Source organism: Sphaerisporangium sp. NPDC049003, from assembly GCF_043197795.1.
Classification (GTDB): domain Bacteria; phylum Actinomycetota; class Actinomycetes; order Streptosporangiales; family Streptosporangiaceae; genus Sphaerisporangium.
In genome coordinates this window covers 1-56,378 of record NZ_JBICTU010000031.1, presented here as the reverse complement: position 1 = coordinate 56,378, position 56,378 = coordinate 1, and the positions used below count along the sequence as shown (strand labels likewise).

Sequence of the window (56,378 nt, the reverse complement as noted above, 5' to 3'; positions counted from 1 at the left end):
CCCACCTGGACAGCGTCCCGGCCGGGCCCGGCATCAACGACAACGGCTCGGGCACCGCGGCGATCCTGGAGGTGGCGACGAAGCTCGCCAAGATCCCCACCAGGAACAAGCTGCGCTACTCCTTCTGGAGCGCCGAGGAGCTCGGCCTGCTCGGCTCTGAGCACTACGTCGGCAGCCTGTCGGCCGACGAGCGGGCGAAGACCAAGCTGTACCTCAACTTCGACATGGTGGCCTCGCCGAACTACGCGATCAAGATCTACGACGGCGACGACTCCGACGCCACGGGAGCGCCTGCCGGGCCGCCCGGATCCGACGAGATCGAGAAGCTCTTCGAGAAGTACTTCGACACCCTCCGCCAGGGCCATGCGGGCACCGACTTCGACGGCCGCTCCGACTACGGCCCGTTCATCGACGCGGGGATCCCCTCCGGTGGCGTGTTCACCGGCGCCGAGGGCATCAAGACCCCCGCGGAGCAGGCGCTCTTCGGCGGCACCGCCGGGAAGGCCTACGACTCCTGCTACCACCAGGCGTGCGACACGATCGCCAACATCAACGACAAGGCGCTCGCCCTGAACACCGGGGCCATCGCGACGGCGGCCGTGGTCTACGGGTTCAGCCGTGACCTGCCCGGTCCTGACACCCGCGCGACGGTCGCGGCGCGCGTCGCGGCACCGCCGTCCGGTGCCGACGCTCACGGACGTCCGGCCCTCTGATCCGTCCGAGGGTGGTCATGCGCGCCGTACGGGCGCATGACCACCCTTCCGCGGCGACGCGGGCCCGCGCTCGCTGGGGTCACCCCTGGCTCCGCCACCACGTGCGCGCGTCCCCCGGCGGCATGACGTACCGTCCTGTCATGTGCCGGAGTATCAAGACCCTTCGTGAGCCCTACACCAGCGACGTCACCGATGACGACGTACGGGCCGCCGCGCTGCAGTACGTTCGCAAGATCTCGGGTTTTCGGTCCCCGTCCGCGCGTAACGCGGAGGCCTTCGAACGGGCCGTGGACGTCATCGCCGTGGCGACCCAGGACCTTCTCGACGAGCTCCAGCTGAAGCACGTCGTCCGCCGGCGATCAGAGATATGACCCGACCTCAGCCCGCCTTAATTTCCCACCTAATCACGATATTTCGCTTTTTTGGGTAATTCGGGGTTTTACGAGCGCGACCGAAAGCGGGAAAGTCGAAGACCTATATCGAATCGGTCCCAGTTGGGCCATCCCAGAGTAAGGTTCGATTCATGAGGCCTTCAGAGACCTCCCGGCTCGAATCGCGCTCGGGCAGGCTCGGTCCGGCTTTCAGGCGCTGAGAGCGTCCAGTTCGTTCGTGCTGTGAGGTCGTCGAGGTGCTTACTCGCGTAGGCGGGGACTGGTCTAAATTATCCCCTTTTATGGTCGTCGATGATTTTTGTGGTGAGCGGACGGGAGGCACCCTGTGACGAGCGAACCCGGTCGTATATCCACCGTCACGGCCGCGGAGCGCCTATGAGTGCGGTCAACCGCGGAGCGCGGCGGCTCATAGGGTCGCTGCCCTTCGCCTCGCTGGGCATCGTGGCCGTAGTCGACCTCATGACCGGCCCCGACCTCGGCTACCTCTCCCTGCTGGCCGTCGGCCCGGCGTTCGCCAGCCTGGTGGGCGGTGTGCGCCGCACCGTGGTGATCGGCGTCGTCGCGCTGGTGCTGTCGTTGCTGCTGGCCCTGTACAACCACATCCTCGGAGACAGGCAGAGCAACATGAGCCTGGTCTCGATCGTCGGGGTCACGGCGGCGAGCATCCTCGCCACCGTCGGGCGGCAGCGGCGCGAGCGCGAGCTGGCCACCGTGCGGTCCGTGGCCGAGGTGGCGCAGCGGGTGCTGCTGCGGCCGGTTCCCCGGCGTGCGGGCCACCTGCGCGCGGCCGTGTCCTACACCTCGGCGAACGCGGAGGCGCGCATCGGCGGCGACCTGTACGAGGTCGTCACCGGCCCCACCGGGGTCCGCGCGATCGTCGGAGACGTGCAGGGCAAGGGCCTGGAGGCGGTCGAGACTGCGGCGCTGGTCCTCGGCGCGTTCCGCGAGGCGGCCCACGACGAGCCCGACCTGCGCGCCGTCAGCGGACGGCTTGAGAAGGCCCTCAACCGGCGGCTGTCTGGCGAGGAGTTCGTCACGGCGATCCTCCTCGACGCCGATCCCGGCGGGAAGCTCACGCTGCTGAACTACGGCCATCCCCCGCCGCTGATCCTCCATGCCGACGGCAAGATCACGCTCGCGGAGCCGGCGGACACGGCGCCGCCGCTCGGCCTTGCCGTGCTGGAGGTCGAGGGGCCCAACCCGCACCAGGTCGCTTTCGGCCCCGGCGACCAGATCCTGCTGTACACCGACGGGGTGATCGAGGCGCGTGACCGCTCGGGCCGGTTCTACCCGCTCACCGACCGTGCCTTCCTGCTGAAGGACGACGACCCCGAGGCGGCCCTCGAAGCGCTCCGGCTCGATCTGGTCGCCCACGTCGACGCGCCGCTGCACGACGACGCGGCCATGCTGTTGCTCCGGTGCCGTGAAGACTGAAGCCTGACGCGATCGCCCCGAGGCGGGAAGCGGATCCCCACCATGCCCGGCCTACGGCGCGGGTGAAGTCAGGCTCCCGGACCGTGCAGGGCCTGGCCCGGGTGGTCCTGCTGGGTGTCGCCCGGCTGCTCGGCGTCCTGCTGGGTGTCGCCCGGCTGCTCGGCGTCCTGCTGGGTGTCGCCGGGCTGCTCGGCGTCCCGCTGGATGTCCTGGCGTGAGGTGGTGGTGCGCAGGACCGCCTGCTGGAGGGCTCGGGTCAGGTCGGCGGTGGTGACCATGCCCACGACGTGCCCCGCCTCCGCGACCACGGCCATCAGCTCGCCGGTGACGGCCGTCGGCTCCAGGATGCGGGCGGCGTCGTCGTCGGGGGAGAGCAGGTGGCCGGGGGGCAGCGGCCGCGCCACCGTCGCGATCCGCCTGTCCTGCCGCTGGTCGGGCGGGATCGCCGTGAGGGCCTCCAGGGAGATGGTCCCCGCCGAATGCCCGCCGAAGTCCACGACGGGGAACACGGTCTGATGGGAGCGCACCGCCACGCCCGTGATGAAGTCATCGATGTCCTGCCAGGCCGGGGCCACATCGGGCGAGGTGGTCATCACGTCGCGCACCCGCCAGCCCTTGAGCCCTTCGTGAGCGGCCCGCACCAGGCCCTCGCTCCGGGCGGCGCCGACCAGGAACCAGCCGATCAGCATCAGCCACAGCCCCCCGGTCGACGCCAGCAGGATGAGCTCCATGCCGCCGAGCGCGATCAGTGACATGCCGAGCACCTGCCCGGCCTTGGCAGCCGAACGGTCGGCGCGCACCCGGTCGCCGTGCATGTGCCACAGGGCCGCGTGCAGCACGCGTCCCCCGTCAAGAGGGGAGCCGGGAAGCATGTTGAAGACGGCCAGCACGGCGTTCATCAAGGCGAGCCACCGTACGGCGGCGACGACCAGCTCGGGACCGTGGAGGAACAGGACCGCCAGGTAGAAGACGCCCGACAGGGCCAAGCTCACCAGCGGGCCCACGACCGACACCTGGAACTCGTCCTTCGGCGTCTTGGTCTCCCCCGCGAACTCGGTCACGCCGCCGAGCAGCCACAGCGTTATCGACTTGACCGGCACGCCCCTTCGGCGGGCGACGAGCGCGTGAGCGAGCTCGTGCGCCAGGAGCGAGCCGAGGAACAGGACCGAAGCGGCGGCGGCGATCATCCAGTACCGGGCCGGAGGCTGGTCCCTGACCGCCTGCGGCAGCACCGTGGTCGCCAGCACCCCCCCGATCAGGACGACGATCATCACCGTGGACCAGTGGGCTCCCACGGGGATGCCCGCCACATGGCCGAGACGCAGGCTCTGTTTCATGCGCCCGCGCTCCCCTGGCCGCCGGGCGCCGAGGGGGAGTGCCGTGATCGCACGACGGCGACCGGGCAGTACGAATGGTGGAGCACTCCATGGCTGACCGAACCGAGTACGGCCGAGCCGATGGCGCCCCTTCCCCGCGAGCCGACCACCACGAGGTCGGCCATCGACGACGCCTCGGACAGGGCCTCGACAGGGTGAGTGCGAACCGTCGCGTCGTTCACCTCCACCTGCGGATACTTGTCACGCCACGGGGCAAGCTGCTCCTTCGCCGCGAGCTTGCCCATGTCGTAGACCCTTTCGAGGTCAGGGGTGTAACTGGCGAACATCGGGAGATAGACGGACATCTGCCATGCGTAGACGGCGCGCAGCCGGGCTCCCCGCAGGTAGGCCTCCTCGAAGGCGTACTCCAGCGCGCCCTCCGACTCCGGCGACCCGTCGTGACCCACGGCGACCTCCCCGTGGACGGTCTCCTGCGGGTGACCGGCGACGACGACCGGACACTCGGTGTGGCCGGCCACGCCGATCGAGACCGAGCCGAGCACCAGCCCCATGAACCCGCCCAGGCCCCGGGTGCCGACCACCAGCTCGTGGGCGTCGCGCGCCTCGTTCAGCAGTTCCGTGCGCACCTTGCCCGTGCGCGACGCCGACTCGACCAGAAGCCCGGGGACCCGCTCGTGGGCCGCCTTGGTGGCCTCGGCGAGCACGCCCCTCGACTGCCGTGACAGGGAGTCCTTGAACCCGGGCGGCGTGCCCAGCGACTGGTCGAAGATCCACGGCTCGGTGACGTGGACGACGCGCAGTTCACGGTCACGACGTACGGCGTCGTCCGCGGCCCACCGGACGGCGTCCAGCGCGCCCTGTGAGCCGTCGACGCCCACGACAACGTGTCCGTTCATGGTGCTCCTCGTCACGGCTGCCTCGGGCGCCGCCACCGGTCGTGAGCGGAGGTCCATGCCTTGTCCCAGTCGTCGTAGCGACGGCGGTCGAGCATCCACCGGACGAGCGCGAGGTTCAGGAACAGCAGGCCCGCCGCCCCGGTCTCGACGCCGAACCCGGCCACCACCGCGTCGGCGACCGTCTGGGAGTGCGTCCGCGGGGGCGCCGTCGGACGTCCTGACGAGTCGATCCACATCTCCAGCGCGGACCCCGCCTTGGCGTGCGCGGGCACGGTCACCACGTCCGTACGCACCCGGCCGTCGGGCGTGTACCACCGCGCCTTGGCCTTGATGCCGAGGACGGCCCCCTGGGAGGAGACCGCGCTCGTACTGGCCGCGTCCTCCAGCAGTACGGCCGTGACCGCCTTGCGCTGGCCGGGCTCGACACGCTCGGCCACGACACCCCGGCCGTAGACGGCGCGGGCGGCGAGGACAGCGGGCCACACACAGACCAACAGGGCCAGCAGGGTGAGAAGCACCACGACGGTTTCGATCCGGTCAGAGCGCCGACGCAGCGGGTTGCGGTCGAACCGGTACCGGCGAACACACCTTGTCGTCCACCTGGCCAAGGATCGCATGGTGAACCTCCCTGTCAGGGAATCTTCATCCAGAGTCGGGTACGCCCGATGCCACCCGACAGGGTCTTACGACGCCTCCCCGCGGGACGTTCGGCCCTGCCCGCCACCTGCGCCTTCACACGCATCGTGACCACACATGACTAACGTACGACGATGTCGGCCCGTGCGGTATCCCGGCCCGTCGAGACCGGAGGCTTCCGGCCCGCCAGGAGCACCCCTGTAAACCCCGAGTCAAGAAACGGCGCCTCCGCCCGCGTGAGCGGCAAGCACGCGGAAACGGCGAAACAACCTTTGCCCGGCCGGCGGGCTCGACGGAGCCTGCGTGGTGATCGTTCTGGCTTCGCGGCCCAGCAGGGTCTGGGACGCGTGTGCCTCATGGGAAGATTACGAATCTTCGGGAATACTGTGAAGTTTCCGGACAGGCCACTGTCGGAACTGCTAAGAATTTGCGCGGCCAGGATTCTGAACAGAGAGGTTCGGCATGGACCGCGACGGCACCCCGAGACCCTTCGAAGAGGACCCTCTGAAGCAGACCGGTCCTTTGGGCATCGCGTGGACCAGCGAACCGGAGCGCGCCGACGGCGACGTGCTGTCCGACGGATGGACCCCCGGCCACGAACCCTCTCACCCCCACCAGAGCGACGACTCGCGGGAGCTCGACCGGCCAGACCACGAGCGGGCCCAGGGCTACGACCGTTCCGAGGGCTACGACCGTCCCGAGAGGTTCGAAGGACCCGACGACTACGAGCGACCCGATGGATACGCGCGGCCGGACGACGCGGGCTTCGACCCTGACGGGGAGCACGACCCGGACGCGGAAGAGCGCCGCGGCTTCCTCGGATCCGGCTGGACCGGCGAGGACCTGGAAGAGGAAGAGAAGAGCAGCCAGAACAAGCGGCTCGTCCTCGCCATGATCGCGATCGTCGTGCTCGCGGTCGCGGGCGGCTGGATCGTGTCGTCCTCGGTGGGCTCGAAGCCCGAGGCCGCGTGCTCGTCCGCCGCCGGCTGCTCCCCGGCCGGTGAGCTGGACCCCGAGCTGACCGACGACCCGGCGGCCGACCCCAGCGCCGCCCCGTCGGCCGATCCGGCCGTCACCCCGGAGAAGACGACGGCGGAGCCCAGCCAGACGCCCACCCCGACACCGACGACCTCCCGGGCACAGACCCCCCAGGAGCCCACGTCCCGCCCCTCGCCGACGCGCACGCGGACCCACTCCGCCCAGCCGACGCCGAGGGCCAGCACCCGGACACAGCAGCCGGAAGACCCGCGTATCCAGGACGACGAGCCGACCACGGAGCCCAGCCCGTCGCCGACGCCCCCGCCGACCACCGAGGCGCCCCAGCCCGCCCCGAGCCCCACCCAGACCAAGAACGGCGGCCTCCTCGACTGGCTCTTTTGACGACCGGCCCCTCTCTGCGGCGCCGCACGAGCCCGTACGGGCGCGTCATCGGGCCGCGCGGTCGTGGCGGGCGCGGCGGATCAGGTGGCGGGCTATGGCCAGGACGATGAGGGCGAGCACGGCGAACAGCACGTAGGTCTCGTAGCGGACCACATCTTCGTAGATCTTGTTGATGTTGGTGCCCGCCAGGTAGCCCAGGGTCGTCCACAACCCGACCCACAGGAACGCGCCGAGGACGTTGAAGGTGAGGAAGCGGCGCCACTCGACCCCGGTGGTGCCGGCGACGATGCCGTTGAATTGGCGGAAGCCGTCGATGAAGCGGGCGACGGTGATGATCGGGGCGCCGTGGCGGCGGAAGAACGCCTCGGCCGCCTGGAACCGCCGCTCGGGGAGGAAGACGTAGCGCCCGTAGCGGTGGATCAGCGCACGACCACCGCTGCGGCCGATGAGGTAGCCGAGGTTGTCGCCCACGACGGCGGCGACCAGGGCGACGACGGCGACGCCCACGACGTTGAGCCGCCCCGCCCCCGCGTAGACGGACGCGGCGATCAGGATGGTCTCACCCGGCACGGGGATCCCGAAGTCCTCAAGGAAGACCAGCGCGCCGACGACCAGGTAACCGTACCGGTCGAGCAGCGGGGCCAGATGGGCCAGAGGACCCGGAAGCGGTGGCGGCGCCATGTGATCACTCTACGTGCTGACGCGACCACCCACCGGACGCCTGTACGGAGGTGTCCTTGGACGACATCCGCCGCCGGGCGCCGCGCCGCCAGATCACCATGAGCGCCAGCAGCGCCACGATGGTGAGGGCCGACAGGCCGATCCCCAGCGCGGCGCCGGACCGCTGGTCGGCGGCTCGGCCGGGAGCCCACGGGATGGCCAGGATGTCGTACCAGCCCTGCCCCTGGGTCGGCCCGGCCAGGAACACCAGGGCCATCCACGCCTGCACGGCGAGCGCGCCCATCAGCATGCGCGTACGTACGGCCGAGCTGATGGCCCTGGGCAGCGGATCGAGGCCCAGGGCCACGCAGAAGAACCACGTCCCGGTCACCACCACGACGACCTCGGCGACGAGGCGCACCGCGAGGCTCGACTGGGCGGGCTCGAACAGCCCGGTGACGTAGAGGAGCAGATAGGGCACGGCGTAGGCGGCCATCGCGGCCAGGGGCTGGGTCAGCCTGAGCGCCGTGGCGTCGCCGCCCGCCTGCCCGAGGAGGGGCAGGGCCTCCCGCGAAGGCGTCAGTGGAGCACCGAGGGCGAGCAGGGCCGGGCCGACGGTGCCCAGGAGCGCGTACTGGAACGCGTGCATGGAGAACATCGCCGGTCCGTACGCGGACACGCCTCCGGCCGCGGCGTACAGCAGGACGAGGAGGCCCGCCATCGCGGCGACCGTACGGCCGGCCGGCCAGGACTCGCCGCGCCGGGCGAGCCGCCGCACGCCGACGAGGTACGCCACCGCGAGGCCCACCACGGCGAGGATCAGCAGGGGGTCGGGCCGCGTCTCGGTCACAAGGCGCCAGGGGCTGAACGGGGGCAGGGAGTAGCCGAGCAGTTCGTGCTGGTCGTGGGCCCCGCTCCCGCGCGGAGGCGGGGTGCGCGACAGGCCCACCGCCAGCGCGATCGTACAGGCCATCACGCCGACCTCACCGGCCGCGAGCCGCAGGAAGGGCCGGGAACCGGACGGGCCCGGGGTCTCCATGGCCGCGATCGTGGTGCGGCGGTGCCGCAGGCCGAACCATCCCAGCACCACGAGCGCGATCAGCTTGCCGAGAACCAGCAGTCCGTAGCGCGACTCCCAGAGCTGGGCCGGCGAGCCGAGGCGGATCCAGGCGTTGACCAGGCCCGAGACACCGACGGCGACGAAACAGCAGAGCGCGAGGGCGCTGAACCTCCGTACGGCCGGGGCGAGGGTGTCCGACCGGCGCAGGTAGGCGACGACCCCGAACAGGCCGCCCACCCAGACGGCCACCCCGGCGATGTGCAGCATCAGGCTGGAGACGGCGATGTTGTGATCCGCGGCCGAGGCGGAGTGGCCGACGTACGCGGGGGGCAGCACAGCGAAGATCGCGACGGCGAGCAGCAGGCCACGGCCCCACAGGCCGAGCGGCAGCGTGGAGGCCCCCGCGATCACCAGAGCCAGCAGCGTCACCAGCAGGAACGCCTGTCCCTGGGGGACCTCCATGCTGAAGGTGAGCAGGAAACCCGACTGCAGCGCCTCCCCGACCGGAAGTCCCAGCAGGTCCGAGAGGGTGAGGATCTGCGTGGCCGCCGCGCTGGCGGCCCACGCGAGCGCCCAGTGCCCGGCGACGCGGGTGATCTCCCGCCTGGAGGCCGCGTCGCCCGCCAGCGCCACGGCCGACAGCAGGGTTCCCACCGTCGCGACCGCGCAGACGTCGTGGACGACCCTGACGACGGGGAGTCCCAGGGTGGTGAGGACGCCTGGAGAGGGCAGGCCGGGGATCTCCTCCCTCGGCCAGCCGCCGCCGAACCACATCGCCAGCACGAGCACGGCGAGCGCCGCGACGCCGACGAGCACGAACACGGCCGAGCGCAACCGGGGAGAGGTCATTCTCCTGCTTCCTCGTTTCGGGACCGCACGATGTTCCAGGACCGCACAAAGCACAGTTGATCGCCTGTGATCGAGTATCTCCGCATTCAACGGCAGGGGCGAGAGCCTTTCGGAAGCGGAATCACCTTTCCCACGAGAACACCCCTGACCCCCCTGAAACAGGCCATTCCAGCGGCGCGTGCGCCGGCGGTCCCAACGCGCCGCAAGCCCGCCCCCACCTGGCCTTTTGTACGACCATGGCAGATCTTGATGCACCGGAGAGGTCCGGATCGCGTTTACCGACCCCCGCACCGGACAGGGGCAATATCGGACAGACCTACTGCCGAAGGGGGACAGATCATGGGCGCCGACGACAAGATCTCGAACAAGGCCGAAGAGCTCAAGGGCAAGGTCAAGAAGGGTGTGGGCGACGTCACGGGCGACGACGAGCTGCGCGCCGAGGGAGAGGCCGACGAGGCCAAGGGCCATGTGAAGCAGGCCGGCGAGCGGGTGAAGGACGCCGCCAAGAACGTCAAGAACGCCTTCAAGCACTGACGCCCGCCGAGCGCCGACGCCGCCCGAAGGCCCGCCTGCCGAACACCTGCGGGGCCGAGGTGGCGCCGGACCGGCCAGAAGACGACCGCGACAGCGGCGGAGCCCCCGGATGCCACAGGGCCTCCGCCGCTGTCGCGCCGCGATGTGGCCGAGGTCGCCGGTGGCCTTACAGGGATCGGCGGAGCTTGGCCACCATGTCCTCCTTGTAGCGGTGCGCCTCGGCCAGCGTGGCCCCCTCGCGCAGCGCCGTGACGACGTCCTCCTCGGCGTCCGCGTACATATAGGAGTCGGCGAAGACGTCCGTCGAAGGAAGGGCGACCACCCCGGCGCCGTCCATGACGATGGAGGTGCTCTCGTCCACCATCACGCCGGCGATCTCCACCGGGCGTCCGACCGACGCCACGTGTACCTCCGGCCCCGGCCCGGCCGTGGCCTCGTACAGCGCCCACACGGGCAGGCCGAGGTCGCGGAAAGCGTTGACGTCGCGGACCCCGCCCTCCACCAGCAGGCCCGACACTCCCCGCGCGAGGGCGGCGCGGGTGAGGATCTCGCCCCACACCGCTCCGGCCGCCGCCCGGGCTCCCGCGACGACGACCACCCGGTCCTCCAGGTCCTCGTCCATCAACCAGTGCAGGGGCGCGAGGCCGTTGTCCCCCGGCCCCGGCGCGAGCCGTACGGTGCGGGCCCTGCCGAGCAGGCCCAGCGATCGGTGGATCGGGCGCAGCGGCGGGCTGAGCCAGCCGGTGAGCCCGCGCAGTTGCAGAACGTCCGCGATCGCGGTGGTAGGCGGAACCACGGTATCGATCACCTCTTATGGAGAAATTTCCGGATCTTGCCGACTGGGGTACAGCGGAGGCCGGCCCCCGGTGACGAGCCGTCGGTGCGGAACGGTCGGCTCATCGTCCGAGCCCCGGACCGGTGACAGGGCTCGGATCTGTGAGACGGACGGCGAATCCCGTGGCGGAGGTGTGCTGCACGGTACTTCCTCTCCCTTTGCCTCGGAACGGCCGTCCCGGTGCCGCATGTGGAACGTGACGTTCACTCTGATGCTTGACGCTGCGTGAAAGATCCGGGAAATACAAATTCGAGATGATTTGAGATCAAGTGGAGTGGTGGACCGGGTTGCCTGCGCCGTTCGTGAATCCGGCGTTCGGCTCGATGGGCGTCCACCCGTGAGAAATCACTCCCCCCAGAGGGTGCGGACCTCTTCGAAGACCTTCTGGTTGTGGGAGATCTCGACGACGTTGCCGTCGGGATCCTTGAGGGCGCAGATGTAGCCGACCGGCGGCGGCAGCTCCATCGGGTCCCAGTGCAGGCAGCCCAGCTCCCGGGCGCGCCGAGCGATCTCGTCCACGTCCTCGCGGTGGGGCACTTCCATGCCGAGATGGGCGAACGGCGAGAGCTGCGGCTGCGGCGTGCCCCTGTCCTTGGCGAACTCCACGAGCACCAGCACGAAAGGCGTCGCCACCTGCTTGTCGTTGGAGAGCCAGGCGTTGCGCCCGTCCTTGTCCTCGTGGGTCGACACCACCACCAGAGGAGTCATGGTCGTGTAGAACTCGATGGCCTTGTCGAGGTCGCAGCTTGGCAGCGCGATGTGCGTCCAGCGCGCCTCGGTGAGCTTCTTGCCGAGCACAGTGCCTCCTTCAGCCGTTCAGCCTGGGTCGTCAGGCCTGTCGGGTCTTCAGCTCCTCCTTGTTCCTTCCCCCAATCGTGGTCGGCGGGCCCTCGAACCCTCCGACGCGAGCGGCGTCGCATCCTCGCCGGTCGGGCCGCGTCAGGTGCCGGTCGTGTGCCGGGCCTTCCCTCCCAGGCAGCTTGGCGTTGAGGGCGACGTCTCGGACGGTACGTCCGTGGTCCGCGTGCCCTCCATGTGCTCACAGCCCAAAGATCGGGTTTCCGGCCGCTACCGTGCCCGATCTGATGAGGAATGTTTCACGTGACACCATTCGGACGGGGTCGCGCATGTTTCACGTGACACCACTGTTCTCAGAGAGCACCTGGAGCAGTTCGCGGGCGGTGAGCGCGGTGTGCAGGTGGTGCGCCATGGGAGAGTCCAGGGGGTCGCCGCCGAGGAGCTGCCGGATCTGCCCGATCCGGTAGCCCACCGAGTTGCGGTGCAGGTGCAGCAGGTCGGCGACCGCCGCCCGGCTGCCTCGGGTGGAGAGCCACGCGTCGAGCGTGAGGATCAGCTCGGGGCGGTCCAGGAGCGGGCCGAGGTGCTGGTCGACGAACGCCTGGAGCCGGTCGGGCGGTACGGCCAGCAGCAACTGCGCCAGCCCGAGCGACGAGTGCAGAAGCTCGGTCTCCCCTGGACGCCGTCTGAGCAGGCCGAGCACGGTCTCCGCGTCCCTGAAGGAGCGCGGCGTCCGCGCGGGGCCCGACACCACCGGCCCCGTGGCCGCGAGCACGGTCCCCTCTCCCACCATTCCCTGCAGGCGGTCGCGGATCCTGCTCACCTCACGGGGGATGTCACCGGTGAGCACGGTCCAGCCCTCCACGCCGTTCTGCCGGACCGGCATCTCCAGCCAGGACAGGGCCGTGGACCAGGTGTGCCGGTTGGAGCCGTCGTAGGCGAAGACGGCGGCGGCGTGGGGCTGGTCGAGGTGGACCCCGAACCTCGCCGCCGTCCGCGTCACCTCCTCGGTGCCCCGCAGCGCTCCGAAGCGCAGCTCGTCGATGAGCCTGCTGGCGGTCTCCGACTTGACCACGGCCGAGGCGTCCCGGCGTACGGCCTCGATCGCCACGGCCGTGGAGGCGGCCCGCAGGTACGGAAGCACGTGGTCGGGCAGCGGCTCGGCCAGCAGCAACAGGCCGACCCGGCGCTGACCGGCCCGTACGGCCAGGGCGCGCGCCTCCCATCCGTCCGGGCAGACGACCCGCACGGGGTCCGGTTCGGCGAACACGCGGCGCACCTCGGCGGGGCTCATCGTGGCGTCGCCACCGTCGGTGGCGTGGAAGACGCCGCCGTGCACGCCGACCAGCCGGGCGGCCCTGCCGGTCTCGTCCGCGATCCGCCGCAGGATCGAGCGCCAGCCGTCGCCGCCGAGTGCCAGGTCGTTCAGGGCCGAGGCGAACTCCTCGACGCTCGCCGAGGTGCTCCTGTTCCTGAGGCGGCCGGAGCCGTCCGGCGCTTCGGAGTCGCCGAGCCGATCCATCAGACCTCCACGGTTTGGCCCTACCGAGCAAAGTAGGACACATCCCCATTTTGGCCATCGACTTCGGGGGCCGTGGCATGCGTCCGGTGCCGATCGCGCCGGATGGAATGGTCCAGCCGCCGGACGTGTTCGTCAGTGGCGAGGCGAACCGCCGAACCTTGAGGAGCATCACAGATGAGCAAGCTGAACGACGACGCCAAGGCCCTGCTCGCGCGGCCCGTGCACGCCTGGGTCACCGCGCACCGACCCGACGGATCGCTGCACAGCACGGTGGTCTGGGTCGACGTCGACGGGGACGACGTCATCTTCAACACCGCGGTAGGGCGGGCCAAGGAGCGCTACCTGCGCGAGGACCCCCGGGTGTCGGTCAGCCTGCTCGACCCCGACAACGCTTTCCACCTGGTCAGCGTCTCGGGCAAGGCCGAGTTCGAGCTGGAGGGCGCCGACGAGGTCATCGACCGCCTGGCCAAGAAGTACCTCGACGCCGACTCCTACCCCTTCAGGACCCCGGACGAGCAGCGCATCACCGTACGCGTCACCCCCGAGCACGTGATCCACAACGCCTGAGCGCGGCCGGCGCGCCCGCCCCTCACCCGGCCATCGGGACCGGCCACGCGCGGGCGGGCGCGCGGCGACGAGGTCAGGACAGCGGGGCGAACCGGCGCAGCCGGAGGCTGTTGCTGACCACGAAGACCGACGAGAACGCCATCGCGGCACCCGCGATCATCGGGGAGAGCAGCCCCGACGCCGCCAGCGGGATCGCGGCCACGTTGTAGGCGAAGGCCCAGAACAGATTGCCCTTGATCGTGCGGAGCGTGCGGCGGGAGAGCCTGATCGCGTCCGCGGCCACCCGCAGGTCCCCGCGTGCCAGGGTCAGATCGGACGCCTCGATGGCCACGTCGGCGCCGGTGCCCATCGCCATGCCGAGGTCGGCCTGGGCAAGCGCAGCCGCGTCGTTGACACCGTCTCCCACCATGGCCACGACCCGGCCCTCGGACTGAAGGCGCTTGATCACGTCGACCTTCCCCGCGGGCAGCACGTCGGCGATCACGTCCCCGACGGGTACGCCGACCGACGCCGCGACGGTCTCCGCCACCGCCTGGTTGTCCCCGGTGAGCAGCACGGGACGCAGCCCGAGCTCCTTCAGCCGTGAGATCGCCTCGGCCGACGTCGGCTTGACCACGTCGGCGACGGTCAGCACGGCACGCGCCCGCCCGTCCCAGCCGACGGCGACGGCGGTCTCACCACGCGCCCGCGCATCGGTGACGGCACGCTCCAGATCGGCCGGCAACCCCTGCGAGCTCTCGGCCGGCTCTCCTCGCCGATGCTCGACCGGCAGGTCGCCCGAGTGCCCGCCCAGCAGTCGCGGCCTGCCCACCAGCACGGCGTGGCCGTCGACGACCCCTCGCACGCCGAGACCCTCGATGTTCGCGAAGCCCTCCACCGGGGCCAGCCCCGCGCCGTCTTCCCGGCCGGCGAGCGCCGCCCTGGCCACCGCCTGGGCGATCGGGTGCTCGGAGGCGGCTTCCAGCGATCCCGCGAGCCGCAGCACCTCGTCGCGCTCGACTCCCGGTGCGGTCACCACGTCGACCAGGGTCATCTGGCCGGCGGTCACGGTGCCCGTCTTGTCGAGGACGATCGTGTCCACGCGCCGGGTGGACTCCAGCACCTCGGGGCCCTTGATCAGGATGCCGAGCTGCGCCCCGCGCCCGGTGCCGACCATCAGCGCCGTGGGCGTGGCCAGCCCGAGCGCGCACGGGCAGGCGATGATCAGCACGGCCACCGCCGCGGTGAAGGCCGCCGCGGCGCCGTTCCCCGTGCCGAGCCAGAACCCGAGGGTGCCGAGCGAGAGGGCGATGACGATGGGCACGAAGAAGGCGGAGATGCGGTCGGCCAGCCGCTGGACCTCGGCCTTGCCGTTCTGCGCGTCCTCGACGAGCCGGGCCATCTGGGCGAGCTGGGTGTCGCCTCCGACACGGGTGGCGCGGACGACCAGGCGGCCTCCCGCGTTGACGGTCGCGCCGGTCACGGTGTCGCCGGGCCGTACCTCGACGGGGACGGACTCCCCGGTGAGCATGGACGCGTCGACCGCCGAGGCGCCCTCCTCCACGACCCCGTCGGTGGCGATCTTCTCGCCGGGCCGTACGACGAAGGTGTCGCCCACGGCAAGGCGCTCGACCGGGACGCGCTCCTCGCGGCCGTCGCGCAGGACGGCGACGTCCTTGGCGCCCATCTCCAGCAGGGCCCGCAACGCGCTGCCCGCCCGGCGCTTGGACCTGGCCTCGAAGTAGCGACCCGCCAGGATGAAGGTGACCACCCCGGCGGCGGCCTCGAAGTAGACGTTCCCGGCGCCGCTCCCCCGGCTGAGCGTGAACTCGAACCCGTGCCGCATGCCGGGCATGCCGGCCATGCCGAAGAAGAGCGCCCACAGCGACCAGCCGAACGCCGCCAGCGTGCCCATCGAGACCAGCGTGTCCATGGTGGCGGTGCCGTGCCGCAGGTTGGTCAGCGCCGCCCTGTGGAACGGCAGGCCGCCGTACACCACGACCGGGGCGGCGAGGGTGAGCGACAGCCACTGCCAGTTGTCGAACTGCAGCGGGGGGATCATGGCCATCGCGATCACGGGGACGGTGAGCGCGATCGACACGATCAGCCGCCGCCTCAGCGGAGCCGGCTCGTCGCGTTCCTCGGTCACGGGCTCGGCGCTCGGCAGCTCGGCCGAGTAACCGGCCTTCTCGACCTCGGCGACCAGGTCCTCCGGCCGGACCTCGCCGTCGTAGACGACCTTGGCCTTCTCGGTGGCGTAGTTGACCGTCGCGGTCACGCCGTCGATCTTGTTCAGCTTGCGCTCGACGCGGGAGGCGCACGAGGCACAGGTCATGCCGCCGATGGCCAGCTCGATCTGGCCGCCCCCGGCGGACGGCCTCCTGGTGACGGACGTCATGGCGTCTCCTCCCGTTCGTCTCCCATAGTGCGTGACCCCAAGTCGCGGGCGCCAATCGCAGCCTGCCCTTATGTCCTGGAACCATACCCCCCTACAGTACCTTGCGCGTCAAGTGGGCCTCGTCGCGCGGCGAGGGTTCGGCGCCCTCCGCAGGGGTATCTGGAGCGGCATTCCCCCTGGAATGGCCGTGCCGATACGGTTCGGGCGGAGAACCGAACATGTCGCACGGTCTGATCTACTGATGTCGCGGGCTTCGCGGAAGGACGACACCGTGATCGTCGAGCTGGTCTTCCTGCTGGGCGCGCTGGCCCTGGTCATCGCGAACGGCGTCTTCGTCGCGGCCGAGTTCTCCCTGGTCACCGTCGAGCGGAGCGAGGTGCAGCGGCTCGCCTCCGCCGGCGACCGTGGGGCCCAGGGCATCCAGGCGGCGATCAGGCGGCTGTCGTTCCAGCTCTCCGGGGCACAACTGGGCATCACGATCACCTCGCTCCTGCTCGGCGTCGTGGCCGAGCCCGCCATCTCCGGGCTGCTCCATCCCGCCGTGGAGTGGATCCCGGGCCTGCCGGGCGGGGCGACCGAGAGCGTGTCCGCGCTGCTTGGCCTCCTCATCGCCACGGTGAGCCAGATGGTGCTCGGCGAGCTGGTCCCGAAGAACGCCGCCCTGTCGCGCCCGATGGCCGTCGCGCGGCTCTCCACGCCCCCACAGCGGATCTTCTCGGCGGTGTTCGCGCCGCTCATCAAGGCCTCCAACGCGACCGCGAACGCCATCGTCCGGGCGCTCGGGGCCGAGCCGCAGGACGAGCTGGCCTCCGCCCGGTCCCCCGACGAGCTGAGCCTGCTGATGAGCCTGTCGGCCGAGGCCGGCACCCTTCCCACGGGCACCGCCGCCATGCTCCGCCGCGCTCTGCGCTTCGGCGACATGACCGCCGCCGAGGCGATGACCCCGCGCATGGACTGCGTGACCGTGACGGACGGGGACACCGTCGCCGAGTTCCTCACCCTGGCCAGGCGGGAGCGCCACCTGCGGCTCCCCGTCTCCGGTGGCGAGATGGACGACATCGTGGGCGTCGCCTCCGTGGTGGACGCCTTCGCCGTGCCCGAGTCCCTGCGCGAGGAGACCCGGGTGGAGAAGATCCGGCGTCCCCCCGTGCTGGTCCCCGAGTCGCTCGACCTCGCGACCCTGCAGGAGCGCCTGTTCACGGCCAGGGCGGAGATGGCGGTCGTGGTGGACGAGTACGGCGGCTTCGCCGGCATCGTGACCGTCGAGGACCTGGCGGAGGAGCTGATCGGCGACATCGCCGACGAGTACGACCTGCCCGAGGAGGGCTCGGCCGAGCCGGAGCACGCCCTCCTCGCCCCCGGCGCCTCCGTGGCCGTGCCCGCGCTCCTGCGCGCCCACGAAGCCGAGGAGCGCACCGGGTTCCAGATGCCCGAAGGACCGTACGAGACCCTCGCGGGGTTGCTGATCAGCCGTCTCGGCCGCATACCGGACGCAGGGGACAGCGTGGTCGTGGACGGCTGGACCCTCAGAGTCGACACCATGCGACGCCACCGCATCGAGCTCATCACGCTCACCGCCCCGGAAGGCGAGGAGGGCCGATGAGCCTGCTCGACGTGCTCGCCATCGTGCTGCTGCTCGCGGCGAACGGGTTCTTCGTGGGAGCGGAGTTCGCGCTGATCTCCGCCCGCCGCACGCAGATAGAGCCCCTGGCCAAGGAGGGCTCCCGGAAGGCCGGGGCGGTGCTCGCGGCCATGGACTCCGTTCCCCTGATGCTCGCCGCCGCCCAGCTCGGCGTGACCCTCGCCTCGCTGGCGCTCGGGGCCGTCGGCGAGCCGGTCATCGCCCACGCCCTGGAGCCGCTGTTCGCGGCCCTCGGGCTCCCCGTGGGCCTGGTCCATCCGACCGCCTTCACCCTCGCCCTGCTCCTCGTCGTCTCCGCACACGTGATCATCGGCGAGATGGTGCCGAAGAACCTGTCCCTGTCCAGCCCCGACCAGGCGGCCCTGTGGCTCGTGCCGCCCCTGCGCCTCGTCGCGCGCGCCACCCGCCCGGTGCTGGTCGGGGTCAACGCCCTCGCCGCGGCCGTCCTATGGGTGCTGAGGATCCCGCCGACCGAGGAGATCCGCTCGGTCTACACCTCCGACGAGATGCCCGCCCTCATCCAGGAGTCGCGCAGGCACCGGCTGCTGGACCAGGACGAGCACGATCGCATGATCGCGACGCTCGCCCTGCACGCCCGTCCGGTGGAGTCGGTCATGGTGCCGATCGGCGAGGTCGTCAGCCTGCCCGCCACGACCCGCGCCGCGGAGCTGCAGGAGAACGCCGGACGCTACGGCCACTCACGATTTCCCGTACGCGGCGCCGGGCCGGGCGAGCTGTCGGGGTACCTCCACGTCCTCGACGCCCTCAACGGCCACGCGGCGCACGAACCCCTGCCGGCCCGCGCCCTGCCCCACGTACACCGCAGGACCACCCTGGCCGACGTGCTCGCGACGATGCGCAAGCGCCGCGCCCAGCTCGCCGCGATCGTCGACGACGGCGGCGCCGTGGCCGGGGTCGTCACCCTGGAGGACGTGCTCACGGGCCTCCTCCACCACGCCAGCCAGGAGACCCCGAGCTAGTCCTGTCAGGTTCCAGTGCGGCTATTGTCATCTTTCATCCAGATTCGACTAATAGCGTGACCCGGTGGTTAAGAGCGCGGACATCTGGGGCAGCACAGGACAAATGCATGTCGCGACCCGTTCGTCACCCTCGCCGGCCTCGTCACCGTCGTCGCAAGGCGGCCGACAGTCGTGGCTGGACGCCCTGCGCGGGATCGCGGCGCTGATCGTCGTCTTCGAGCACTCGCTGGACGCCCTCCTGCCGGAGGTCCGCGGCTCGATCAGCCCGTGGTTCGACTTCGGGCAGTACGGCGTGCTGGTGTTCTTCCTGGTCAGCGGGTATGTCATTCCGGTCTCACTGGAACGGCGGGGCAGTGTGCGGGGTTTCTGGATCACCCGGTTCTTCCGCCTTTACCCCCTGTGGGCGCTGGTGGCGGCGATCGGCACCGTGTTCGCCGTCGTCGGCGTGTACTCCACCCTCCCCGCGCAGACCTCCGGGCGGCCATGGAGCTCCACGCTGGCCCACGTGACGATGCTGCAGGACCTGCTCCAGGTGCCCAGCGTCGTCAACGTCTTCTGGACCCTCTCGTACGAGATGGCGTTCTACCTCCTGGTCACCGCCATGTTCGTGTTCGGCGTCCACCGGGCGAGCGCCGGGACCTCGCTGACCTTCGCCGTGTGCGCGCTCGTCGCCGGCGCGCTCGTACCGGCCGGGTGGCTGTCCCACGCCCTGGGCGCGAGCGTGGTCGGGATCGCGGCCGTCGTGCTCCTCGGCGGGATCGCCGCCGTCCTCAGCGCGAAGCGCGACGTACGGCTCCAAGGCGCGGCGGTCATCGCCGTGCTCGCCGTCGTGCTCCTCACCTTCAACAGCAGGGTGGGCGCGTGGCAGAGCCTCATCATCCTGGCGACGATGTTCGGCGGGACCGCCATCTACCGCCTGGAGCGTTCGCCGGTCGCCTGGGCGCGGTCACGCTGGATGATCGGCCTCGTGCCCGTCCTGTCGGTCGCGGCGGCGGTGTGGCTCGGGCCGGGGTGGGGCATGTCGGAGGCCGGGCAGCAGGCGTTCAAGTGGAGCTGGTCCACCGCGGTCGTCGCGGCCTGGCTCACCTTCGCCGCCGGGCTCGCCCTTCGCCACCGTACGGTCTCACCTGTGCTGGTCTGGCTCGGCCTGGCCAGTTATTCCATCTACCTGCTGCACCCCCTGGTCCTGCAGGTCATCAGGAGTCTGACCACCGATCCGTCGGGGATCCCGCTCATGACGCGGCTGGTCTGGGAGGCGGTGTTCTTCACGAGCGTGATCGGCTGTGCCGCGCTGAGCTACCGCTTCGTCGAGAGACCGGCCCAGCGGATGGGTCATCGTCTCGCCCGCGCGGCGAGTGAGCCCTCTTACCGGTGATGCAGCAGGGAAAATGCGGACTTCCTGCGAATTCCGCGACAGGGGACCACAAATATCACCGGCATGGCTAGACTTGCTCGCGGCTTGCCGGGCAGACGGATCCGGCGCCTGGAGTCGGCGCGTGGCCTCGGGCCACCAGCCCTGGCCATTCCGTGGGGACAATGAACGGCGGGCTTGTCGATGTGCGCCCTGACCAGCCCGTGGACGAGTCCGCGGACAGTCCGGCCGACAGGGCGAAGCGGCCCTTCCTGGCGTGGCTGTGGTGCCTGGTCGCGGCGGTCACGGGCGTTTCGGTGGCGGGGGGCGCCACGCTGGTCGGCGCCTACACGAAGCTGAGCGGCAACATCAAACACATCGAGGTCGACGCCAAGGATCTGGGCACGCGCCCGGCCAAGCTCAGCAAGGCCCTGAACATCCTGATCGTGGGCTCCGACACGCGTGCGGGCGCCAACGTGAAGTACGGCCACAGGGAGGTCGGCGAGCGCACCGACACGATCATCCTGGCCCACGTGTCGCCCAACCACGACAACGCCCTGCTCATCAGCTTCCCGCGTGACTCGCTGGTCCAGCTGCCCGCCTGCGCGCCCAAGCCCAAGCTGGGGCTTCTGGGGCAGCGCGCCCACCTCGGCATGATCAACGAGTCGTTCAACTTCGGCGGCATCGGCTGCACCTACAAGACGATCGAGTCGCTCACCGGCATCCGCATCGACCACTACGCCAAGGTGGACTTCACCGGCTTCAAGAGCATGGTGAACGCCCTCGGGGGCGTCGACATCTGCGTGCCGAAGGCGATCGACGACAAGAAGGCGATGCTGCACCTGCCCGCCGGCAAGCAGACCGTCAAGGGCGAGCAGGCGCTCGGGTACGTCCGCGCCCGCTACAGCCTGGGCGACGGCTCCGACATCGGCCGCATCCAGCGGCAGCAGATGTTCCTCGCCTCAATGATCAAGAAGGCGATGAGCGGGGCGACGCTGAGCGACCCCGCCAAGCTGTTCAGCTTCCTCGACGCGGCCACCAAGTCCGTCACGACCGACCCCGGGCTGACCGTGGGAGTCATGAAGGACCTGGCGGGGAGCGCGCAGGGCCTGGCCGCAGGGGACATCCGCTTCGTCACCACGCCATGGCGCTACTCCCTCACCCAGCCCGGCCGGGTCGAGTGGGTGCAGCCGCAGGCCAAGCGGCTCTTCCAGCTCGTGGCTACCGACACGAAGATCGAGGGCTCGCACATCAAGACGGGCCGCCAGGGCAAGATCGCGAAGTCCAAGATCGAGATCTCGGTGCAGAACGGCACCACCCGCGGTGGCCTCGGCACGCAGGTCGCCGCCGCCTTGGAGCAGCGCGGCTACACCGTCGTGAAGGTCGGCGACACGAAGCGCAAGCCGTATCCCAAGACGACGATCCTTTACGCCGCGGACGGGCAGAGCCGGGTGCCGACGCTGGCCGGTGACCTGCTGGTCTCGCGCAACCTCCCGGTCAAGAACGTCACGACGACCAGGCTCGCACTGGTCATCGGCTCCGACTGGAAGGGCCTGAAGGCCGCCCCCGTCTCCGAGGACGAGCTCAAGGGGATCGACGCGACGCAGGACTCCTGCTCGGCCGAGTGACCCGCTCGTCATCGCCTTCCCGGCTCCTCAGGCGTCCTTGTTGCATCCGCGCCCTCCGGGGTACGGATCCGGACATGTGTCACTTGCTCTCTGTTGTGGGGTCAAGCCCTCGGTGAAGGGCCCGATCCCGCCGGTGGACCGGCGGGATCCCCCAGAACGGCACGGGGGACGGAGCGAGTGTCCGGGCATCTCAGGGATGGTGAACTATGCGACACGGAGTGATCTTCGATATCGACGGCACCCTGGTCGACACGAACTACCTGCACGTGACCGCGTGGTGGGAAGGCTTCAGGCGGCAGGGTCGTGACGTCCTCATGGTGGACATCCATGGAGCCATCGGCCGGGCTGATCGGGATCTGATCGACTACCTGCTTCCTGACGTGTCGGACGAGGAGGCCCAGGCCATCTCCGACACGCACGCGGAGCTGTACAAGCCGCGCATCGACGAGGTACGGCCCGTGCCGGGGGCGGGCGAACTGCTCCAGGCCCTCTCCGATCGCGGCCTGCTCGTGGTGGCGGCGACCAGCGCCCCGAAGGACCAGGCCGAGCGCCTGATAGGCGTCACGGGGGCGCAGGACGCCGTCTCGGCCCTCGTGCACGCGGGCGACGTCGACAAGTCCAAGCCCCACCCCGAGCCGGTACGGCAGGCGCTCGACAAGGCGGGCCTTCCACCGAATAATGCGATCATGGTGGGGGACAGCGTGTGGGACGCGCTGGCCGCCCGCGCGGCGAAGGTCGGATGCGTCGCCCTCCGGTCCGGCGGCATCGACACCGGATCACTTCTGGAGGCGGGAGCCGAGGTCGTGTACAAGGACTGCCTGGACCTTCTGTGCCACCTGGACGAGACGCCGATCGGCCGGCTCCTGAGCTGACGCGGCAGGACGACCCCGGGAGCCGGAACGACCACGAAGGCACGATGCCGCGCCCGTCCCGACGTCCATCGAACCCGGCGGCCGTCCACGGCGTATTGCTAGATCGGAAGGAGAGTGATCGGACATGGCACAGCAGGCGGTCATCGGCGTCACGGGACTCGGGGTCATGGGCCGCAACCTGGCGCGCAACTTCGCCAGGCACGGATACACGGTCGCCGTGCACAACCGGACGAGCGCGAAGACCAAGGCGCTGATCGAGGAGTTCGGCCACGAGGGTGAATTCATCCCCGCGGAGACGCCGGAGGCCTTCGTGGCCTCGCTGGCGCGTCCGCGCAAGATGGTGATCATGGTGAAGGCGGGCGCGTCGACCGACGCGGTGATCGAGGAGTACGCGCCCCTGCTCGAACCCGGCGACATCATGGTCGACGGGGGCAACGCCCACTTCCTCGACACCCGGCGCCGCGAGCAGGCGCTCAAGGAGCTCGGCATCCACTTCGTCGGCGTCGGCATCTCGGGCGGCGAGCAGGGCGCGCTCGAAGGCCCGAGCATCATGCCCGGCGGTTCGCCCGAGGCGTACAAGTCGCTGGGCCCGATCCTGGAGGACATCGCGGCCAAGGTGGACGGCGTGCCGTGCTGCACGTACGTCGGCCCCGACGGTGCCGGACATTTCGTGAAAATGGTGCATAACGGCATCGAGTACGCCGACATGCAGCTCATCGCGGAGGCGTACGACCTGCTCCGCAAGGGCGTGCGGATGACGCCCGCCGAGATCGCGCAGGCGTTCCGCACCTGGAACACCGGCCGGCTGGAGTCGTACCTCATCGAGATCACCGCCGAGACGCTGTCGCACATGGACCGCACCACCGGCAAGCCGTTCGTCGACGTGGTGCTCGACCAGGCGGAGCAGAAGGGCACCGGCCGCTGGACCGTGCAGGCGGCCCTCGACCTCGGGGTTCCGGTCACCGGCATCGCCGAGGCCGTCTTCGCCCGTTCCCTCTCCGGCCACGTCGACATGCGGAAGGCCGCGCGCGTCCTGCCCGGCCCCACCGGTGACGACCTCCCGTCCTCCTTCGCCGACGACGTGGAACAGGCGCTGTACGCCTCGAAGGTCGTCGCCTACGCGCAGGGCTTCAACGAGATCCAGGCCGGAAGCGCGGAGTACGGCTGGAACATCGACCTCGGCGCGATGGCGACCATCTGGCGGGGTGGCTGCATCATCCGGGCACGCTTCCTCGACCGCATCCGCGCGGCCTACGAGGCGGACCCGAACGCTCCCACGCTGCTGTCCGACGTCCACTTCGCGGCCGAGATGGGCGAGGCCCAGGACGGGTGGCGCGACGTGGTCGTCGCCGCGGTCAGACGGGGCATCCCCGCCCCCGGCTTCGCCGGCTCGCTCGCGTACTACGACGGGCTGCGCGCCGAGCGGCTCCCCGCGGCACTGATCCAGGCGCAACGCGACTACTTCGGCGCCCACACCTACCGCAAGGTCGACAGCGAGGGCGTCTACCACACCCAATGGGAGCTCACCGGCCACCCCGAGACCCGCACCGACCTCTGACGCCGCAAGATGCGGACCGTCGTCACGAGATGGGACGCGGCCCGCGCCGCCGGCCGTCCGGAGACTGAGGCCGGCTGAGACTGAGGCGGGCGGAGGCGGAGGCGGGCGGCTCAGGACGCCGACCGGGCGCGCTGCTCCTGCTCGGCGATCAGCTCGGCGAGGCCGGTCTCGTCGTCGGCGTCCACCGTCCGCCACACTCCCGCGGCCTCGATCTCGTCGTCGAACCGTAGCCGGGTGGCCCAGAAGCGTCCGGTGTCCGACTGGAAGACCGTCCATCCGGTCGCGTCCAGCTGAGCGGGGTTCATCGTGCCTCCTGCTGACGGTGCCCGGATAACGGCGGAGGTGAGCCGGCGTACCGGCTGACGGGAAATGCTGTGGGCTCGCGCACTGACCGGACCTCGGTTTCCGAATCTCAAAAGGACCCGCAAGGCACACGAACCGCCCTTGTGGGTCCGCCAGTTATGGCGTCATCGGTCTGCGCGAGTTACTTCCGCGCTACGGTCAGTGTTAGGTCCTGATGACTCGGTGTCACCGTTGCCGTGGTGCCGCACCGTCGTTGCCGCAACACGTGGAGTGACCATGACCATTGGTGAGGATCTGCGCGCCGCCCGTCAGCGTGCGGGCCTCAGCTTGGGCCAGCTCGCACTGATATCGGGTGTTTCCGCAGGTCACCTCAGCCGGGCCGAGAGGGGTGACCGCGAGATCACCCCCATGTTAATTCGGCATTACGAGGCCGCTCTGGGCACCATGACCGTTCCTTTTGCCGCAACAGGAACGCCGGATGCCTGCCCCCCCGAAGTGGGTACCGTCGATGACATGAAGCGGCGAGGCCTACTCTCAGTCATCGCGGCGGCGTCCGTGGGGGTCGCCACGGGTGAGCCTCTTACCCGTCTACTCGAAGGCCTCGGCACCGAGCCGCCGACCCATGTCGGCTTACCCGAGGTGCAGGCCGTCGAGGCCGCCGCCGACCTCTACATGCGCATGGACCTCGCCCGCGGGGGCACCGCGGCGATCGCCATGGCACGGGGGTCGCTCGAATGGGCGGTGAAGTTACAAGACCGTCGCATGACCGAGCCCACGCGCGAGCGGCTCTGTTCGGCAGTCGGGCTGCTGGCCGACCGGGTCGGGTGGGCGACGTACGACCAGGGCCAGATGGAGCGGGCGGCACGGCTCCTCACCTTCGCCCTCGACGCGGCGGCGCGCGGGGCCGACCGAGACCTGCGGGCGCACACCATGCTCGATCTGTCCGTCGCCTTCGCCGACATGGGCAGGCCCCGCGACGGCGTCGAGATCCTCCGCCTCGCGCTCGGGGACGAGCGCATCTCCAGCGCCGAGCGCGCCAACGTGCACGCCGTCGCCGCCCGCCACTGCGCCTCGGCGGGCGACCGGCCGGGCGGCCTCCGGCACATCGGCCTGGCGGAGGAGGCCCTGGCCCGCGAGGAGCCCGCGGTCGCACCCGACTGGGCACACCACATCACCGTCTCCCCCGGCCATCACGACAGCGCGCTCGGGCTCGCGCTGTTCCAGCTCGGCGACGACGCGCGAGCGCGCGAGCGCCTGGCCGCGGCGCTCGACAGGCTCGGCGAGAGCCGTACGCGCACGGGGCTGCGCTGCCTCACCCGGCTCGCGGTGCTCCGCATCCGCGAGGGCGACCGCGACACCGGCACCGAGCAGGCCCGTCGCGCGGTCATGCTGGCCGAGGGCGTATGCTCCACCCGCGTCACCAAGGACCTCCGCATGATGATCGACGGCGTCCGCCAGTGCGGCATGCATGAGCTGGCCCGCGAGCTGACGGGCTCCCTGACCCCCGTCTGAGCCCGCGATCACCGGCCCCCCTTGAGCCCGCGTCACCGGCCCCCCTTGAGCCCGCGTCACCGGCCCCCCTTGAGCCCGCGTCACCGGCCCCCCTTGAGCCCGCGTCACCGGCCCCCCTTGAGCCCGCGTCACCGGCCCCGCCTGGCCGAGCACTCTGGTGCCCGAATTCGGCTAGCCTCGCAGGTCCCCGCCAACGCGGCCGCGCGGCCTGGTCTCACCGCGCCCACGCGGCCTCTCCCCGGAAGGTGCGTTCATTGATCGGCTGGTTCGAGGCGTTAGTGCTGGGCCTGGTGCAGGGGCTGACGGAGTTCCTGCCGATCTCCTCCAGCGCCCACATCAGAGTGGTCTCCGCCTTCTTCGGCTGGAAGGACCCGGGAGCCGCCTTCACCGCCGTCATCCAGCTGGGCACGGAGACCGCCGTCCTGATCTACTTCCGCAAGCGCATCTGGGACATCGTCTCCACCTGGACGCGCTCGCTCTGGACCCCGGACCTCCGGCAGGAGCCGGCCGCGCGCATGGGGTGGTACGTCATCGCGGGCAGCATCCCCATCGGCGTGCTGGGCCTCGCGTTCAAGGACCAGATCGAGACCACCGTGCGCGACCTGCGCCTGATCGGCGCCTGCCTGATCGTCTTCGGCCTGCTGCTCGCCGTCGCCGACCGCGTGGCACGCAACGAGCTGACCCTGGACAAGGACCTGAACCTGCCGCACGCCCTGACGTACGGCCTGGCCCAGGCGCTGGCCCTCATCCCCGGCGTCTCCCGGTCCGGCGGTACGACCGGCGCCGGTCTCCTGCTCGGCTACCGGCGTGAGGAGGCCGCGGAGTACTCGTTCCTGCTGGCGATCCCGGCCGTGCTGATGTCGGGCGTGCTGGAGCTGTTCAAGATCGGCGACGACCAGGCGCCCGACTGGGGGCCGACGATCCTCGCCACGATCGTGTCGTTCGCCGTGGGGTACGCGGCCATCGCCTGGTTCCTGCGGTACATCAGCACGCACCGCTTCACCCCGTTCATCGTGTACCGGGTGCTCCTCGGCGCACTCGTCATCATCGCCGTCAGCCTCGGCCTCATCCCGGCGAACTAGCGTCCTCCGCCGCGACCTCCTCCGCCGTCGCCGCGTCGCGAGCCGACGCGCCGTACGCGGCGACGACGGCGGCGGTCATCGTGACGAACGGCGGCACCAGGGCGTACTTCCAGGGCAACACCAGCACCCCGAAGACGAGCGGCACCGTGAGCGCCACCCAGAATGCCGGCGACTGGAGGATCTTCCTACCGCTCACCACGGTTCCTCCCACGTGTACCAGGGTCCTGTGAGGTGCTCGTACTGGATGCGGTCGTAGCCGTCCTCGCCCGGCCCCGGCTCGCCTCGGGGACTCCAGGCGATCCCGTGAGAGTCGAGGAAGCCGGCGCCCTCGATGTCGAACAGGATTCCTCCCCCGAACCGCTGCACGTTGTCCACCGGGAACAGCCCGACCCGTCTCCCGCCCTGCCGCTCGGGCTCCGTTCCCGAGTTCACCGCCTGGGCCAGTCGCGTGAGATGCGGCTGGGAGACCACGAACCGTGCCCGGAACGGCAGGTCGAGCATGACAAGGCCCACGACCACCGCGCCGATGACCGGCACCGCGATCCACCTGGCCCAGTGCCGGCGGAGCCCCGGCCGGCCGTCCCGCCGCAGCGCCGCGACCACGAAGCGGGGAATCCAGACGATCCCGAGCACACATGTGCCCGCCATCGCGGCCAGCGTCGCAAGGAAGTAGCCTCCGGGCACGCTGAAGGCGTACAGGGTCAGCAACCCGGTGAGGGCCGTGGCGCCGAGCAGTGACGCACCGGGTGGACCCGTCAGTACACGGACGAGCACGGGCCTCCGCCGGATGTCGTGGGCGTGCTCAAGGCGCGGTTCGGTCACAGACGTCCTCCTGGGCGTTCGACCTTCTCCGGGATTATCGGCTTCCCCCACCCGTCGAGCACACTCAACTTCGATTTTTCATGATTTAGGCGCTCAAAACCGCCGGGACGGCCCGCCGGAATTGAGGGACAGCAGGAAAAGTTCGGTAGATTACCGACAGCGGGGGCGATTCTTAGACAACACGGAGGGGCGCGATGAAGGCCCGTATCTCGGGCGTCGCGACGTACTTGCCCGAAAGCACTTTGACCAGTGGCGAGGTGGAGGCGCGGATCCAGGGCTATGTCCCTTACCGCGGCGTCATCGAGCGCATGACGGGGATTGTGCGGCGGCACGTCGCGGCGGACGACCAGCAGGCTTCCGACCTCGCGGTCGCGGCGGCGCGCAAGCTCGACATCGGCGACGCCGACCTGCTCATCTTCGCGTCGGCGTCGCAGGACATGGTCGAGCCGGCGACCGCGCACATCGTCGCCGCGAAGCTCGGGATGTCGTGCCCGGTGTTCGACGTCAAGAACGCCTGCAACAGCATGCTCAACGGGATCCAGGTCGCCGAGGCGCTGGTCCGCACCGGCTGCCACCGCAAGGTGCTGGTCTGCACGGGAGAGGTCCCCTCGCGCGCCGTACGGTGGCGGGTGGCGGGCCGCGCGCAGTTCGTGGACGCCTTCGCGGGATACACGCTCTCGGACGCGGGGGCTGCGGTGCTGGTCACCGCCGACCCGCACCGCGGCATCTTCTACCGCGACTTCTCGGCGGACTCGACGGCGTGGGCGATCGGCACCCTGCCCGGCGGCGGCTCCGCCCACCCGCGCGACCCCGAGTACTCCTACTTCCGCGGCGACGGGCAGCGGCTGAGGGAGGCCTTCGAGCTGGTCGGCCCGGACATCTTCCTGGACGCGCTCAAGCGCACCGGCCTGACCTGGGACGACTTCAAACTCGTGGCCGTACACCAGGTGGCGCTGCCGTACCTGGAGGCGTTGACGAGGATCCTCGGCATCCCCGAGGACCGCCTGGTCGTGACGCTGCCCGAGCACGGGAACTGCGCCTCGGCGACCCTGCCCCTCCAACTCGCCGCCTCGGGCGCCGGGCCGGGCGACCGGGTGGCCCTGCTCGGCCTGGGCGGCGGCATCAGCCTCGGCGTGCTGTTCGCGGACCTGTGAGCGGATCTGTGAGCGGATCTGTGACGGGCGGCGGCATGGACCTGTGGGTGATCGTCCCCGCCTACAACGAGGCCGGGGGCATCGAGGCGACGCTCCGCGCCCTGGAGGCCCAGGACGACCCCGGCTTCACGCTGGTGGTCGTCGACAACATGAGCACGGACGGGACCGCCGACGTCGTGAGGGCCTACGCCAGGACCTCGCCCATGACGATCGAGGTCATCCAGGAGTCGCACAAGGGCACGGGCGCCGCCTCCGACACCGGGATGCGGCATGCCATCGCCCGGGGGGGCACCCACCTCGCCAGGACGGACGCCGACTGTGTGCCGCGCCGCGACTGGGTGCGGGGGATGAAGCGGGGCTTCGGCGACGGCCTGGAGATGGTCGGCGGCCGGCTCCGGCCGCGTACTGACGAGTTCCGGCTCAAGCTGTGGGAGCGCCGGCTCATCCCGTTCGTCGTCGGCGTGGCGGCGGCGTTCGGACGCTTCCGGCCGGGCAACCGCGACGCCGCCTACCTCGGGCCGTACGTCATGATGCCGGGCGCGACCGTGGGGATCACCTCCGCGCTGTACGAGCGGGCGGGCGGGTTCCCGCGCACGGCGATCGAGGAGGTCCACGAGGACCGCGCCCTGGTCAACCGGGTGCGCAAGCTCACCCCCGCGTACGCCTCGCGCCGGGACGTGGTCGTCTACGGCTCCGTGCGGCGGCTGCGCGCGTACGGGCTGGCGGGCACGCTGGCCTGGTACGCCGACCACCACTACCGTCCCGACGTCGTCGACGTCCGATGACCGCGCGCCTCCGGGCCGACGGGACGAGGCCCCCGGCCGCCCCCCGTACGACGCGCCACGCGACCCGCCCCGGCCTCGCCGCCCGCACGAGACACGGGTTCCTGGACCACGAGACCCGGCTCTACCTGGCCGCCCATCCGTTCGTGTATCCGCTGATGCGGCTGCTCGCCCGGCTCGGCCCGGTCGTACGGGTGCCCGGCGTCGGGGTGGTGGTCAACGACGCCGCCACCGCCCGCGAGGTGCTCATGGACGAGCGCTTCCGCAAGGACGGCCCCGGCTCGCCCGGCGACCTCTGGACCCCCGTGCTCGGGCCGTCCGTGCTGCTCAACATGGAAGGCGAGGCCCACGCCGCGCTGCGGCGCAAGCTGGCCCCCCTGTTCACCCCGGCCCAGGTCGCCTCACTGGTGTCCGGCGTGCTGGAGTCCCCGCTGGCCGGCCTCTCGGCACGGCTGGCGCGCGGCGAGACGGTCGACCTCGTGGACGAGATGCGGCTCATGGCGGGCGCGGTGATCTGCCGGTTGATCGGCATGGGCGAGGTGGCGCCCGAGGACGCGCGGTCGCTGTTCGCCGAGGGCGAGCGCATCGTGTCCATGGTGTCGCTGCGCTCCCGCCGGCTCTCCGAGCGGCAGATCACGGCCGCCCGCCTGGTCCTGGACCGGATCGGCGACATCGCGGTGGCGGCGTACGAGCGGGGTGAGGACTCCACGGTCATGGGACGCATGCGGGCCCTCGGCCTGTCCGCCGCCGAGGCGCGCGGGGCGGCGGGGGCGTTCTTCCTGACCGGCACCGAGACGGTGGCCACGTTCGTCCCGAGGCTGGTCGCGCTGCTGCACGACACCGGGTCGCGGGTGGACGGCCCCGGCGATCTCGACCGGGCGATCGAGGAGGCCATGCGGGTCACCACCCCGACGCCGGTGATGCTGCGCTCGGTGGCCGCCCCCGCGCGCGTCGGGCCCGTCGCCGTACGGCCCGGCGACCGGATCCTGATCGTGACCCACAACTGCGCCCGCGCGTACGGTCCCTTCGACCTGGCGACGGCGCATCCTCCCGAGCTGCGGCGGCTGTGGTTCGGCGCGGGGCCGCACTTCTGCATCGGGTACCCGCTGGCGCTGGCCGAGATCCGCGCGGTCGCCGGGGTCGTGCTGTCCCATGACGTGCGCGTCGTACGGCGCGTGGCGGCCCGAGGAGTGCTCATCCCTACTTATGCACACCTGTGGATAACTTCTGGAGCCCGCCGCGGCGGAGAGGGATCACATGCGCGGAGGAGGTCGGGAGCCGATGAGTGATCTCGTCACCGGTGTCCTGGACGCCGCCGAGCGCGAGCCGCACAGCGTCGCGATCATCGACGGGCACGGCCGGGAGCTGACGTACGGGGAGCTGCGCCGCCGCGTCGAGGCCGTCGCGGGTGCCATGACGGGCCTGCGTCCCGGCGACGGGGTGCTCTTCGCGGTACGGCCCGGCCCGGACGCCGTCACGCTGGCCCTCGGGGCCGTCGCCGCCGGAGGGATGCTCGTCCTCGCCGACCCGGGCCTCGCGCCCGACGTCGCCGCCGCCCGGATCGCCGTGACGGAGCCCGCCTGGGTGGTCGCCGACTCGCTGGTGTACGCCCTGAGCGGGCCGCTGCGCGCGATCGCCCGGCGTCGCGGGCTGACCCTCCCGCACCTGCGCGATCCCCTGCCGGGCCGTCCCGTGCGCCACCTGTACTCGGGCCCGTGGCTGCCGGGCGTTCCCCGGGGAGCCGTACGGCTGCGCACCCTGGAACGCGGCCGGCCCGCGAACGCCGCGCGGGCCGGCGGGCCCGTCGCCGAACCCGGCATGCCCGTCGTCGGGCAGCCTGGGAGGCCCGTCCCCGGGCAGCGCGCCGAGCGGCCGGATCAGGCGGCCGTCGTCGCGTTCACTTCGGGGACGACCGGAAGGCCGCGCGGGGTCGTCCACACCCGTGGATCGCTCGCGGAGAGCTCGGCGATCTTCCGGGCCGCGATCCCGCTGGGTCCCGGTGACGTCGTCCACACCGACCAGCTCATGCTGGGCCTGCCGGCGCTGATGGCGGGCGCCACGTGGTCGCTGCCAGGCTCGCGGCCGTACGCGGAGGAGCTGGCCGCGCGCGGGGCCACCCACGCATTCTGCGTGCCCGTACGGCTGGACACGATCCTCCGTGAGACCCCGGCGCTTCCCGGCACGCTGCGCTGCCTGCTTCTCGGCACCGCCCCCTCGCCGCCCGCCGTACTGCGGCGCGCCCGTGCGGCGGCTCCTCACGCCGAGATCTGGTCCGTGTACGCCATGACCGAGGCCCTGCCGATCGCCGTCGCCTCGGCGGAGGAGAAGCTCGCCAACCCGGAGGGGGACCTGCTCGGGACGCCGCTGCCCGGCGTGGCCGTCCGTATCGGCGACGACGGCGAGCTGTTCGTCTCGGGACCCCAGCTCGCCCGGGGGTACCTCGGCGAGCCGCCGCTGACGGAGGTGGCCACGGGCGACCTGGCCCGTTTGGACGAGCACGGCCGCCTGGTCCTGCTGGGCCGGAAGAAGGACATGATCCTCAGGGACGGGGTGAACATCTACCCCGGCCTCTACGAGCCGGCCGTGGCGGCGCTTCCCGGCGTGGCCGAGGCCGCCGTCATCGGAATCCCCGACCCGGAGACCGGTGACGAGGAGGTCGTGCTCGCCGTGATCGCCGACCCGGACTTCGACCCGGCCCGGCTGCGCGGGAGCCTCCCGCGGATCGTGGACGTGGGCGCCCTTCCCGACCGGATCGAGGTCGTCGACACGTTCCCGCGCGGCGGGCGCACCGACAAACTCGACCGCGCCAGGCTCCGCGCCACCCTCGCCGCGATGAGGCCTTCGCGATGAGCTTCTTCCCGGCGAGAGGTTCGCGATGAGGGTGGCGGTGACGGGAACGTCGGGGTTCGTCGGGGGCGCGGTGTCCAGGGCCGCGGCGGCGCGGGGCTGGCAGGTGTACGCCTTCGGCCGCCGCCCCGAGGCGGACCTCGGTCGTGACCATCTTGGCGGCCCGCGCGCGTCGTACCGCTCGTGGGACATCACCGGGCCGGTGCCCGATGACCTGCCCGAGGTGGACGCGGTGATCCACTGCGCGGGCAGCGTGACCGACTGGGGACCCAGGCGGAAGATCGTCGAGGTCAACCTGGGCGGCACGACGCAGGTCCGGCGGGCCTTCCCCGGTGCCCGGTTCGTCCACGTCAGCACCGCGAGCGTGTACGACCCGTTCCGGCCCACCGTGATGGCACGCGAGGACGAGCCCCCGGCCGGCCGGTACGTCAACGCCTACGGGGCGTCGAAGGCGCTGGCCGAGAACGTGGTGCGCGACACGGCGGTGATACTCAGGCCGCACGCCGTGTACGGCAGGGGGGACACGACGCTGCTTCCCAGGGTGCTCGGCGCGGTGCGCGGACGCCGCCTGTGGGCGGTGGGCGACGGACGTCAGCGGATCAGCCTGACCTCTGTGGACAACCTGGCGCAGGCCTGCCTACTCGCCGCCGCAGGCCCGGTGGAGACGGGCGTCTTCAACGTGACGGACGCCGAACCGGTCGTGCTGGACGACGCGCTCCGCGAGATCCTGCGGGAAAGAAGCATCGACGCACGGCCCGCCTATCTGCCCGCCGCCCTGGTCACCCCGGTGGCAGCCGTCGCCGAGACCGCGTTCCACCTGCTCCGCCGCCCGGAACCACCCCGCCTCACCCGGTACGCCGTAGGCCACCTGTCCGTGGAACGCACCCTCGACATCACCGCCGCCAGAACCCACCTCGGCTACCGCCCGGCACCCACATCCTTCACCGGCGCCTTCACCTGGTGACTGGCCCTTCCCGACGTGTCTAGCTAGAATTGTAGCCATGGAGCCACTTTCGATCACAGAGGCTAAGAACCGGTTCACCGAACTGGCTGCGCAGGCTTCCGAAGCACAGGATCATTTCACTGTGACCCGCAACGGCCGCCCCTACGTCGTCGTGGTCTCCATCGCCGAATGGGAGGCCACTCAGGAAACCCTCTCGGTCCTGTCCGATGCGGCGGCGGTTGCCGACCTTCACGAGTCCGCCGAGGCCCAGCGCAGGGGCGAGGGGTACACGCTAGACGAGGCGCGGGCCGCACTGGCCGCGCGGCGAGCCTCCGCGTGAGCGATGCAGACGATGCTCCACGGTTCGAAATCGAGCTGAGGCCCGCAGCTCTGCGCGCCATCGCCGAGCAGCTTCCCCTCTTTGTCGCGGACGCTGTGCTCACTTTCCTCGAAGTCGCGCTGGCTCAGAATCCCCGACGTGTGGGTAAGGAACTCCGGGAGCCCTTCGATGGCGTGATGTCAGCTCGCCGGTCGACTTGGCGGGTCCTCTATCGCATCCACGACGGCAGGCACACAGGGAAATGCCCCGGTGAGCATCGGTGCCTCGGCACTGTCTCGGTGGAGTCCATCCGCCATCGGTCAGATGCCTACCGGATCTGACCGCCGATGCGCCTCGTGATCTGTGCCACCTCGACCTCGGCAGCGAAGCCATCCATGTCCGTGGGACCGGAAATCTGAGGTGCGGGCCGTGCAGGTTCACCACAGTTCTCATGACATGTCTTGACAAGAGTGGTTACGGGGAACGCTAATCCGGTGTAGCAGCCGATCCGGGTCGCGTCTTGAGGGCGTGAGCCGGCGAGAGAAAGGCGCCCATCGTGTCCGATCTCCCCCAGTTGCCGTTTCCGCGACGCAACCAGCTGGATGTGCCACCGACATACCGCGAGCTGCGCAAGCAGTCGCCCATCAGCCGGGTGCGGACCCAGGCGGGCGACGAGGCCTGGCTCGTCACGGGTTACGAAGAGGTGCGGCGGATCCTCGCCGACGACCGGCTCGGCCGCTCCCACCCCGATCCCGACGCCGCGCCGCGGATCTCCAGCTCGGTGATCCTCGGCGGCCCGAGAGGCGACTACTCGACCGAGAAGCAGGAGCACGAGAGGATGCGCAAGCTCCTCGCTCCCGCGTTCTCCGCCCGGCGGATGAAGGCCCTGACCGACCACGTGCAGGACCTGGTCGACGACCTCCTCGACCGCATGGCCACCAAGACGCCGCCGGTCGACCTGCACGAGCACTTCTCCTTCCCGCTTCCCGTGCTGGTCATCTGCGAGCTGCTCGGCGTACCGTTCGAGGACCGCGACCGGTTCCGAGCGCTGGCCGACGGCATGACGAACATGACCGACCCGGTGGCGGCCTCCATGGCGATGGACGAGCTCAGCGACTACATCCACGGGCTGGTGCTGGAGAAGCGCAGGCACCCGGCAGAGGATGTCCTGTCCGACATGGCCAACATGGACGCCGACGACAAGGAGATCTCCGACCTCGGGGCCGGCCTGCTGTTCGCGGGGCACGAGACGACCGTCAACCGCATCGACTACGGCGTCGTGTTCCTCCTCAGCGACCTGGCCCAGCGCGACGCGCTGGCCGCCGACCCCTCACTCGCGCCCGCCGTGGTGGAGGAGGTCCTGCGCATGGCCGCGCCGTCCGACCACGGGCTCGTGCGGTACGCCAAGGCCGACATCGAGGTCGGCGGCGTGACGATCCGCGCGGGCGAGGCGGTGCTCATCCTCACCTCGGCGGCGAACCGCGACGAGAACGTCTTCGACGCGCCCGACGTGTTCGACATCGGCCGAGAGGCCGCGGATCCTCATATCGCGTTCGGATACGCCCAGCATTACTGCATCGGGGCGAACCTCGCGCGGGTCGAGCTCCGGGTGGTGTTCGGCACGCTGCTCCAGCGGTTCCCCACGCTGGAGCTGGCCGAGCCCCTGCATCGGCTGCGCACCCGCACCGGCCGTCTGACCGGCGGTTTCGTCGAGCTTCCCGTCACCTGGTGAGCTGACCCGCCGCACGACCGCGGAACCGCGAGACCCTGCCGAGGCGTGTCGCGGTCCCGCCGCCGTGCCCCGACAAATAGCCACAATCCACACTTAACGCGTCTTGTAACCAATTCTGATTCGCCCCGTTAAGATTTAGTTTGATCATTATGCTGATCGGGGAGAAATGCTGACCCTGTGGTACGACCGTCCCGCGGACGAGTCAGATGAGCACGACGCGTGGGAACGGCTCGCACTGCCGATCGGCAACGGCAGGCTCGGCGCGATGGTGTTCGGACGGCTCGGAACCGAGCGTGTCGCCCTGAACGAGAGCACAGTGTGGACCGGCGGGCCTGGCTCGAAGGACGCCGAGCACGGGTACGGCTTCGGCGACTGGCCCTCTCCCCGGCCGGGCGCGCTGGACGAGGTCAGGCGGCGGATCGCCGAGGACGGGCGCGTCGAGCCCTGCGAGGCGGCCCGCCTGCTCGGAAACCTCGCCGGGATGGACGGTCACATCCCCGGGTTCGGCGCCTACCAGCCCTTCGGCGACCTTCTCCTCGACTTCGGTACGCCGGACGGCGTCTCGGACTACCGCCGCGAGCTCGACCTCTCGACCGCGATCGCGTCGGTGCTCTACTCGGCGGGCGGCGTCCGTTTCACGCGTGAGCACTTCGCCAGCAACCCGGCCCAGGTGGTCGTCATACGGCTCACCGCCGACCGTCCCGGCCAGGTGTCCGTCACGGTACGGCCGGCCGCCGCCGCACCGCTCTGCCCGCCGGTACGGGCGCGGGAAGGCCGTCTGACACTCCGGGGAGCGCTGGAGGACAACGGGCTCCGCTTCGAGGGACAGGTCCGCGTGCTGGCCGAGGGTGGCAGCCGTACGGACGAGGGAGGCGCGGTGGCGGTGCGCGGCGCCGACGCCGTGACCGTGGTGTTCTCGGCGGGCACCGACTACGCGGACGCGCACCCGGGCTATCGCGGAGACGACCCGCACGTCACGGTCACCTCGCGCGTCGACCACGCGTGCGCCCGGAGCTACGCGGAACTGAGGGCCGAGCACGTCGCCGACCACCGGGACCTCTTCGACCGCGTCCAACTCAACATAGGCGGATATTTCGCGACAGCGACGCAGGACGCGGTACCGACGGACCAGGCGCTCGCGGCGTACGGCGACGGCGGCCCCCGCGACCGGGCGCTCGAAACGCTGCTGTTCGCCTACGGCCGCTACCTGCTGATCGCCTCGTCGCGGTCGGACTCCCCGCTGCCGGCCAACCTCCAGGGCCTGTGGAACGACAGCACCACGCCTCCGTGGGACGGCGACTGGCACACCAACATCAACGTCCAGATGAACTACTGGCCGGCCGAGGTCACCGGGCTGAGCGAGTGCGTGCCGCCGCTGCTGCGTTTCGTCGACGGGCTGCGCGCTCCAGGGGGGATCACCGCCAGGACCATGTTCGGCGCGTCCGGCTGGGTGGTCCACCAGAACACCAACCCGTTCGGGTTCACCGGGGTGCACGACTGGCCGACGTCGTTCTGGTTCCCCGAGGCGAACGCCTGGCTGGCCCAGCACGTCTACGAGCGCTACCTGTTCAGCGGCGACCTCCGCTACCTGCGCGACCACGCGTACCCCCTGCTCCGCGAGACGGCCGGCTTCTGGCTCGACCACCTGACCGAGGAGCGGGGCCTCGTCGTCTCCCCCAGCCACTCGCCCGAGCACGGGCCCTTCTCGGCCGGCGCCGCGATGTCGCAGCAGATCGTGTGGGACCTGCTGGCGAACACCGTCGAGGCCGCGGACTACCTCGGGGTCGATCCCGGCTACCACGTGCTCAAGGCCCTCGGCGAGCTGGACGAGGGGCTGCGGGTCGGATCGTTCGGGCAGCTCCAGGAGTGGCGGGAGGACTGGGACGACCCGGACGACACGCACCGCCACGTCTCCCACCTCTTCGCGCTGCACCCGGGCCGCCGCATCCGTCCCTGCACCGAGTACGGCGACGCCGCGCGGGTCACGCTGGACCATCGCGGTGACGACGGCCCCGGCTGGAGCAGGGCCTGGAAGATGAACCTCTGGGCCCGCCTGCTCGACGGCGACCGCGCGCACCACCTGCTCCGCGAGCAGCTCAGGCACGGCGTCCTGCCCAACCTGCGGAGCACGCATCCCCCGTTCCAGATCGACGGCAACCTCGGGACCACGGCGGGGATCGCCGAGATGCTCCTGCAGAGCCACGCGGGCGTGATCGACGTGCTTCCCGCGCTGCCGTCCGCGTGGCCGTACGGCTCCTTCGACGGCCTGCGCGCCCGGGGCGGCCACACGGTCGGCGCCACCTGGCAGGAGGGCGAGGTCGTCGAGGTGCGCGTCGTCTCGGGCACCGACGGCGAGGTACGGCTGCGCAATCCCGCGTTCCTGAGCGGCTGCCGCACCCATGTGCCCTGCGCCGTCGAGGACGACACGGCCGCGTTCCAGGCGACCACCGGAAACGCGTACCGGATCACCGTCGGCTGAGCCCTCAAGAAGCCGCACCCTCCAGAAACAGACATAACGCCATATATCCGCATAAAGAATGGCGATGGCGTCACTCCACGGGACACGAACCGGTAACAACGCGTGCCCGTGCCGTCACCACGGCTTGACAGAAGGAGCGCCATATCGTCTTATACACCTACCCGACTTATTAAGTAGGAATTAAGGAGTAGTCCATGAAGGTTCGCAGGCTCCGGGGGATGGCGGCAGCACTGGCCGCGGTCGCCGTGACCGCCCTCGCGGCGGCCTGCGGCGGAGGCGACACTTCCGCCTCCGGCGGCGGCGCGGCCAAGACCGAGGTCCGCCTCGGCTTCTTCCCCAACATCACGCACTCCACGGCGCTGGTCGGGGTCAAGAAGGGGTTCTTCGCCAAGGCGCTGGGCAGCGACGCGACGCTGAAGACCGCCACCTTCAACGCCGGCCCCGCGGCCACCGAGGCGATCTTCTCCGACGCCATCGACGCGACGTACATCGGACCGAACCCCGCGATCAACGCCTGGTCGAAGTCCAAGGGCCAGGCCATCAAGATCGTCGCCGGATCGGCGTCGGGCGGCGTCTACCTCGTCGTCAAGCCGACCATCAACAGCGCCGCCGACCTCAAGGGCAAGAAGATCGCGACGCCGCAGCTCGGCAACACGCAGGACGTCGCGCTGCGCTTCTGGCTCAAGGACCAGGGCCTGAAGACCGACACCAAGGGCGGCGGCGACGTCTCGATCGTCCCCCAGGAGAACGCGCAGACCCTGCAGACCTTCGCCACCGGCGACATCGACGGCGCCTGGGTCCCCGAGCCCTTCGCGAGCCGCATGATCCAGGAGAGCAAGGGCAAGATCCTCGTCACCGAGGCCGACCTCTGGCCGAACAAGCAGTTCGTGATCACGCACCTCATCGTCAGGCAGCAGTTCCTCAAGGAGCACCCTGACCTGGTGAAGAAGCTGATCGAGGCGCACGTCGAGTCCAACGCCTACATCCAGTCGGACCCGGCCGGCGCCAAGGAAGCGATCAACGCGGAGCTGCAGGACCTGTCCGGCAAGCCCCTCAAGACCGAGGTGCTGGACAGCGCCTTCAAGAACATCACCTTCACCAACGACCCGATCGCCTCCTCCCTGGTGACCAGCGCCGAGCACGCCCAGCAGGTCGGCCTGCTCGACCCGGTGGACCTGAACGGCATCTACGACCTCACGATCCTCAACGAGGTGCTGGCCGCCAAGGGCCAGCAGGCGGTGAGCGACAAGTGACCAAGCACTGCACCCCACAAGAGCCGACGCGGCGCTCCCGGTCACGGGCCGGCGAGCCGCTGGGTGAGGAGTCGAAGTGACAGCTCCGATTCAGGAGCTGCGCCCCAGCCGGGCCGACGGGCGTGAGCCCGCGGTCCGGCTGGACGCGGTTTCCAAGGTGTACGGCCGGGAGCTCCTCGCCCTCGACCGGGTGACGCTGTCGGTGGACAAGGGCGAGTTCGTCTGCCTGCTCGGAGCCTCGGGCTGCGGCAAGAGCACGATGCTCAACCTGGTCGCCGGGCTCGACCGCCCCACGGCCGGGGAGATCGACACCAAGGGCGGGCGCATCGCGATGATGTTCCAGGAGCCCGCCCTGTTCCCGTGGCTCACCGTCTCGGCCAACATCGAGCTGGCGCTCCGGGTGAAGAGCTCGTCCAGGAGCACGTCGAAGAAGGAGCGCCGCGCGCGGGCGGAGGAGCTGCTGGAGATCGTCCACCTGGGCGGCTTCGGCGCCAAGCGCCCGCACGAGCTGTCCGGCGGCATGCGCCAGCGCGTCGCGCTCGCCAGGGCCCTGGCCCAGGACGCCGACGTGCTGCTCATGGACGAGCCCTTCGGCGCGCTGGACGCCATGACCCGCGACCTGCTCCACGACGAACTGGAGCGCATCTGGCGGGAGCGCGAGCTGTCCGTCCTGTTCGTGACCCACAACGTGCGCGAGGCCGTGCGGCTGGGTGACCGGGTGGTGCTGCTGAGCAGCAGGCCGGGCACGGTGATCGAGGAGTTCCCCGTCACGCTCCCCCGGCCGCGCCGTACGGACTCCGGCGAGGTGGCCGAGCTTGCCGGGAGCATCACCGACAGGCTTCGTCAGGAGGTGCTGCGTCACGCCCGGCCGGCGCAGCAGCCCGTCGGCGCCGGCGCTGAGAAGTGATGGTGCGTCATGACTGCTGATATCTCCCAACAGATCGCCGGTCTGGACGCGCTGGAGCTGTCCCACCGGGAGCAGCGCGGCGTCGCCGCGAGGGTCTGGTCGCGCGCCTGGCCGATGATCTCCGCCGTTGTGCTGGTCTTGGTGATCTGGGAACTGGTCGTACTCAGCGGGTGGCGTCCCGAGTACGTCTTCCCGGGCCCCGTCGCCGTCCTCGGAGACCTCTGGACCCGCCTCGGCGACCCCGAGTTCTACACGGCCGTGGCCGTGACGATGCGCCGCGCCGTCACCGGGTTCGCGGTCGCGGTGCTGGTCGGGCTGATCGTCGGCGCGGCCGTGTCGCGCGTGCGTCCCCTGCGGGCGGCGTTCGGCTCCCTGATCACGGGCCTGCAGACCATGCCCTCCATCGCGTGGTTCCCGCTGGCGATCCTGCTGTTCAAGCTGAGCGAGAGCGCGATCCTCTTCGTGGTCGTCCTCGGCGCGGCGCCGTCCATCGCGAACGGGCTGATCGCGGGCGTGGACTACACCCCGCCGATCCTGCTCAGGGCCGGGCACATCCTCGGGCTGCGGCGGCTGGCGCTCTACCGGCACGTCATCCTGCCCGCCTCGCTGCCGTCGTTCCTCTCGGGGCTCAAGCAGGGGTGGGCGTTCGCGTGGCGGTCGCTGATGGCGGGTGAGCTCCTGGTGATCATCGCCAACCAGACGTCGATCGGCGAGCAGCTCGACAACGCCAGGGAGCTCTCCGACGCCCCGGGCCTGCTGGCCACGATGATCGTGATCCTCGTCATCGGCATCGTCGTGGACATGTGTTTCGGCGCGGCCGACAACGCTCTCCGGCGCCGCTGGGGGCTCGACCAGCGCGTAGGCTGATGCGGATCTCCGCCAGGACACAGTACGCCCTGCGCGCCGCCGCGGAGCTGGCCGCCGCTCCTCCGGGCCCCGTGCCCGCGGAGCGGATAGCGAGCTCCCAGGACATCCCCCGCAGATTCCTGGACAACATCCTGCTCCAGCTGCGGCGCGCGGGGCTCATCGAGAGCCAGCGGGGCCCCGAGGGGGGCTACTGGCTCGCGAGGCCGGCCACCGAGATCACTCTCGCCGACATCATCCTCGTGATCGAGGGCGTACCCTCCCACAGCGAGCGGTTCCCCGGGGTCGCCGGGCCGCTCGCCGAGGTGTGGACGGCGCTGCGGACGTTCGAGAACACGACGCTGACGGAGATCACGCTGGCCCACATCGCCAGCGGCTCCCTCCCGCCTCTCGCCTGATGCCGGCCCGTCCCGTACGTCTTGTACGACCCCTTCGGTTGGAGCGCGCCAAAGCCGGCGTTTGTGGAAGACTGCCGATCTGCTGACATCTCTATCTATCGCCCGCGAAGGGGCATTTTCGGATGGGAACTCCTGGGCAGCTGGTGGTGAAGCGGTACCGGCTGGTGAGAGCACTCGGTCAGGGCGGCATGGGCATGGTCTGGGAGGGGCACGACACGCTCCTCGACCGGCCGGTGGCGGTCAAGGAAGTGCTGGTCCCGCACAGGCTCGACTCCCGTCAGCAGCTCCAGATGGTCCATCGGACCTCCCGCGAGGCCCGTACGGCCGCGCGGCTCAACCACCGCACCATCGTCAGCGTCTTCGACGTGGCCGAGGAGGACGGGCGGCCCTGGATCATCATGGAGCTCGTGCCGTCGCGCTCCCTCGACCGGGTGATCGCCAGCGAGGGCCCGCTCTCCGTCTCCCGCGCCGCGACGATCGGGCGCGACGTCCTCACCGCCCTGTCCGTCGCGCACGCCGCCGGAGTGGTGCACCGCGACGTGAAGCCGGCCAACATCCTCATCGGCTACGACGGCCGCGTGGTGCTGAGCGACTTCGGCATCGCCACGTCCCTCGGCGACCCCTTGGCCCAGCGGAGCGGCACGATCGGATCGCCCGGCTTCCTCGCGCCGGAACGCGCGGCCGGGGCGCCCGCCGCGCCCTCCGCCGACCTCTGGTCGCTCGGCGCGACCCTCTTCGCCACGGTCGTCGGCAAGCCCCCCTTCGACAGCACCATGGGACCGGTGGCCTCGCTCCTCACCCAGGACGCCGAGCTGACCAAGGCGCCCGCCGAGCTGCGCCCGGTGCTGGCCGGGCTGCTCGCCAAGGATCCCGCCAAACGGATGGGCGCCGCCGAGGCCCAGCGCCTGCTCGACGCCATCGTGTCGCCCGGCGATCCGGCGCCCTCGCCCGCGCCCACCCGGGGCGGGAGCCGTACGAAGCTCCTCGCCGGGGTGGCGGCGGTCGTGATCGTCGCGGGCGCGATCGGCGGGTGGGCCGTCCTGCGGCCGACCGGCACGGCGAGCGCCGGTCGCGACGGCGCGTCTCCGCTGACCGCTCCCGCGTCCGGCACGACGCCGACCGCGACTCCGGTCGCGACGCCCACTCCCTCCCCGAGCCGGTTGAGGCTGAGGTGGTACGACGCGGGCCGGGGGTGGAAGGCGGGAGTGCCGCGAGGCTGGCGGCTCGGCATCCAGGAGGACCACTTCACCTGGGCCGACCGTACGGGCACGGCCTACCTGGGGCTGGAGGTCATCGACTCTCGCGGGAGGGACCCGCTGGACCTGCTGCGCGAGGTCGAGACGTCCCTTTCCAGCTCGGTCAGGAAGTACCGGAAGATCCGCCTTGAGAAGGTCCCCGCGAAGCGCGACGTCGTGGCCGAGTGGGAGAGCACCTGGACCGGGCCCGGCTACCATTCCTGGGCCGTCAAGGGGGTGCCCTACCACGAGATCCAGAGGATGATCGTCACGGGCGACCGCCTCAGCGTCATCGACTGGGTCACCACCACGGCCGAATGGGAACGCCTCGGCCCCACCATGGAGGCCGTCTTCAAGTACTACCGTCCTCCGGGACTTACCACCCCCAGATGACCTTCCCGGTAGGTTCGCTGCCAGTCGGCGGCGCCGGTGAAGGAAATCGGCCCCACCAACCGGCGACAAGGCATCACCGCTCGATGAATTCCTACTAAGGTCGGTCGTATCTCGATCACGAGGAGATGTGCATGAGCTGGCTCTCGAAGCGTCTTCTTCTCGGCCATCTGCGCACGGGACCCACCGTTCTGCTGCCCGCCAAGCCGAGCCCGGCGGCGCTTCTCGTGGTCCTGCGGCTGGCCGATCCGGACGCGCACGCCGACGGCGACGACATCGTGCTCACGGGGATCCGGGTGAAGGCCGGCCTCGAACTGACGGAGGAGGAGCTCCGCAAGCTCCTGATCACCGACGAGGACCACCTCTGGGCTCAGCGGGTCGTCGCCGACGGCCCGCTGCCCGTTAACGGTCTCGACAAGCGACTGGCGGAGGGAATCGCCTACCGCCTCGGCGGCTGGGCGATGACCAGGGGCGAGATGAGCGACCCCACCGACGACGACTCCGTGGGGCCGGTCGCGTACCTCGGCGAGATGCCGCCGCACGAGGAGATGATCTCGCTGCTGAGCGACCGCCTGCGCCCGGCCGAGTCGCTGAAGCCGTCCTGGGAGGAGGCGGGGTCCGCCGAGCTCCTCGACGGGATCGCCCACCGGTACCAGGAAGGCTTCGCCATGTACGGCGGAGCCGACATCCTGGTGTCCCTCACCCCCACGACCGAGATCCCTTCGGCCGTGCGCGCCGTCATGCCGTACGCCTCCGAGGTGGTCAGGGTGGACGTGCGCCCCTTCGAGGACTCCGAGGGCACGATCACCCTGACCGGCGACGAGGCACTCGCCGACACCGGGGCGGTGGCCCTGGCCATCGCCGACGCCTTCAACGGCCTGGCGACGGACGCCTGGGGCTTCCAGATCTCCACGCCCCAGGACCTCCTCCCCCCACCACCCCCGAACACCACCCCACCGGACGCCACGAACCCACCCGACGCCACCCCACCGGACGCAACCTGACCCGACGCAACCTGACCCCGCGCGACGCCACCTGACCCCGCGTAAGGACCAGGCCCGGGTCACAGGCCCGGGTCAGCCGACGTGGACCGGGGGGCGGCGGGTGTCGTCGGGCTCGGCCTGGCGGAGCACCTCACGGGTGAGAGGCGCGACATCGCCCCCGCCGAAGACCAGGTAGCGCAGGAGCGCGGCGATGGGGTTGCCCTCGGACCAGTGGAAGTAGACGTGCGGGAGCTTGCCCGTCTCGTCGCGAATGTGCAGCAGAACCGCCGCGATCGCGTTGGGCACCGTGGCGCCCTCCACCCGCAGGATCTTGTATCCGTGGCGCTCCTCGCCCCGCACGCACAGCTCGGAGTGGAACTCCGAGGCGTCCCCCACCGTGATCTCCAGGAAGAGCAGGGGCTCGTCGTCGGGCAGGTGGTGGTTGCGCCGCGTCTCGTGGTCCTTGTCGGCGTACTCCTGCTCGTCGCGCGCGTCGGGCTCGTTGGCGATGATGCGGATCTTGCCAGGGACCTCGATGAGGCTCTTCGCCTTCTCGTCGAACTCGATGGCGCTGACGCGCAGTTCGGTGGAGCGTGTGGCCCGGGAGATGATCGAGGTGACGACGATGGCGACGACGAAGAAGAACGCGATCTTCAGACCGTCGGGCCGCTCGATGATGTTCGCGACGGCGGTGTACGCGAGGATGAGCGCCACCACGCCGAAGGCGGCGGCCCGCCCGCGCCTGCCGTGCTGCCAGGAGGACAGGGTGACCGCGACCGCGGCCGAAAGGATCAGCGCCAGCACCCCCGTGGCGTACGCCCCGCCCTGCTCCTCCACACCCGCGTGGAAGAAGAGCGTGATGGCGCAGGCGATGCCGGTGAACACCAGCACCAGGGGACGCACCGCCCGCGTCCAGTCGGGCGCCATGCCGTAGCGGGGAAGGTAGCGCGGCACGATGTTGAGCAGCCCCGCCATGGCCGACGCGCCGGCGAACCACAGGATGGCGATCGTGCTGATGTCGTACGCCGTGCCGAACAGGTCGCCGAGATACTGGTGGGCGAGGTAGGCGAGGGCGCGCCCGCTGGCCTTGCCGCCCTCCTTGAACTCCTCGGCCGGAATGAGCACGCTGGTCGCGAAGCTGCTGGCGATGAGGAAGACGCTCATGATCAGCGCGGCGACGGTCAGCAGCCGCCTGGCGCCCTTGACGCGCTGCTCAAGATCGCCCTTCACCAGCGGCATCACCGCGACGCCGGTCTCGAACCCCGACAGACCGAGCGCGAGCTTGGGCATCACGAACAGCGAGAGGCCGATCATCGCGAGCGGCCCTGAATGCTCGGTGGTGAGCGCGTGCTGCCAGTCGCCCACCATGGCCGGATGGGCGATGGCCTGCACGACGGACGTGACCACGACCACGACGTTGAACAGGAGATAGACCGCCACGAGGATCACGGCCAGGCCGATGGCCTCGCTGAAGCCGCCGAGGAACACCACGCCGAGCAGCACGATGAGCAGCAGCGTGATCGGGACCTTCCACCCCTCCAAGAAGTCGGGGACGAAGGGGTTCTGCAGGACGTGGGCCGTGGCGTCGGCCGCGGACAGGGTGATCGTGACCACGAACGCCGTGGCGACGAACCCGAGCAGGAACAGCACGAGGAGCTTGCCCCGCCACCCCGGCAGCAGGCCTTCGAGCATGGACAGCGAGCCCAGGCCGTTCGGGCTTTCCGCGGCCACGGCGCGGTAGGTCGGCAGGGCGCCGAACAGGGTGAGCGCGACGAGCAGCAGCGTGGCGATGGGCGAGAGCGACCCTGCGGCCAGCGCGGCGATGCCCGGCTGGTAGCCGAGCGTGGAGAAGTAGTCGACACCGGTGAGGCACATGACCTGCCACCACCGGTGCTGCTCATGGGCCGCAGGCTCGGCGTGGTGGCCGACGGACTTGCGGTCGGAATGGAGCAGGCCGTGCAGCAGCCAGGCACGCAGTTTCTCGTCGGCGCGCTCGTCGGCCGCCGGTGGAGTGGAAGTGGCCCCCACCTTGTCACCCCTTAGTAAGTGCCGCGGGACGACAGGAACCCTACTCAACGGCCGGGGCCCGCGGGACCAACCCCTGCCACCTGTGGACAACCGTGACAAGGAACTTCTCGCGCCTGGTCATGAACCGCTGAGGAAAGCCCAGGCACGTGGCATGATGAGCCACTCGGTACTTGCAATGGTTTTCATAATCAGATTGGATCCGACCTATGAGAGTTGCCTTCGTCGGCAAGGGCGGGAGCGGTAAGACGACGCTTTCGTCCCTGTTCGCCAGGTACGCAGCGCGGCAGTGCGGCCAGGTGGTCGCCATCGACGCCGACATCAACCAGCACCTCGGGCTGGTGCTCGGGCTCGACCCGTCGGCGCTGCCCCAGCCGCTGGGCGCCCATATCGGCGAGATCAAGGAGTATCTGCGGGGCGGCAACCCCCGGGTCACCTCCGCCTCGTCCATGGTCAAGACCACTCCGCCCGGCCGGGGGTCGCGGCTGGTGAGCGTCACCGATCCCTTCTTCATGGAGCGGTTCGCCACCGGCGTCCAGGGGTTCCAGCTGATGGTCACCGGCCCCTTCAGCGAGGACGACCTGGGCGTGGCGTGCTACCACTCCAAGGTCGGCGCGGTCGAGCTCTTCCTCAACCACCTCGTCGACGGGCCCGAGGAGCACGTCATCGTCGACATGACGGCGGGCGGCGACTCCTTCGCCTCCGGGCTGTTCACCCGGTTCGACATGACCTTCCTGGTCGCCGAGCCGACGAGACAGGGCGTGAGCGTCTACCGCCAGTACCGCGACCACGCCCGCGACTTCGACGTGCCGATCGCGGTGGTCGGCAACAAGGTCCATTCCGAGGCCGACGTCGCCTTCCTCCGGGAGCAGGTCGGAGACGACCTGCTGGTGTGCCTGGAGCACTCGCCGGCCGTCCGGTCCATGGAGCAGGGCCACGCGTTCACCCTCGACGACCTCGAACCGGCCAACCGGGAGGCTCTCACGGTGCTCATGAGCCACCTGCGCGCCCAGAAGAAGGACTGGGAGAGGTTCGGCCGCCAGGCGATCGAGTTCCACACGCGAAACGCGCGGGCGTGGGCCAACCGGGCCACCGGCGAGGACCTTCTCCAGCAGATCGACCACGACTTCGTCTTCGGCGAGCGCCCGACCGTCGGAGCCGGATGACGGGCGGCCGCTTACGCGACTGTTCCCATAACGCCACCTGGAGCCGGGGCGACGCGACGCCTAACGTCGAGTTCGTCCCTCCCGAGAGGAGAACCAAGCATGTCGCTGACCGTTCCGAACGAGCTCATCGACCAGGCACGCGCGGGTGACGTCGACGACGAGGCGTTCCTTGCCTGCGTCCGCGACTCCCTCCCGTACGCCTGGACCCTGATCACCGGACTGGTGCGGCAACGCCAGGAGAGCGGCGCCGAGTTCGCGGACAACCACACGCCACCACCGGACGAGGCGGCGCGCGGCCAGCTCCTGCGGTGCCTGGCCAGTGACTCGATGCGCGGTGCGCTGGAGCGGCACTTCGGCGTGCGGCTCGCCTTCCAGAACTGCCACCGTGTCGCCGTGTTCGACCCGACGGCCGAGAAGGCGCACGCGGAGTTCGTCACCGCACGCGCCCAGATCCTCAACCAGCAGCCCGACCTGGTCGACTGCTGACGCACCGCGCTCCGTACGGCTCCCGCCAGGCACCACGGCGGGGGCCGTACCGGTTTCCGTATGCCCTACTCGGCGGAGGACCGCACCGGTGCCAGATCGGCGGCCAGATAGCGCGCCGCCACGTGCAAGGCCCGCAGTGTCGCGGCCACGGACGGGCGGTTCACGCTCGACGCCCTGACCACGGCCTGCACCTCGCGGGTGACCGGGTCGCCGGGGAACTCCCGCACCGCGACGCCCCTGACGCCGGCGGCGAGCGCCAGCGCGGGCACGGCGGCGATGCCGATGCCCTTGGCCACGAGGCTCAGGATGGTCCCGAGGCCCTCGAACTCCCACGGCACCGGGTGGGCGCCGCCCACATCGGAGAGCAGCCTGTCCACCGCCATGCGGGAGGGCTCGCCGTCCGGGGTGGCCATCCACGGCTCGTCGCGCAGCGCCCACAGGTCGACGGGGACCGACGGGTCGGCCATGCGGTGCCGCCGGGGCACCACCAGCACGAGCGGATCGACCAGCAGCGGCATGACGCGCAACGCCTCGGTGTCGCGGGCGCGGAGGCTCCCGTACCAGTCGTCCACGAGCGCGATGTCAACCTCGCCCGCCTGTACCTCCCGCATGCCACGCCCGGAGCGACTCTGGCGTAGCCGGAGCGACAGCGACGTGTGGCGGCGCAGTGACCTCGCGAGCACCGGGGCGAACGCCACCGCACCCGTCGGGAAGGCGGTCACGACGACGCGACCAGAAGGAGTGGCCGCGTGGGCGGACAGGTCGGACTCGGCCGCCTCCACCATGGCGAGGATCCGCTCGGCGTGCTCGACGAGACGGTGCCCCGCGTCCGTGAGCTCGGCACTCCGGGACGTACGGTCCAGCAGGACCGAACCCGTCTCGCGTTCCAGGGCCGCCAGTTGCTGGGAGACCGCCGACGCGCTGTACCCGAGCGAGGCGGCGGTCGCGGCGATGCTCCCTCTGCGCGCGAACTCGCGGAGCAACGCCAGGCGCCGGACGTCGAGCATCGCTTCTCCTTATGGTCACCCACGAAAAGCCTCGCTTGTACTGATGGGTGTACCCGCTCAAGCTTGGGGACGTTCCCCCGTACCAGGAGGTTATGACCGTGAACATCACGCTTTCTGCCACTCTGGCGGCTAATGAGGACATTGCCCGAAGACGCCGCGCCGGGCAGCGGGTCCTCAACCTCGCCTTCGGCGAGGCAGGCCTTCCCGTCCACCCGGCACTGCGCGATCGCCTCGCCGAGGCCTCGCAGGAGAACTGCTACGGACCCGTCGCCGGCGCCCACGGCCTCCGCGAGGCGGCGGCGGGCTACTGGGCCCGGCGCGGGCTGCCCACCGATCCCGAACTGGTCGTCTGCGGCCCCGGAAGCAAGCCCCTGCTGTACGCGCTCCTGCTCGCGATCGGCGGCGACATCGTGCTGCCGATGCCGAGCTGGGTGAGCTACGCGGCCCAGGCCGAGCTCGCCGGCGTCCGCCCGATCCTGGTTCCCGCGCCCCCCGGCGAGGGGGGGACGCCGGATCCCGACCAGGTGGCGGGCGCCGTCCTGCACGCGCGCGCTCAGGGCCGTACGGTGAACACGGTCCTGCTGACCCTGCCCGACAACCCGACGGGCAGGCTGGCGGCCCCGGAGACCGTCACCCGTCTCGTCCAGGTCGCCCGTGAACTGGACCTGATGATCATCTCGGACGAGATCTACCGGGACCTCGTCCACGACGAGAGCGCGGCATTCCTGAGCCCGGCCGACATCGCACCCGAGCGGACCGTCGTCACCAGCGGGCTGAGCAAGAGCCTCGCGATCGGCGGGTGGCGCATCGGGGTGGCACGGCTCACGTCGGCGCCCCTGCGCGACAGGCTTCTCGCCGTCGCCTCCGAGATCTGGTCGAGCCCGGCCACCCCGGTGCAGCACGCGGCGGCGTACGCGTACACCGAGCCGCCCGAGCTCGTCGAGCGCGTCACCGCGAGCAGGAGGCTCCACGGCATCGTGGCGCGGGCGGTGGCCGACCGTTTCGCGAGGGCGGGCGCCCGCCTGACGTACCCGCAGGGAGGGTTCTACCTCTACCCCGACCTCGCGCCCCTTCGTCGGTTCACCACCTCCGCCGAGCTCGCCTCCGCGCTGCTCGACGGGCACGGGGTGGGCGTGCTGCCGGGCTCGGCGTTCGGCGACGCGCCCGGGAACCACCGCGTGCGGGTCGCCACGAGCCTGCTGTACGGCGAGGGCGAGGAGCAGCGGCTGGCCACGCTGAACGCCGAGCGGCCGCTCGATCTGCCCTGGGTCGCGGCCTCTCTAGGGCACCTGGAAGAGGCGCTCGCGGGGTTCAGCGAAAGGAGGCGATTCGTGGCCTGGATTCCCGGCTCGCTGGCCCCGGCGACTCCGTGATCTGCATTACCGAACTTTTACTGTTCACCCCCTGCCGGCGACGGCCGGGATCACCCATCTGACCTGCGATTTCTTGTTTTGGATCACTGCTCTCGCGGACGCCCCCCAAGATGTTCCATCCGATTTGGTGCAGCGTCTACAAGAGAGCCCCCATCATGTGCTCATGCCCGCTTTTGTCACCCTGTCCGGGCGCTCCGTGCGCCTGGAACCTCTCAGCCACGCGGTGGTCGACGACCTGGTCGCCGCGGCGAGTGAAGACCGCTCCACCTACGCCTTCACTCGCGTTCCCGTTGGCCGGGAAGAGATGACCTCGTACGTCGAGGCGGCTCTGGCTGAGCAGGCGGAGGGCCGAACTGTGCCCTTCGCCATCCGGTGGCTGCACACCGACAGAATCGTCGGTGCCACCCGTCTGATGCACCTGGAGTACTGGCAGGGCCCCCTGCCCTGGCCTCCCGGCGCGCGTGGCGTGGTGGGCGAGGTCCCGTCCGTGGCGGACATCGGTTACACCTGGCTGGCCGCATCGGCCCAGGGCACCAGCGTGAACCGGGAGAGCAAGTACCTCATGCTCTCGCTCGCCTTCGAGACCTGGCAGGTCCACCGCATCACCCTGAAGGCGGACGTACGCAACGTACGTTCCCGGGCCGCCATCGAGGCCCTCGGCGCACACCTCGACGGGGTGCGGCGGGCGGACAGCCGAGGCGCCGACGACACGGTCCGAGATACCGCCTACTACTCGATCCTCAGCACCGAATGGCCGCAGGTCCGAGAACGGATGCACGCGAGGCTCGGCCTCGTGGAAGCGGCGTGAGATCCCCGTTCCTTCTATGAACCCATGGAACAGACAGCCCGCCCGGAGGCCTTCGTGGCTTCCGGGCGGGCTGCCCTGTTTTCCATCGGTCTCTCGCGTTCGGCGTTGAGGATTACTGCTCGTCTGCCTCGTAGATGTAGTCCCAGCGGCCGCAGTACTTCTTCGTGCCGTGGTTGTTGTCGTAGTAGCAGACCCGGACCTGGATGTTGTCGACGTCGTCCTCGTAGAAGTGGAAGTAGCGGTAGCCGCTGGAGCCGCACTTCTTCGCCCAGTACGTCGACTCGTCGCCGTCCTCGTTCTCGAACTTGACCTGGACGTAGCCGCACAGCCAGTTCGGGGAGTTCTTGTCGTACAGCTTGCCCTCGACGTGGAAGCTGCCGTCGTTCTCTTCGTAGACGTGGCCCTTGGCCTTGGCCCGCGAGCCGTGGAAGTACTTGGAGTAGTTGTAGCCCCAGAAGTCGTCCTCAAGCAACACTTTGCGCGCGGTTCCTTGGGTGGACGCCGACGCGGAGGAGGCGAAGGCAGGGACGCCGACGGCGAGGACGGTTGAGGCGGCGGCGATGCCGAGAAGGGTGCGGACGGAGCGACGCATTTTGGATCTCCCAGACTGAGGGGTGCTCCCCGGCTCTTGCTCCGGGGTTCGTGCTACCAGTGAAAACCCGTCCCATTGCAGGCTGCTTACAGCTCCAATTGCAGGCCGCTTACAGGGGGCTTGCTGTGCTGGCAGGACACTTGAGAGCCTTCGCGCCGGGTGCCATCACAGCCCCGATCCCCACGGACACCGAGCACAACGCATACAACTCAGCCGAGGGCAGAGCCGTTTCGGCGAGGATCTTCTCTACAGGGTTAAAGGCTCGCTTCGCTCGCCGGGGGCCGCCGCCCTGCGGGCGGCCAGCGCTCCCCGGGCATGCGGCCTTGGGGCCGGTCCCGGGGGCGCGCCGTCCTCAGGCGACGGCCCCCGACAGCACACAGCCTGTACCAGTCAGGCAGCCACCACCACGCCCTCACGATCGCCACAGGGTGGCTGATCTACGTACGGGGTTGGGGGCGATCGGAGGTCCGGCGCTTCGTCCCTCAGCACCAGCCCACCGAGCAGCATGGTTATGGTCCTGCATGGCGTTTGCCGAAAGATTGATGAGCCCCCCACCCAGTGCTTCCCCGTGGGGGGCTCCGTCGCACCGGACTGCTATACCCTCGCCCATCCGCGCGACGTGATCTTGGTTGTTAGAACCGCAGCGCCGAGGGTGCTCGGTTCTCAAGCCGCGTTTCGGTGTCCAGATGCGCTGCCAGCTCGTCAAGCGTGGCCCCACATCGCACGTTGGACAGTCCGCGATCGAGAGCGCTCTGAGACACACCGTGACGACGCACCGCGTAGAACCCGCCCCCCATCCCCTCGGAGATCTCCCAGCGCATGCCGTACCGTGCGGTCAACGCGTTAAGTGTCGTGGCTGCCACCGGTCAGCCCCCATTCCCAGACGTCTCCACGGCCGGGATGCTCACGCCGATCGAGGCAAGCGCCTCCGCGATCACATGTGAGTACGGGTGCCCCTTGCGCAGGTCCACGTATCGGGCAGCCACGCGACGAGCGGCCGAGACCGGATCGTCGGTCGAGCAGTACGAGAGCAGGCGTCGCCCCTTGGAGGAGACGGCACCGGACCACCAGATGTAGCAGGCGCCATCCGTCCAGACCACGAGGTCCACCCACACCGACACCAACGCGAGCCCCGTGCCCTCATGAACGTCAGAGCAGATCCCGTGACGTTCCAGCTCTCGCGAGAGCCGCAACGCCACCGTCACCGCGGGGTGCCGACTCGACAGCTCAGGAAGGATCGGAGCGGTCACGATCACCGCTTAGCCCCTCGTGACCGTCTGGCCTTTACGGACAGCGTCCCGTTGGATGCGCTCCTGCTCATCGAGGAGTCGAGCTAGGTCACCGTCACTGTCGGCGTCGACCGTGCGGCACAAGCCCCGCATGAGGTCCTTCTCGGAGATCACGTCCGAACGGGTGGCGTACCAGCCGGACGGCTGGCATTGATCGTCTTGCCCCCGCCAGACGCGCCAACGGGGGAACCGGTTCCGCAACCGGCTCACGATGTCGTCGTCCGCGTCCCAGTAGTGCAGTTCGCTTGCGTCTCGGAAGCCCATGCTTTGGACGGTAAGGGCAACTCACTGTGACTACGAGGGACGCAGCGTCAGGGCTCATCGGTGGGAGACCACCTACCCGTACAGGGTGTACGGGCTGATCTAGTTGACGCCCCCGAACTCCTGAACCAGGCTCCGCAAGGGAGCGGTAAGCCGAGTCTTACGCTCAACGAGATCAGACGTGAGAGTCCTCGCGAACCCCTGGTGTCGGAACCATTCGGGCGAGAGTTTCCGAGCGCGTACGGTCGCCTCCACGGCCTCATCGGTACGGCGACGTTCCAACAGCGAGCGCGCCTCGTTGAGCAGGTGGCGTCCGAATTGGACCTTGAACAGGTCTTCGCGCCGTACTCCCTGGGACGCAGTCAGCGCCGCGTCAGGCTGATGCAGAGCAGTCATGATGTGCGTGGTCTGCACCGCAACATGTGACGGCCCGAACGAGACCCAGTAATCATGCCGGTCCTTGGCCACCCGAGCCGCACCGGCCGCAGCAACACGTAGGTACTCCCCTGCCCGCTCACCGTCGGCACGCGCACCAGCGGACACAGCCGCGTGCAACATGAGCCCGCCCCACGCGGTGATCTGCTCTGCCGGAGCTTTGGACATGGCCGGTTCGATCTCATCGGCCGCCGACGTGGCGAGTCGTTCCGCCTCGTCAAGCCGCCCCTGATGAAGCATGACCCATGAGTACGTGCCGTACAACGTGGCGAGACGCCAGGCGTCGTTGCCGTCCTTGGCCGCCAAGATGGCACGTTCAGCAGCGATAGCGGCAGCGTCGTCACGTCCGGTGTGAACCAGGACGCAGGCAGCGAGTTGCCAGGCATGGGCCAGCGCAGCGGCACCGGCACCCGAATCATGTGCATGGAGCAGGCGGCACTCATTGATCAGGTTCGGAAGATCTGCCGCCAAGACTCCGAACTCACCACCGAAGTAGGCACCATACGAGCGCTCCACCAAGCGCCAGAGGCTAGCCGCGTCGGCGGGCTCTCCCTCGTGATCTGGATGGAGCAGGGGAAGTAGGCCCGGATTGATCACTGCGTCGCGCACGCTCAAGACGGCCGCTCCGGGAACAGGGTCAAGCGCAGGCTTCTTCCCCGCGATCACGCCGGGGTCGACGTCGAGGGCACGAGCGAGCTTGACCATTGAGGCCCACGACATGGACTCACGAACATCGCGTTCCAGGAGGGAGACCAGATCGAGGCTTACACCCGCCCGGTTGGCCAGCTCTTGTTGGCTGTAGCCGCGATCCAGGCGAAGCGACCGGAGACGCTTTCCGATTGTCGAGCTGCCATCGGCCATGGCTCTACCCCTCCCTGGGGGACAACTCCGATTCCCAGGCTAAGTCAAAGACCTAGGTCCGTGTGGCTTACGGCCTTACGACCTAGTGACGTGGTGCCGCCGGCCTCAACCGCTTCGCGGCCCCTTCGGGGTGCTTCGCATTGACGCCGGCCGCACCACTCAGCGCGGGGTTGGCCACCCGTCAGCCGGGGGACTCTCTGCGATTCCGTTCCCGTGCGAGCTTCCGAGCTGCCGAGATGCGTCCCCGTGCGACCTCAGCCCAGAACGCCTCACCATGCCGGTAGCCGCTTCCCGCGAACCGCCACTCCCCGACCGTGACCGTCTCCCGCTCGCCAGGATCAGGCAAGCCCCGCCGTTTCCGAGACTCCTCCGCCTGATGATCCGCCCGAGCCTGCCGCAACGTGCCGAGCGTGGTCGAGTAGTGACGGCTCTTGGTCGAGAAGTGCCCCCGGTAGCCCAGCATGTGCGCCCACTGCCGAAACGGGATCAGCCGATACTCAGGACGGTCCCCCAGGACGAAGCACGTGTAGATCATGCGCCGAGCGTGCTCGGTCACCTCCAGAAACGCGACGTCACGTATCTGCCGGATCGGCCGATCCACCGTCCCGGCTGACTCGGCACCCTTGGTCGCGTACTTGGCGATGTAGGACGCGACCCGCTGATCCGCCAGCCCCTCCAGCGAGGTAGCCACGTAGATCGGTTCCACGTCGAGCTGTTGGCCCCATCGGCCGACGAAGGAGGGAGATTCCTCAGGCACGGGCACCGAGACCCCCGCCGCCGTCTCACGGATGGCCGCCTGAAGCACCGGGACCGTTGCCCAGTCCGGGGGACGATCGGCAGGCCCCTCGGGGCCGTCGAGGCGAATCACGGCATGGAAGTGGACCAGGCCCCGCGCCTGATACTCGGCGACCTTCGCATACGACAGCCGAAGCCGACGCCGCAGCGCGGCCCGTGACACTCCGAGCAGACGGGCGAAGGTGGCCGGGAGTGCTTGGGTGAACCGCCGCCACAACTCGCCCGCGTGAGCGTTCCACAGCACCGCGCCGACATAGTCGTAGCAGTCCACGCAGACCGGTTGCCCGACCTGGGGATCATCCTCCCCGTGACGCACCCCGCACCCTTGCGGCCTGCCGTGCTCGCACACCGGGTTGTCACGCCGGGGACGACACGGCAGCGGCTTGCCGTCCCTCTCACGTCGAGCATGGACCGCCCCGAACGAGGGGGCCGTGAAGGTCGCGAACACGCGAGGATGCCCGCCCACGTCCTCAGGGACGCCCTTACCGCCCCGCAGGCCGGACAGGATCAGATGATAGGTGTCGTCCCGGTACACCTCAGAGCAGGCCGGACAGCGCGAGGCGCGACGGTTGCCACACGCGGTCAGCAGGTACCCGGTCGGCTCATCAGCCGTCCGGTACACATCCAGGATCTCTAGGGCAGAGTCGAACGTGATCCGGTGACCTTGAAGCCGAATCGGCTCAGCACACCCGCCCGTAGCCCGCACCATCTGATACCACCGGGGAAAGTCCGGCATCGAGGCGCGCTGAGCAGCAGCGAAGACCTCAGGAGAGAAGCCGGGGACCTCGCTCACACGGCACCCCTCCCATTACTGGGAGAAGTGAAGCGAGTCTGTTCCGCCTCGACTTCCACGCCGAGAAATAGAGCTATGCGGGTCCACTTCTTATCTGACCACGGGGGTGATTGTGCCGCCTTTCGCTTGCCCCACTCCTCGGCAAGCTTGAAATGCGACGAGACATCCGGAGTTTGCAGCGGTGCTCCTTTCACCGAAGGAAACCACCGATGCACGGGAAGGGGGAAGCACCATCACAGGGCATGCCGAAGACACGGCTTGGCGTGGCAATGGTGCTTCAGCGAGAGAATAATGGAGTGTTTGTATGTTTGTGCGCGATGTTTATAGACCGGTTGGCGCGCCAGTTTCTTGGCCTACCACTGGGCCCAGGGCCCCGGCGAGTTGAGGTTTTGATGGGGTTCGTTCATAAACATACGGCTACGCAGGTAAGGAAATGCCAAGCCGCCACAGATGGAAAGGCA

52 protein-coding genes and 1 pseudogene (1 of these 53 running past the window's edge) are annotated in these 56,378 nt (G+C 70.0%); 34 read left to right on the top strand and 19 right to left on the bottom strand.

Annotated features, from left to right (window positions below):
• From ACGFIV_RS29675 to ACGFIV_RS29665, 3 genes are all read left to right on the top strand, one after another.
• On the top strand, window positions 1-713 hold the 3' portion of the coding sequence (locus ACGFIV_RS29675; RefSeq protein WP_358547298.1) for a M28 family metallopeptidase. 841 nt of this gene lie to the left of the window's left edge; 713 of the gene's 1,554 nt are visible here — the last part of the coding sequence; the start codon falls outside the window, past its left edge; the stop codon is at window positions 711-713.
• 140 nt (window positions 714-853) lie between these two features.
• Window positions 854-1,084 (top strand): DUF2277 domain-containing protein, encoded by a 231-nt coding sequence (locus ACGFIV_RS29670; protein ID WP_358547295.1) that lies wholly within the window; start codon window positions 854-856, stop codon window positions 1,082-1,084.
• Between the two features lie 396 nt (window positions 1,085-1,480).
• Window positions 1,481-2,539, top strand: coding sequence for a PP2C family protein-serine/threonine phosphatase (locus ACGFIV_RS29665; protein WP_358547292.1), 1,059 nt, complete (start codon window positions 1,481-1,483; stop codon window positions 2,537-2,539).
• Between the two features lie 68 nt (window positions 2,540-2,607).
• Here ACGFIV_RS29665 and ACGFIV_RS29660 read toward each other — a convergent pair whose 3' ends face one another.
• From ACGFIV_RS29660 to ACGFIV_RS29650, 3 genes are read right to left on the bottom strand one after another with little or no spacing between them, the layout of a single operon-like run.
• Window positions 2,608-3,876, bottom strand: a complete 1,269-nt coding sequence (locus ACGFIV_RS29660) for a site-2 protease family protein (protein ID WP_358547289.1) — start codon at window positions 3,874-3,876, stop codon at window positions 2,608-2,610.
• Window positions 3,873-4,772 (bottom strand): universal stress protein, encoded by a 900-nt coding sequence (locus ACGFIV_RS29655; protein WP_358547286.1) that lies wholly within the window; start codon window positions 4,770-4,772, stop codon window positions 3,873-3,875. Before ACGFIV_RS29655 ends, ACGFIV_RS29660 begins: the two co-directional genes overlap by 4 nt.
• 11 nt (window positions 4,773-4,783) lie before the next feature.
• Window positions 4,784-5,293: a hypothetical protein gene (locus ACGFIV_RS29650; protein WP_358547283.1), complete on the bottom strand. Its 510-nt coding sequence runs from the start codon at window positions 5,291-5,293 to the stop codon at window positions 4,784-4,786.
• Window positions 5,294-5,870: 577 nt separating this feature from the next.
• Between ACGFIV_RS29650 and ACGFIV_RS29645 the strand changes: the two genes are divergently transcribed.
• Window positions 5,871-6,788 carry a hypothetical protein gene (locus ACGFIV_RS29645; RefSeq protein ID WP_392838272.1) on the top strand — a complete coding sequence of 306 codons (918 nt, stop codon included), beginning with the start codon at window positions 5,871-5,873 and terminating at the stop codon, window positions 6,786-6,788.
• Between the two features lie 45 nt (window positions 6,789-6,833).
• Here the strand turns inward: ACGFIV_RS29645 and ACGFIV_RS29640 are convergent, their stop codons facing one another.
• Both ACGFIV_RS29640 and ACGFIV_RS29635 read right to left on the bottom strand, forming a co-directional pair.
• Complete coding sequence (locus ACGFIV_RS29640; RefSeq protein ID WP_358547277.1) at window positions 6,834-7,469, bottom strand: DedA family protein; 636 nt, start codon at window positions 7,467-7,469, stop codon at window positions 6,834-6,836.
• A gap of 4 nt (window positions 7,470-7,473) precedes the next feature.
• The gene (locus tag ACGFIV_RS29635; protein ID WP_358547274.1) at window positions 7,474-9,357 is read right to left on the bottom strand and encodes a cytochrome c oxidase assembly protein; all 1,884 of its coding nucleotides are present in this window, start codon (window positions 9,355-9,357) and stop codon (window positions 7,474-7,476) included.
• 339 nt (window positions 9,358-9,696) lie between these two features.
• Between ACGFIV_RS29635 and ACGFIV_RS29630 the strand changes: the two genes are divergently transcribed.
• Window positions 9,697-9,891 (top strand): CsbD family protein, encoded by a 195-nt coding sequence (locus ACGFIV_RS29630; protein WP_358547271.1) that lies wholly within the window; start codon window positions 9,697-9,699, stop codon window positions 9,889-9,891.
• A 166-nt stretch (window positions 9,892-10,057) separates the two neighbouring features.
• Here ACGFIV_RS29630 and ACGFIV_RS29625 read toward each other — a convergent pair whose 3' ends face one another.
• From ACGFIV_RS29625 to ACGFIV_RS29615, 3 genes are all read right to left on the bottom strand, one after another.
• Complete coding sequence (locus ACGFIV_RS29625) at window positions 10,058-10,687, bottom strand: RraA family protein (RefSeq protein ID WP_358547268.1); 630 nt, start codon at window positions 10,685-10,687, stop codon at window positions 10,058-10,060.
• A gap of 384 nt (window positions 10,688-11,071) precedes the next feature.
• Window positions 11,072-11,524, bottom strand: coding sequence for a VOC family protein (locus ACGFIV_RS29620; protein WP_358547265.1), 453 nt, complete (start codon window positions 11,522-11,524; stop codon window positions 11,072-11,074).
• Window positions 11,525-11,858: 334 nt separating this feature from the next.
• On the bottom strand, window positions 11,859-13,046 hold the full coding sequence (locus ACGFIV_RS29615; RefSeq protein WP_358547262.1) for a helix-turn-helix domain-containing protein: 1,188 nt from the start codon (window positions 13,044-13,046) through the stop codon (window positions 11,859-11,861).
• 174 nt (window positions 13,047-13,220) lie between these two features.
• Here ACGFIV_RS29615 and ACGFIV_RS29610 point away from each other — a divergent pair, with 174 nt between their 5' ends.
• Entirely contained in the window at window positions 13,221-13,613 is a 393-nt protein-coding gene (locus ACGFIV_RS29610) for a TIGR03618 family F420-dependent PPOX class oxidoreductase (protein ID WP_358547259.1), read from the top strand.
• Window positions 13,614-13,686: 73 nt separating this feature from the next.
• Here the strand turns inward: ACGFIV_RS29610 and ACGFIV_RS29605 are convergent, their stop codons facing one another.
• A complete protein-coding gene (locus tag ACGFIV_RS29605; RefSeq protein WP_392838271.1) occupies window positions 13,687-15,990 on the bottom strand; it encodes a heavy metal translocating P-type ATPase in 2,304 nt (767 codons plus the stop codon).
• A 241-nt stretch (window positions 15,991-16,231) separates the two neighbouring features.
• On the opposite strand from ACGFIV_RS29605, the gene ACGFIV_RS29600 reads away from it, so the two are divergent.
• From ACGFIV_RS29600 to gndA, 6 genes are all read left to right on the top strand, one after another.
• Window positions 16,232-17,593 carry a hemolysin family protein gene (locus ACGFIV_RS29600; RefSeq protein WP_358547253.1) on the top strand — a complete coding sequence of 454 codons (1,362 nt, stop codon included), beginning with the start codon at window positions 16,232-16,234 and terminating at the stop codon, window positions 17,591-17,593.
• The gene (locus ACGFIV_RS29595; protein WP_358547250.1) at window positions 17,590-18,612 is read left to right on the top strand and encodes a hemolysin family protein; all 1,023 of its coding nucleotides are present in this window, start codon (window positions 17,590-17,592) and stop codon (window positions 18,610-18,612) included. The genes ACGFIV_RS29600 and ACGFIV_RS29595 overlap by 4 nt, the downstream gene beginning before the upstream one ends.
• Window positions 18,613-18,715: 103 nt before the next feature.
• Entirely contained in the window at window positions 18,716-19,987 is a 1,272-nt protein-coding gene (locus tag ACGFIV_RS29590; protein WP_392838270.1) for an acyltransferase family protein, read from the top strand.
• Between the two features lie 161 nt (window positions 19,988-20,148).
• Entirely contained in the window at window positions 20,149-21,591 is a 1,443-nt protein-coding gene (locus tag ACGFIV_RS29585) for an LCP family protein (RefSeq protein ID WP_358547244.1), read from the top strand.
• Window positions 21,592-21,797: 206 nt separating this feature from the next.
• On the top strand, window positions 21,798-22,463 hold the full coding sequence (locus ACGFIV_RS29580) for an HAD family hydrolase (RefSeq protein ID WP_358547241.1): 666 nt from the start codon (window positions 21,798-21,800) through the stop codon (window positions 22,461-22,463).
• Between the two features lie 124 nt (window positions 22,464-22,587).
• A complete protein-coding gene (gene gndA / locus ACGFIV_RS29575) occupies window positions 22,588-24,021 on the top strand; it encodes an NADP-dependent phosphogluconate dehydrogenase (protein WP_358547238.1) in 1,434 nt (477 codons plus the stop codon).
• Between the two features lie 110 nt (window positions 24,022-24,131).
• Here the strand turns inward: gndA and ACGFIV_RS29570 are convergent, their stop codons facing one another.
• A complete protein-coding gene (locus tag ACGFIV_RS29570) occupies window positions 24,132-24,326 on the bottom strand; it encodes a hypothetical protein (protein ID WP_358547235.1) in 195 nt (64 codons plus the stop codon).
• 64 nt (window positions 24,327-24,390) lie between these two features.
• Here ACGFIV_RS29570 and ACGFIV_RS29565 point away from each other — a divergent pair.
• From ACGFIV_RS29565 to ACGFIV_RS29555, 3 genes and pseudogenes are all read left to right on the top strand, one after another.
• A pseudogene (locus ACGFIV_RS29565) lies at window positions 24,391-24,756 on the top strand (helix-turn-helix domain-containing protein); the annotation flags it as partial.
• An 81-nt stretch (window positions 24,757-24,837) separates the two neighbouring features.
• The gene (locus tag ACGFIV_RS29560) at window positions 24,838-25,836 is read left to right on the top strand and encodes a hypothetical protein (protein ID WP_358547367.1); all 999 of its coding nucleotides are present in this window, start codon (window positions 24,838-24,840) and stop codon (window positions 25,834-25,836) included.
• Between the two features lie 245 nt (window positions 25,837-26,081).
• Window positions 26,082-26,918: an undecaprenyl-diphosphate phosphatase gene (locus ACGFIV_RS29555; RefSeq protein WP_358547232.1), complete on the top strand. Its 837-nt coding sequence runs from the start codon at window positions 26,082-26,084 to the stop codon at window positions 26,916-26,918.
• Here the strand turns inward: ACGFIV_RS29555 and ACGFIV_RS29550 are convergent.
• Window positions 26,902-27,114: a hypothetical protein gene (locus ACGFIV_RS29550; protein ID WP_358547229.1), complete on the bottom strand. Its 213-nt coding sequence runs from the start codon at window positions 27,112-27,114 to the stop codon at window positions 26,902-26,904. The two genes, ACGFIV_RS29555 and ACGFIV_RS29550, sit on opposite strands and share 17 nt — an antisense overlap.
• Window positions 27,111-27,740 carry a hypothetical protein gene (locus tag ACGFIV_RS29545; RefSeq protein ID WP_392838269.1) on the bottom strand — a complete coding sequence of 210 codons (630 nt, stop codon included), beginning with the start codon at window positions 27,738-27,740 and terminating at the stop codon, window positions 27,111-27,113. Before ACGFIV_RS29545 ends, ACGFIV_RS29550 begins: the two co-directional genes overlap by 4 nt.
• A 194-nt stretch (window positions 27,741-27,934) precedes the next feature.
• On the opposite strand from ACGFIV_RS29545, the gene ACGFIV_RS29540 reads away from it, so the two are divergent.
• The 15 genes from ACGFIV_RS29540 (at window position 27,935) to ACGFIV_RS29470 (ending at window position 44,047) form a co-directional block, all read left to right on the top strand.
• Window positions 27,935-28,894, top strand: a complete 960-nt coding sequence (locus ACGFIV_RS29540) for a ketoacyl-ACP synthase III (protein WP_358547224.1) — start codon at window positions 27,935-27,937, stop codon at window positions 28,892-28,894.
• A gap of 8 nt (window positions 28,895-28,902) precedes the next feature.
• Window positions 28,903-29,679, top strand: a complete 777-nt coding sequence (locus ACGFIV_RS29535; protein ID WP_358547222.1) for a glycosyltransferase — start codon at window positions 28,903-28,905, stop codon at window positions 29,677-29,679.
• The gene (locus ACGFIV_RS29530; protein ID WP_392838268.1) at window positions 29,676-30,965 is read left to right on the top strand and encodes a cytochrome P450; all 1,290 of its coding nucleotides are present in this window, start codon (window positions 29,676-29,678) and stop codon (window positions 30,963-30,965) included. Before ACGFIV_RS29535 ends, ACGFIV_RS29530 begins: the two co-directional genes overlap by 4 nt.
• Window positions 30,958-32,526 (top strand): AMP-binding protein, encoded by a 1,569-nt coding sequence (locus tag ACGFIV_RS29525; RefSeq protein ID WP_392838267.1) that lies wholly within the window; start codon window positions 30,958-30,960, stop codon window positions 32,524-32,526. The genes ACGFIV_RS29530 and ACGFIV_RS29525 overlap by 8 nt, the downstream gene beginning before the upstream one ends.
• A 37-nt stretch (window positions 32,527-32,563) precedes the next feature.
• Entirely contained in the window at window positions 32,564-33,487 is a 924-nt protein-coding gene (locus ACGFIV_RS29520; protein WP_392838266.1) for an NAD-dependent epimerase/dehydratase family protein, read from the top strand.
• A 37-nt stretch (window positions 33,488-33,524) separates the two neighbouring features.
• Window positions 33,525-33,806 (top strand): type II toxin-antitoxin system Phd/YefM family antitoxin, encoded by a 282-nt coding sequence (locus ACGFIV_RS29515; protein ID WP_358547211.1) that lies wholly within the window; start codon window positions 33,525-33,527, stop codon window positions 33,804-33,806.
• Window positions 33,803-34,126 carry a type II toxin-antitoxin system RelE/ParE family toxin gene (locus tag ACGFIV_RS29510; RefSeq protein ID WP_358547210.1) on the top strand — a complete coding sequence of 108 codons (324 nt, stop codon included), beginning with the start codon at window positions 33,803-33,805 and terminating at the stop codon, window positions 34,124-34,126. The genes ACGFIV_RS29515 and ACGFIV_RS29510 overlap by 4 nt, the downstream gene beginning before the upstream one ends.
• 215 nt (window positions 34,127-34,341) lie before the next feature.
• Complete coding sequence (locus ACGFIV_RS29505) at window positions 34,342-35,517, top strand: cytochrome P450 (protein WP_358547207.1); 1,176 nt, start codon at window positions 34,342-34,344, stop codon at window positions 35,515-35,517.
• A 166-nt stretch (window positions 35,518-35,683) separates the two neighbouring features.
• Complete coding sequence (locus ACGFIV_RS29500; RefSeq protein WP_392838265.1) at window positions 35,684-37,996, top strand: glycoside hydrolase N-terminal domain-containing protein; 2,313 nt, start codon at window positions 35,684-35,686, stop codon at window positions 37,994-37,996.
• 194 nt (window positions 37,997-38,190) lie between these two features.
• Window positions 38,191-39,249, top strand: coding sequence for an ABC transporter substrate-binding protein (locus ACGFIV_RS29495; RefSeq protein WP_358547202.1), 1,059 nt, complete (start codon window positions 38,191-38,193; stop codon window positions 39,247-39,249).
• Window positions 39,250-39,325: 76 nt separating this feature from the next.
• The gene (locus tag ACGFIV_RS29490) at window positions 39,326-40,156 is read left to right on the top strand and encodes an ABC transporter ATP-binding protein (RefSeq protein ID WP_358547199.1); all 831 of its coding nucleotides are present in this window, start codon (window positions 39,326-39,328) and stop codon (window positions 40,154-40,156) included.
• 9 nt (window positions 40,157-40,165) lie between these two features.
• Entirely contained in the window at window positions 40,166-41,023 is an 858-nt protein-coding gene (locus ACGFIV_RS29485; protein WP_358547197.1) for an ABC transporter permease, read from the top strand.
• Window positions 41,023-41,418 (top strand): Rrf2 family transcriptional regulator, encoded by a 396-nt coding sequence (locus ACGFIV_RS29480; protein ID WP_358547195.1) that lies wholly within the window; start codon window positions 41,023-41,025, stop codon window positions 41,416-41,418. Before ACGFIV_RS29485 ends, ACGFIV_RS29480 begins: the two co-directional genes overlap by 1 nt.
• A gap of 122 nt (window positions 41,419-41,540) precedes the next feature.
• Window positions 41,541-43,046 carry a serine/threonine-protein kinase gene (locus ACGFIV_RS29475; RefSeq protein ID WP_358547193.1) on the top strand — a complete coding sequence of 502 codons (1,506 nt, stop codon included), beginning with the start codon at window positions 41,541-41,543 and terminating at the stop codon, window positions 43,044-43,046.
• Between the two features lie 131 nt (window positions 43,047-43,177).
• On the top strand, window positions 43,178-44,047 hold the full coding sequence (locus ACGFIV_RS29470; RefSeq protein WP_358547190.1) for a hypothetical protein: 870 nt from the start codon (window positions 43,178-43,180) through the stop codon (window positions 44,045-44,047).
• A gap of 72 nt (window positions 44,048-44,119) precedes the next feature.
• Here ACGFIV_RS29470 and ACGFIV_RS29465 read toward each other — a convergent pair whose 3' ends face one another.
• Window positions 44,120-46,054 carry an amino acid transporter gene (locus tag ACGFIV_RS29465; RefSeq protein WP_358547187.1) on the bottom strand — a complete coding sequence of 645 codons (1,935 nt, stop codon included), beginning with the start codon at window positions 46,052-46,054 and terminating at the stop codon, window positions 44,120-44,122.
• Window positions 46,055-46,260: 206 nt separating this feature from the next.
• Between ACGFIV_RS29465 and ACGFIV_RS29460 the strand changes: the two genes are divergently transcribed.
• Window positions 46,261-47,217: an ATP-binding protein gene (locus tag ACGFIV_RS29460; protein ID WP_392838264.1), complete on the top strand. Its 957-nt coding sequence runs from the start codon at window positions 46,261-46,263 to the stop codon at window positions 47,215-47,217.
• A gap of 99 nt (window positions 47,218-47,316) precedes the next feature.
• Window positions 47,317-47,703 (top strand): SCO5389 family protein, encoded by a 387-nt coding sequence (locus ACGFIV_RS29455; RefSeq protein WP_358547182.1) that lies wholly within the window; start codon window positions 47,317-47,319, stop codon window positions 47,701-47,703.
• Window positions 47,704-47,768: 65 nt separating this feature from the next.
• Here the strand turns inward: ACGFIV_RS29455 and ACGFIV_RS29450 are convergent, their stop codons facing one another.
• Window positions 47,769-48,710, bottom strand: a complete 942-nt coding sequence (locus tag ACGFIV_RS29450) for a LysR family transcriptional regulator (protein WP_358547180.1) — start codon at window positions 48,708-48,710, stop codon at window positions 47,769-47,771.
• 98 nt (window positions 48,711-48,808) lie between these two features.
• Between ACGFIV_RS29450 and ACGFIV_RS29445 the strand changes: the two genes are divergently transcribed.
• Both ACGFIV_RS29445 and ACGFIV_RS29440 read left to right on the top strand, forming a co-directional pair.
• Window positions 48,809-50,083, top strand: coding sequence for a pyridoxal phosphate-dependent aminotransferase (locus ACGFIV_RS29445; RefSeq protein WP_358547361.1), 1,275 nt, complete (start codon window positions 48,809-48,811; stop codon window positions 50,081-50,083).
• 163 nt (window positions 50,084-50,246) lie between these two features.
• Window positions 50,247-50,891, top strand: a complete 645-nt coding sequence (locus ACGFIV_RS29440; protein WP_358547178.1) for a GNAT family protein — start codon at window positions 50,247-50,249, stop codon at window positions 50,889-50,891.
• A gap of 112 nt (window positions 50,892-51,003) precedes the next feature.
• Here the strand turns inward: ACGFIV_RS29440 and ACGFIV_RS29435 are convergent, their stop codons facing one another.
• The 5 genes from ACGFIV_RS29435 to ACGFIV_RS29415 all read right to left on the bottom strand — a co-directional run bounded on the left by ACGFIV_RS29435 (window position 51,004) and on the right by ACGFIV_RS29415 (window position 55,860).
• Window positions 51,004-51,483, bottom strand: a complete 480-nt coding sequence (locus ACGFIV_RS29435) for a hypothetical protein (RefSeq protein ID WP_392838263.1) — start codon at window positions 51,481-51,483, stop codon at window positions 51,004-51,006.
• Window positions 51,484-52,349: 866 nt separating this feature from the next.
• On the bottom strand, window positions 52,350-52,733 hold the full coding sequence (locus ACGFIV_RS29430; protein ID WP_358556302.1) for a hypothetical protein: 384 nt from the start codon (window positions 52,731-52,733) through the stop codon (window positions 52,350-52,352).
• 9 nt (window positions 52,734-52,742) lie between these two features.
• Complete coding sequence (locus ACGFIV_RS29425; protein WP_358556299.1) at window positions 52,743-53,036, bottom strand: hypothetical protein; 294 nt, start codon at window positions 53,034-53,036, stop codon at window positions 52,743-52,745.
• Between the two features lie 99 nt (window positions 53,037-53,135).
• The gene (locus tag ACGFIV_RS29420) at window positions 53,136-54,329 is read right to left on the bottom strand and encodes a helix-turn-helix domain-containing protein (RefSeq protein WP_358556296.1); all 1,194 of its coding nucleotides are present in this window, start codon (window positions 54,327-54,329) and stop codon (window positions 53,136-53,138) included.
• 181 nt (window positions 54,330-54,510) lie between these two features.
• Window positions 54,511-55,860 (bottom strand): replication initiator, encoded by a 1,350-nt coding sequence (locus ACGFIV_RS29415; protein WP_358556305.1) that lies wholly within the window; start codon window positions 55,858-55,860, stop codon window positions 54,511-54,513.
• Between the last annotated feature and the right edge of the window lie 518 nt (window positions 55,861-56,378).

What these genes read in the sequence shown, in the direction of transcription:
- ACGFIV_RS29670 (WP_358547295.1), top strand. Translation starts at nt 854, where the DNA reads ATGTGCCGGAGTATCAAGACCCTTCGTGAGCCCTACACCAGCGACGTC.
- ACGFIV_RS29665 (WP_358547292.1), top strand. Translation starts at nt 1,481, where the DNA reads ATGAGTGCGGTCAACCGCGGAGCGCGGCGGCTCATAGGGTCGCTGCCC.
- ACGFIV_RS29660 (WP_358547289.1), bottom strand. Translation starts at nt 3,876, where the DNA reads ATGAAACAGAGCCTGCGTCTCGGCCATGTGGCGGGCATCCCCGTGGGA.
- ACGFIV_RS29655 (WP_358547286.1), bottom strand. Translation starts at nt 4,772, where the DNA reads ATGAACGGACACGTTGTCGTGGGCGTCGACGGCTCACAGGGCGCGCTG.
- ACGFIV_RS29645 (WP_392838272.1), top strand. Translation starts at nt 5,871, where the DNA reads ATGGACCGCGACGGCACCCCGAGACCCTTCGAAGAGGACCCTCTGAAG.
- ACGFIV_RS29640 (WP_358547277.1), bottom strand. Translation starts at nt 7,469, where the DNA reads ATGGCGCCGCCACCGCTTCCGGGTCCTCTGGCCCATCTGGCCCCGCTG.
- ACGFIV_RS29635 (WP_358547274.1), bottom strand. Translation starts at nt 9,357, where the DNA reads ATGACCTCTCCCCGGTTGCGCTCGGCCGTGTTCGTGCTCGTCGGCGTC.
- ACGFIV_RS29630 (WP_358547271.1), top strand. Translation starts at nt 9,697, where the DNA reads ATGGGCGCCGACGACAAGATCTCGAACAAGGCCGAAGAGCTCAAGGGC.
- ACGFIV_RS29615 (WP_358547262.1), bottom strand. Translation starts at nt 13,046, where the DNA reads ATGGATCGGCTCGGCGACTCCGAAGCGCCGGACGGCTCCGGCCGCCTC.
- ACGFIV_RS29610 (WP_358547259.1), top strand. Translation starts at nt 13,221, where the DNA reads ATGAGCAAGCTGAACGACGACGCCAAGGCCCTGCTCGCGCGGCCCGTG.
- ACGFIV_RS29605 (WP_392838271.1), bottom strand. Translation starts at nt 15,990, where the DNA reads ATGACGTCCGTCACCAGGAGGCCGTCCGCCGGGGGCGGCCAGATCGAG.
- ACGFIV_RS29600 (WP_358547253.1), top strand. Translation starts at nt 16,232, where the DNA reads ATGTCGCGGGCTTCGCGGAAGGACGACACCGTGATCGTCGAGCTGGTC.
- ACGFIV_RS29595 (WP_358547250.1), top strand. Translation starts at nt 17,590, where the DNA reads ATGAGCCTGCTCGACGTGCTCGCCATCGTGCTGCTGCTCGCGGCGAAC.
- ACGFIV_RS29590 (WP_392838270.1), top strand. Translation starts at nt 18,716, where the DNA reads ATGCATGTCGCGACCCGTTCGTCACCCTCGCCGGCCTCGTCACCGTCG.
- ACGFIV_RS29585 (WP_358547244.1), top strand. Translation starts at nt 20,149, where the DNA reads ATGAACGGCGGGCTTGTCGATGTGCGCCCTGACCAGCCCGTGGACGAG.
- ACGFIV_RS29580 (WP_358547241.1), top strand. Translation starts at nt 21,798, where the DNA reads ATGCGACACGGAGTGATCTTCGATATCGACGGCACCCTGGTCGACACG.
- gndA (WP_358547238.1), top strand. Translation starts at nt 22,588, where the DNA reads ATGGCACAGCAGGCGGTCATCGGCGTCACGGGACTCGGGGTCATGGGC.
- ACGFIV_RS29570 (WP_358547235.1), bottom strand. Translation starts at nt 24,326, where the DNA reads ATGAACCCCGCTCAGCTGGACGCGACCGGATGGACGGTCTTCCAGTCG.
- ACGFIV_RS29560 (WP_358547367.1), top strand. Translation starts at nt 24,838, where the DNA reads ATGAAGCGGCGAGGCCTACTCTCAGTCATCGCGGCGGCGTCCGTGGGG.
- ACGFIV_RS29540 (WP_358547224.1), top strand. Translation starts at nt 27,935, where the DNA reads ATGAAGGCCCGTATCTCGGGCGTCGCGACGTACTTGCCCGAAAGCACT.
- ACGFIV_RS29530 (WP_392838268.1), top strand. Translation starts at nt 29,676, where the DNA reads ATGACCGCGCGCCTCCGGGCCGACGGGACGAGGCCCCCGGCCGCCCCC.
- ACGFIV_RS29525 (WP_392838267.1), top strand. Translation starts at nt 30,958, where the DNA reads ATGAGTGATCTCGTCACCGGTGTCCTGGACGCCGCCGAGCGCGAGCCG.
- ACGFIV_RS29515 (WP_358547211.1), top strand. Translation starts at nt 33,525, where the DNA reads ATGGAGCCACTTTCGATCACAGAGGCTAAGAACCGGTTCACCGAACTG.
- ACGFIV_RS29500 (WP_392838265.1), top strand. Translation starts at nt 35,684, where the DNA reads ATGCTGACCCTGTGGTACGACCGTCCCGCGGACGAGTCAGATGAGCAC.
- ACGFIV_RS29495 (WP_358547202.1), top strand. Translation starts at nt 38,191, where the DNA reads ATGAAGGTTCGCAGGCTCCGGGGGATGGCGGCAGCACTGGCCGCGGTC.
- ACGFIV_RS29485 (WP_358547197.1), top strand. Translation starts at nt 40,166, where the DNA reads ATGACTGCTGATATCTCCCAACAGATCGCCGGTCTGGACGCGCTGGAG.
- ACGFIV_RS29480 (WP_358547195.1), top strand. Translation starts at nt 41,023, where the DNA reads ATGCGGATCTCCGCCAGGACACAGTACGCCCTGCGCGCCGCCGCGGAG.
- ACGFIV_RS29475 (WP_358547193.1), top strand. Translation starts at nt 41,541, where the DNA reads ATGGGAACTCCTGGGCAGCTGGTGGTGAAGCGGTACCGGCTGGTGAGA.
- ACGFIV_RS29470 (WP_358547190.1), top strand. Translation starts at nt 43,178, where the DNA reads ATGAGCTGGCTCTCGAAGCGTCTTCTTCTCGGCCATCTGCGCACGGGA.
- ACGFIV_RS29460 (WP_392838264.1), top strand. Translation starts at nt 46,261, where the DNA reads ATGAGAGTTGCCTTCGTCGGCAAGGGCGGGAGCGGTAAGACGACGCTT.
- ACGFIV_RS29455 (WP_358547182.1), top strand. Translation starts at nt 47,317, where the DNA reads ATGTCGCTGACCGTTCCGAACGAGCTCATCGACCAGGCACGCGCGGGT.
- ACGFIV_RS29450 (WP_358547180.1), bottom strand. Translation starts at nt 48,710, where the DNA reads ATGCTCGACGTCCGGCGCCTGGCGTTGCTCCGCGAGTTCGCGCGCAGA.
- ACGFIV_RS29440 (WP_358547178.1), top strand. Translation starts at nt 50,247, where the DNA reads ATGCCCGCTTTTGTCACCCTGTCCGGGCGCTCCGTGCGCCTGGAACCT.
- ACGFIV_RS29435 (WP_392838263.1), bottom strand. Translation starts at nt 51,483, where the DNA reads ATGCGTCGCTCCGTCCGCACCCTTCTCGGCATCGCCGCCGCCTCAACC.
- ACGFIV_RS29425 (WP_358556299.1), bottom strand. Translation starts at nt 53,036, where the DNA reads ATGGGCTTCCGAGACGCAAGCGAACTGCACTACTGGGACGCGGACGAC.
- ACGFIV_RS29420 (WP_358556296.1), bottom strand. Translation starts at nt 54,329, where the DNA reads ATGGCCGATGGCAGCTCGACAATCGGAAAGCGTCTCCGGTCGCTTCGC.
- ACGFIV_RS29415 (WP_358556305.1), bottom strand. Translation starts at nt 55,860, where the DNA reads ATGCCGGACTTTCCCCGGTGGTATCAGATGGTGCGGGCTACGGGCGGG.